The organism is Pseudomonas taiwanensis, from assembly GCF_013393345.1.
Lineage (GTDB): Bacteria > Pseudomonadota > Gammaproteobacteria > Pseudomonadales > Pseudomonadaceae > Metapseudomonas > Metapseudomonas resinovorans_C.
Genome location: NZ_QJRF01000057.1, coordinates 1 through 56628, shown reverse-complemented (window position 1 = coordinate 56628; position 56628 = coordinate 1). Strand labels below are relative to the sequence as shown.

The window sequence follows — 56628 nt, the reverse complement described above, 5'->3', positions numbered from 1 at the left end:
CAGCCAGGTGAGCATCGGCCAGGCGGTGGAACTGAGCCTGGACGCCTATCCGGGCGAGCGTTTCCGGGGTGCGATCATCGCCCTCAACCCGCGTCTGGATGAAGTCGGCCGCAGCCAGGCGATCCGCGCCCAGGTTCCCAACCAGGACCATCGCCTGAAGCCCGGCCAGTTCGTCAAGGTATCGGTGATCCTCGCCGAACGGCCACAGGCCTTGCTGATCCCTGAAGAGGCCGTGATGCCGGTGGGGCAGCAACTGTTCGTCAACCTGGTGGTGGGCGGCAAGGTGGAGCGGCGCCCGATCAAGATTGGCCAGCGCCTGCGCGGCAAGGCTGAGGTTCGTGAGGGCCTGCAGGGTAACGAGCAGGTGATTACCGCGGGCTGGCAGAAGGTCAGTCCCGGACTGGAGGTCCGCACCGTAGCGCGAGGTGGGGCATGACCCTCTCTGATGTGTGCATCCGCAGGCCGGTGTTCGCCACCGTCCTGTCGCTGATCCTGGTCCTGCTCGGGTTGCTGGCCTACCAAAGGCTGGCGGTGCGGGAATATCCCAACATCGACGTGCCCATCGTCACCGTCAACGTTATCTACCCCGGCGCCAGCCCGGAGATCATGGAGTCCCAGGTGGCGCAGCCCATCGAGGACGTGCTCTCCGGCATCGAGGGGCTGGATTTCGTGGCGTCCATCAGTCGCTCGGAAAATACCCAGATCACTGCGCAGTTCCGCCTCGGCACCAACGCCGACGAAGCCGCCAATGACGTGCGCGACCGGCTGGGGCGGGTGCGTGGCCTGCTTCCGGACGAGATCAACGAACCCATCGTGCAGAAGGTCGAGGCCGACGCGCAGCCGGTGATCTGGATCGCCTTCTACAGCGAGCAGCATTCGGCGATGGAGATCACCGATGTGCTGGAGCGGGTGATTCGCGACCGCGTGCAGACCATCCCCGGTGTCTCCGAGGTGCAGGTTCGCGGCGCCCGGCGCTTCGCCATGCGCATCTGGCTGGACCCGGAAAAGCTCGCCGCCCATGACCTCACCGTGCAGGACGTGGAAGACGCGCTGCGCCGGCAGAACGTGGAGATTCCGGCCGGGCGCATCGAGTCCGTGCAGCGCGAGTTCAGCGTGCTGTCGGAAACCGACCTGCGCACCCCCGAAGAATTCAACGACCTGATCCTCAACGACCAGCGCGGCTATCTGCTGCGGCTGGCCGACGTGGGGCACGCCGAGATCGGCGCGGCAGACGAACGCAGCATCGTGCGCTTCAATGGCCGCGCGGCGGTCTCCCTGGGGCTGGTCAAGCAGGCCACGGCCAACCCGCTGGAAATCTCCGATGGCCTCAATGCCGCGTTGCCGGAACTGCGGGCGTTGCTACCCGACGGCATGAAGATGACCATCGCCAACGACAACTCGCTGTTCATCCGCGAGTCCATCGACAACGTCTACACCACCATCTGGGAGGCGGTGGTGCTGGTGATCCTGATCATCTTCCTGTTCCTGCGCTCCCTGCGCGCCACCCTGATTCCGCTGGTGACCATCCCGGTGTCGCTGATCGGTGCCTTCAGCCTCATGGTGCTGCTCGGCTTCTCCATCAACACTCTGACCTTACTGGCCATGGTGTTGGCCATCGGCCTGGTGGTGGACGATGCCATCGTCGTGCTGGAGAACATCCACCGGCACATCGAGGAGGGCATGTCGCCGATCCAGGCCGCCTACAAGGGCAGCCGGGAAATCGCCTTCGCGGTGATCGCCATGACCCTGACGCTGGCTGCCGTGTACGCCCCCATCGGCTTCATGCAAGGCACCTCGGGCAAGCTCTTCACCGAATTCTCCTGGACACTCGCCGGCGCGGTGCTGGTGTCCGGCTTCGTCGCGTTGACCCTGTCGCCCATGATGTGCGGGCAGTTGCTCAAGCCCCATGCCGAGCAGAAGCACGGCCGCCTGTACAACCTGGTGGAGTCCTTCCTCCATGCGCTGACCTACAGCTACCGCCACCTGCTGGAACGGGTGCTGCGTGCCTGGATGCTGATCATCCTGCTGCTGGCGGGCATCCTGGTGTTCTGCCTGATCCTGTTCAGCGGCCTGCGTAGCGAGCTGGCGCCCACCGAGGACACCGGCACCATAGTCGGCTCGATCAACGGCCCCGATGGCGCCACCATCGAATACACCAGCCGCTACGCGAAGCTGCTGGAAGAGGCCTACAAATCGATTCCCGAAGCCAACCGCTACATGGTGGTGGTGGGCTTCCCCACCGTGGCCCAGGGCCTGTCCTTCCTCAAGCTGGAGGATTGGGACTCCCGTGGCCGCAGCCAGTTCGAGATTCGCGACGAGCTCCTGCCCAAGCTGCGTGACATACCCGGCGTGCGCGCCTTCCCGATCAACCGGCCGCCGCTCGGGCAGAGCGCGCGCAACCAGCCGGTCAACTTCGTCATCCGTTCCTCGCTGGAGTACAGCGAACTGCAGAAGTACGTCGACCAGCTGATGGAGCGGGTGCGCGACAACCCGGCGCTGGAAAGCCTGGACAGCGACCTCAAACTCAACTCACCGCAGCTCAAGGTCACGGTCAACCGCGAGCAGGCGGTGGCAGTGGGCACGGACACCGCCGCCATTGGCCGCAGCCTGGAAAGCCTGTTCGGCAGTCGCCAGGTCACCCGCTTCAAGCAGAATGGCGAGCAGTACGACGTGCTGGTGCAGCTGGCCAACGTTGACCGCAGCAATCCGGACGACCTCAATCGCGTCTACGTCCGCGGCCGCAACGACAGCATGGTGCAACTGGCCAACCTGATCGATGTGCGGGAAACCGTGGCGCCTCGCGAACTCAACCACTTCAACCAGCTACGCGCGGTGACGGTGACGGCGAACGTCGGCTCCGGCTACACCCTCGGCGAGGCGCTGGATTATCTGGAAGAGGCGGCGCGTTCGGTGTTCCCGCAGGACACCCAGTTCGACTACACCGGCACCTCGCGGGACTTCAAGGATTCCAGCACCGGCGTCGCGCTGATCTTCGCCCTGGCCCTGGTGTTCATCTACCTGGTGCTGGCGGCGCAGTTCGAGAGCTTCATCGATCCGCTGATCATCCTCTTCAGCGTGCCGCTCTCCATGGCTGGCGCCTTGCTGGCGCTGACCCTCTTCGGTGGCACCCTGAACATCTACTCGCAGGTGGGGATGGTCACCCTCATCGGCCTGATCACCAAGCACGGCATCCTCATAGTCGAGTTCGCCAACCAGTTGCTGCGCCAGGGCATGGACCTGCATGAGGCGGTGATGGAAGCCTCGGTGAAACGCCTGCGGCCGATCCTGATGACCACCGGCGCCATGGTCCTGGGTTCGGTACCGCTCGCCATCGCCTCGGGCGCCGGAGCGGAAAGCCGGCAACAGATCGGCATGGTGATAGTCGGCGGCCTGCTGGTGGGTACCTTCTTCACACTCTTCGTAGTGCCCACCCTCTACCAGCAAGTGCGCCGCTGGAAGCCGATTCACAAGCTGGAAGCGGCGACGGCCTGATGGGCACTCTGTTCTGCAGGAAACCGCCGCGCTTCGCAGGATAAGCGCTCGCGAACAGACACCAGTGTCTGGCTCTCCCCATCCTGATCACGAGCATGTCGATCTCATTGCCCCCCCTTGTTTGGAGGGGGGAGGGTCGCACCTGAATCAAATACCTTCGGAAATGACTACCAGAACAGCAAAGGAGGTACTCGCGACCAGGCCGCCAACTAAAAACCGCATTCCAGAACTACAAAAATAAAAAACCAGAGGGAATGAAATGAAAAAGCACGTTGGCAAGCTACTTGCCGCCGCAATGCTCACCGCCGTCACCATCACCGCAGCCCTGCCGCTGTCTGCGCAGGCCGCATGTTTCAGCCTCACCGGCCAGTGCGGCTATACGAAAACCCAATCCCCGATCGTGCTGGTACATGGTGCGCTCGGTTTCGACAAGATCGGCTTGCTCGATTACTGGTACGGCATCCCTGATCAGTTGCGCGCCTACGACGGCGCCGACGTCTATCTGACGCAAGTGTCCGCCTCCAACAGCCATGAAGTGCGCGGCGAACAATTGCTGCTTCAGGTTCAGCAGATTCTCGCAGTCACCGGCAAGTCCAAGGTCAACCTCATCGGCCACAGTCAGGGTAGTCCGACCGCGCGCTATGTCGCTTCGGTGCGACCGGACCTGGTGGCTTCGGTTACCAGCGTGCACGGGGCCAACGGCAAGGGAGAGGCCGTGGATGCGATCCTCGGCATTACCCCGCCTGGAATGGCCGGCGATGCCGTGCAGTCGATATCCAATGGCCTCGCGCAATTGATCGGCATCCTCTCGAATGACGACGGCTTACCGCAAAACTCTGCCGCCTCGCTTCAATCCCTGAGCACCGCCGGCTCGTTGGCATTCAACGCCGCGCATCCAGAAGGTATCCCGACCACCGAGTGCGGCGAAGGGGCTTATCAGGTCAATGGCGTGAAGTACTTTTCCTGGGGCGGTGCGCAGGCGTACACCAACACCGCCGATGCCATCGATCCAACCCTGGCATTGGTATCGCTGGTCTTCCGGGGAGCGAAGAACGATGGCCTTGTCAGTAGCTGCGCCCAGCATCTGGGCAAAGTCATTCGCGATGATTACGGCATGAACCATATGGATGCGATCAACCATACGGCGGGCCTCGTGAACCTCTTCGAGACCAACCCGATCACGCTGTATCGGCAACACGCAAATCGCCTGAAGAATGCGGGTCTGTAGCGGCAAGAGATCGGCATGAAGAAAACCAAAGCAATCTGTGCGGGACTGGGAGCGGTGGCCGTAATGGCCGCCGTTCTTGTCCAGATGTCGCTTCTCCGGCAAGGCGTCGAAACGCCCAGGGTAGGCGATACCCATGCGCCTTCCTTCGTGCGTTCCATGGATGGCACCCAGCCCGATGGCGACTTGCGCAGCGACGGCGATGTGCTGGTCGTCGATAGCGGCATGCGCCTGTTGTTCGAGTACTTCTTGGCGGCAGTGGGCGAAGCGAGCCTCGACCAGATCCGGACTGAAATCGAGCGCGAGATCGACAAGCGCCTCAAGCCCGTTCCGGCAGCCGACGCCAAGCGCCTGCTGGGATGCTATTTCGATTACAAGAGGGCGCTGGTGGCGGCGGAAAACCGTATTCAGGCGCAGGGTGATCCGTTGGAAGACATGCGAGCTCGCATGGACGCCATGAGTCAGACGCGGGATCGCTTTTTCAGTCCGAAGGAAGTGCAAGGCTTGTTTGGCGACGAGGACGCGTTCAACGCGGATGCACTGGTGCGGCTGGAAATCCTGCAGGACCACAGACTCTCCGACGCGCAAAAGCAACAGAAACTGGCCGCACTGGATGCGGCGCTGGTGCCGGAAGCGCGGGACGCCAAGGAAGCGCCGTTGCAGATACTCAAGCTGGAGGCCGCGGTGAGCAAGATGCGCGAGCAAGGGGCAAGCGATGACGAGGTTTACCGCATGCGGGCAGCGACACTGAACCCGGAAGCGGCGGATCGCCTGGCACAACTGGACCGGGAACGGGCAAAGGTCACCAGCACGCCAGTCGATGGGAAAAGCGACATCCCGCCTGTGGAACGCTGAGCCAGTGGCAGGAGCCTTGTAGGAGCTAGCTTGCTAGCGAAATGGGACCATTCGCTGGCAAGCCAGCTCCTACGGGCAATGCAGCTACTTGCAATGCAGACACGGCCAAGTCATTCGCCAAGGGTAGCGAAGCTGCCCCCGGGTGCCTCCGGCGGGCAGACCTTCGGCCTGCTTGGCGATTGAAATCGCCCCTACAAGTTCGAGTCCCGCTCCATCACAACCGCTGGAAGAACAGCGGGTAGCGATTCACCAGCCCATCCTCGTCCAGGGTCAGCACGGCCTCGAAGCCATTGCCGTCGAGGTTCTGGTAGAGGTAGCGGGTCTGGTCCAGGCGCGTATAGGCCTGGCGCATGCGCCGCACGGACAGTTGCGGCGCCTCGATGAACACCACTTCGATTTCCCGGCGTTCGCCGGGGTTGAGGAACAGCCGCCAGATGCTCGGGCTGTTGGTGAAGGGCGTGGGCCAGAGGTCCAGGTCGAGGCTGCCGGACAGTTCCGGGAGCTTCTGGCCGTTGCCATCGAACCAGTGCAGCCCGTCACGCCGCAGCGTCAGGTTGCGGGTTCCGCGCCCATCGCGGACCGTCGCATTGAAGACCCGGGGCTCCCAGCCTTTGTCGTACTCCAGGGTGTAATTCAGGCGGTAGCAGGCGCCGTCGTCGTCGAAGGCCAGCATGCCGCTGTCCACCCGTCGCCCCTCCAGGCGGAAGTCTTCCAGGCCCTGGGCGGGGGCCCGATTGTTCCAGAGGTGGGTCCAGAGGGCAGTGGTTCTCATCAGCTCATGCCTCGTGGCGTCGGGGTGTGCGCAAGACCAGATAGAGCAGCGGCCCGATGGAAGCGAACACCGCCGTCAACAGGTAGAAGGGTAGCAAGTAGGCCAGGCCACGGCCCTGGCGGCGGTTGTCCTGGTACATCCAGATGCCGATCAGGGCGCAGGCGAGGTAAAGGTCGATCACCACCTGTGCGGTATCAGGGCGGCCCATCAGTTGGGCGCCGAATTCGAGCAGGGGTTGTTCGCTGATGGCCATGACCCAGAGGGTGTAGCCACCGAAGAGGGCCAGGGCGACCAGCGCGAAGAGACGAACGGACATGAGACTTTCCTTGTCGTTTGGGGGTGTTAGTCCAGCAGCAGCCCCACTTGCCGGATCTTCGGCAGGCGCGCTACCACCAGTTGGTGGGAGCGGGTGATCAGCTCGCGCAGTTCGCCGTCACCCATGGGGTAGGGGCGCTGCATGGCGATCCAGTGGGCCCGTGCAAGGTAGGGCGCGGGAATGATGCCGGGGCGGTCGACATAGCCGAGGAAGAGGTCCTTGTCGACTTTGAAGGTGAGGCCGTCGCCCATGAAATCGAGGATGGCGAACATCTTGTTGCCGGCGATCGAGAATACCCGGTTGCTGCCCCATTTGAGGTCCTCGCGGGCACCGGGTAGTTGCAGGCAGAAAGCGGCGACTTGATCGGGGGTCATGGATTCCTGCTCCTTCAGGTTCTGGATTCGCTGCGCAGTAGCCAGTAACTCATCAGCATGCCGGTCACCGCCATCAGCGCCGCCACCAGGAAGATCACGGCGAAACCCGCGCCGCCGGCGATGGCGCCCATCAGTGGGCCGGCGATGCCCAGGGCCAGGTCGAAGAATACCGCGTAGGCACCCAGCGCCGAACTGCGGCTGGCGGCAGGAATGCGCGTGACCGCTTCGACGCCAAGGGCAGGGTAGACCAGCGACAGGCCGAAGCCCGTCAGTGCCGCGCCGGCCAGGGCCAGCCAGGGCGTTGGCGCCGCCCAGAGCAGGAACAGTCCGAGGCTTTCCACGGCCAGGCAGATGATGGCGACGCGGTAACCGCCCAAGTGCTTGATGCTGTTGACGAACAGCAGTCGCGCACCGATGAAGGCACAGCCGAATGCGGTCAGGCACCAGGCCGCGCCATCCCAACCGACGCTTGCGTAATAGAGCGTGATGAAGGTGGCCAGGGTGCCGAAGCCGATGGACCCTAGTGCCAGCGCTGTGCCGTTGGGGGCGATGCGCAGGAACACGTTGCGGAACGGTAGTCGCTCACCATGGACGATGGGCGACGGCCGCTTGGGCCAGGCCAACAGCAGGGCAACGGCACAGAGCACGGCCATCAGCCCGCCGATGCTCCACAGGCCCAGCCCGTCCACCAGGACCACGCCAAGCGGGGCGCCAATGGCTACTGCGCCGTAGGAGGCGATGCCGTTGAAGGAGATCACCCGCGCCATGTTCTCCGCACCCACCAGCCCCACGCCCCAACTGATGGAGCCGGTGCCCACCAGACCCTGGCCGATGCCCAGCATCACCCGTCCGCCGAGCAGTAGCGCCAGGCTCAAAAGGGGTAGCTGCGCCAGCGAGGTGGAGAGCAGCGTCAGCACCCCGGAAAGGCCACAGCAGGCCATGCCGTACATGACCGCGCGCTTGGCACCGAGGCGGTCAGCCAGGCTGCCGGACATGGGGCGGGAGAGGAGGGTGGCGAGGTACTGCACGCTGATGACGATCCCTGCCATCACCGAGCCATAGCCCATGTCGTTGTGCACGTAGCCGGGCAGTACGGCAATCGGCAGGCCGACGCAGAAGAAACTGATGAAGGTGAAGAAAACGACGGTGATGATCTGCAGGGTGGGGGAGGACGCGGACGGCTGTAGCGTGCTCATGGCAGAACCTGGAATCGAGATGGGGGAGGGCGCCGCCCATCATCCCTGAGTCCCGGCGGCAAAGGAAGCTGGCTAATGGTTGTCTTGCTTGCCAGGCTTCAGATCACCGTCCCCTGATGATGGGAGAAGGCTTCTGCGAGGTGTTCGATCCAGGCGCGAACCGCCGGCAGCAGGCCGCGTCTGTGGGTGTAGACCGCCTGCAGGTGGCCACCCGGCATATGCCAGTCCGGCAGCAGGCGCACCATGCTGCCGTCGCGCAGTTCGGCCTCGCAGTTCATCTGCGGCAGCATGCTGAAGCCCAGACCTGCCAGCACCGCATGCTTGCGCACATCGAAATCCTCGATGCCCAGGCGCGCCTCCAGAACCACCTCACGGCGATTGCCCTGGGCGTCCCGCAGGTAGTGATGGATGCGCCGGTCAGCTTCCAGGCCGCCCAGGGCCGGCAGCAGTTGGAGGTCGTCAGGGACGAGGATGTTCCTGCCTTGAACCAGGCTGGGGGCGGCTACCAGGAAGGCCTGCGCCGGTCTCAGGACGCGGGCGATCAGCGTGGGGTCTTCATCACCTTCCTCGCGTACCCGCAGCGCCACGTCCACACCTTCTTCGCGCAAGTCCACCCGGCGGTTGGTCAGGATCATGTCCAGCTGCACGAGGGGATATTGCTGGAGGAAGTCGGTGATCATCGGCCGCAGCATCGCGTGCGCGAGTTCGGTTGGGCAGGACACCCGCAAGCGGCCCCGTGGCTCGACCGTGAGGCTGGCGACCACTTCCTCGGCCTGCTCGGCTTCCAGCAGCATCGCCTGGCAATGGCGCAGGAAGCGCTCGCCGACATCGGTCAGGGCCATCTTGCGGGTCGTGCGCTGCAGCAATCGGGCATCCAGACGGGTCTCCAGCTCGGCGATTCGCCGCGACAGGCGTGACTTCGGCACGCCGAGCAAGCGCGCGGCAGCGGAGAAGCCGCCGTGCTCCACCACCTTGGCGAAGTAGAAGAGGTCGTTGAGGTCCTGCATGATCGGGATTGTTCCATGTGGGATACGAAAATATGGCATTGGCACCCGATTCGGTGCCATCGTTTTCGCTGGCGGTACGATCGTGCCGGGAGGCCTTTAGACCCGACCGCCAGGGTTCGACCCTGTCGCTGCGTCTGCATGCTCGTTGCCGGGTAGCCGACCAGGCGCTATACCTGAGCCTCTCAATCCACCCGAAAACGGAGCGATCACCATGTCCTTGTCCATGTACGAGGCCTCCATCCCGGTCCTGGCACGCATGCTCGGCAACCTGTCCAACATCCTCAAGAAAGCCGAGGCCAACGCCCAGGCGCGCGGCATCGATCCCAAGGTGTTCATCGAATCGCGCCTGGCGCCGGACATGTACGCCCTGGCCCGCCAGGTGCAGATCGCCAGCGACATGGCCAAGGGCTGCGCCGCGCGACTGGCGGGTGTCGACGTGCCGAGCTGGGCCGACACCGAAACCACCTTCGAGGAACTGCAGGCGCGCATTGCCAAGACCCAGATGTTCATCAAGGACATCGACGCCAGCAAACTCGACGGCAGCGAAGACCGCACCGTGGTGTTGAAAATGCGCAGCGGCGATATGAGCTTCAGTGGCCGCGATTACCTGCTCGGCTTTGCGCTGCCGAACTTCTATTTCCACATCACGGCCGCCTACGCGATCCTCCGCCACAACGGCGTGGACGTGGGCAAGATGGATTTCCTCGGCGGCGTCTGAGTCGTTTTTTGCTCTGGTAGGTTGGCGCCGAGCACAGCGAGGCCCAACGAAGCGGTCCCGAGCTAACCTACCGTTCTATTCGTCCCATGGATGGGACGCTGAATTACATAATCCCCGACTAATCAGCATTTATCGACATGGATAGGATTACCTCCATTCCGATCGGCCGTCGCCGGTCGCCCAACTGAGGGTAACCATCCATGAAACTCCTGCACCTCGATTCCAGCATCCTCGGCGACGCCTCCGCCTCCCGCCAACTGAGCCGCGACGTGGTCGCAGCCTGGGAAGCCGCCGAGCCGGACGCTCAGGTCAGCTACCGCGACCTGGCCAGCGACGCCATCAGCCACCTGTCCGCCCTGACCCTGGTCGCCGGAGGCACCCCGGCTGAACTGCGCGACGCCGCGCAGAAGCACGAAGCCGAGCTGGGTGAAGCCACTCTGAATGAATTCCTCGCGGCCGACGCCATCGTCATCGGTGCGCCGATGTACAACTTCACCATCCCGACTCAGCTGAAAGCCTGGATCGACCGCATCGCCATCGCCGGCAAGACCTTCCGCTACACCGAGAACGGCCCGGAAGGCCTGGCAGGCGGCAAGAAGGTGGTAATCGTTTCCACCGCTGGCGGCATCCACGCCGGCCAGGCCTCGGGCCAGGCCCACGAGGATTACCTGAGGCTGGTGCTGAACTTCCTCGGCGTGACCGACATCGAGATCGTCCGTGCCGAAGGCCTGGCCTACGGCGAAGAGCCCCGCGCCAACGCCTTCAGCGCCGCCCAGCAGCAGATCGGCGAGCTGTTCGCCACCGCCTGATTCTGCTAGCCGGAAAACACAAAGCCCCGCAATTGCGGGGCTTTGTCGTTTCAGGAACCTGTTGCTTTACCTGTGGGGGCGAATTCATTCGCTAGCCGGACCGAAGATTCGCCTTTTGGTATTGCAGGGGGCCGCTTCGCGACCCTTTGCGAATGAATTCGCCCCCACGAAGAGCAGGGTCCCCTCAGCCTCAGACAATCACACCCTGGCTACGCAGGTAATCGTCATAGGTGCCGCTGAAGTCGGTCACGCCGTTCTCGTCCAGCTCGATGATGCGGGTGGCCAGGGAGCCGACGAACTCACGGTCGTGGCTGACGAAGATCAGGGTGCCCGGGTAGTTCTCCAGCGCCAGGTTGAGAGCCTCGATGGATTCCATGTCCAGGTGGTTGGTGGGTTCGTCCATCACCAGCACGTTAGGCTTCTTCAGGATCAGCTTGCCGAACAGCATGCGGCCCTGCTCGCCACCGGAGATGACCTTCACCGACTTGAGGATCTCGTCGTTGGAGAACAGCATGCGGCCGAGGGTGCCGCGCACCAGCTGCTCGCCACCCTGGGTCCACTGACCCATCCAATCGAACAGAGTCACATCGTCTTCGAAGTCATGGGCGTGGTCCTGGGCGTAGTAGCCAAGGTCCGCGCTTTCGGTCCATTTCACGCTGCCGGAGTCCGGGGTCATCTCGCCGACCAGGGTACGCAGCAGGGTGGTTTTGCCGATGCCGTTCGGGCCGATGATGGCGACGCGCTCGCCGGCTTCGATCTGCAGGTCCAGACCCTTGAACAGTTGCTTGTCCTCGAAGCCCTTGGCCAGTTTCTCCACGGTCACCGCCTGGCGGTGCAGCTTCTTGTGCTGGTCGAAGCGAATGAAGGGGCTGACACGGCTGGACGGCTTGACCTCGGCCAGTTGGATCTTGTCGATCTGCTTGGCGCGCGAGGTGGCCTGCTTGGCTTTCGAGGCGTTGGCGGAGAAGCGGCTGACGAAGGTCTGCAGCTCGGCGATCTGCGCTTTCTTCTTCGCGTTGTCGGCCAGGAGTTGCTCGCGGGACTGGGTCGCGGCGGTCATGTACTCGTCGTAGTTGCCTGGGAACAGACGCAGCTCGCCGTAATCCAGGTCCGCCATGTGGGTGCACACGCTGTTCAGGAAGTGGCGGTCGTGGGAAATGATGATCATGGTGCTGTTACGCGCCGTGAGGATGTTTTCCAGCCAGCGGATGGTGTTGATGTCCAGGTGGTTGGTCGGCTCGTCCAGCAGCAGCACATCCGGGTCCGAGAACAGCGCCTGGGCCAGCAACACGCGCAGCTTCCAGCCGGGAGCGACTTCGCTCATCGGACCGAAATGCTGGCTGAGCGGAATGCCGAGGCCGAGCAGCAGCTCGCCGGCGCGGGATTCGGCGGTGTAGCCATCCATCTCGGCGAACTCTGTCTCCAGCTCGGCCACTGCCATGCCGTCGTCCTCGCTCATTTCCGGCAGCGAATAGATGCGGTCACGTTCGGCCTTGACCCGCCACAGCTCGGCATGGCCCATGATCACGGTGTCGATCACGCTGAATTCTTCGTACGCGAACTGATCCTGGCGCAGCTTGCCGAGGCGCACGTTGGGTTCCAGCATCACCTGGCCGCCAGAAGGCTCCAGATCACTGCCGAGGATTTTCATGAAGGTCGACTTGCCGCAGCCGTTGGCGCCGATCAGGCCGTAGCGGTTGCCGTTGCCGAACTTGACGGAAACGTTCTCGAACAGCGGCTTGGGGCCGAACTGCATGGTGATGTTAGCGGTGGAGATCAAGGGAATTACCTATCAATAACTTACGAATTGGCGCCTTCGGCTGATACCGATCCGATACCGATATTCAACTTTGTGAGTTCGCTCCAGTCGGAGCAGAAGTTGATCCAGCGGGCATACGTCGACAGCAACAACTGACCGCTGGGGCCAGGCTACTGGGATATGAAGGCGGGGTTCATGCCGGACATTGCGCAGATTGTCGCATAGGTGTGACGGCAATTACATGACGGTCGGTCGTTGAACCGGGATAGCGCCTGAAGGATACCGGGCTACCGATGAGTGGAACGCCTTTACCAACTCCATGAAATAGGGCGCTGCACGGGCAGTTCTCGCCGCTGTCGCAGAACCGTCAACTTCCGGCGCTAGCCTGACGTCGCTTCCACGGCACTTTCTGATGCGGCAGCGCATCTCCCACACCCTCGCGGTGCAGGCCAACTCGATCAGTTGGCCTTTTTTCTGCCTGCCGTCTTTGCCGTGCTTCCACCAGGTCACGCGGGAGTCATCCATGGAAATCTCGATCCAGCAGGTCAATCGGGGCGGCAGGCACGAGTGGCTGGTGGAGGCCCTCGGCATGAAGGTCCCGTTTCGCGACCGGGCTTCGGCGTTGGCGTTCGCGGTCCGGCTGCAGGAGCGGGTAGAGGCGCCGCATATGTTGCCGAACCCGGAAAAGCGGGAGGGCATGGAAGGTTGATGCCGCGTGCTGTCGTTTTCAGCTATTGCCTGCAAGGCGTCCGTTGCGGCAAGAATGTGCCCTCAGGACCAGCAGGAGATGGCATGTGAAAAAGACTCTGTTTTTCGGCGCTCTGGCTTTGCAAACCTTCGCCCTGGTGGCAGTGGCGGGGGAATGGCCGCAAGGTGGCGGCGAGAAGTTCACCCAGGAGTGCGTCGTCAGCGCGGCCCGGCAAGTCCCGCAGGACAAGGCGGTCGCCTATTGCCAGTGCTCCAGCAACATGATGCAGGAAGCCTTCACGACCCAGCAGTTGATGGGCGTTACCGAGGGGCGTAAACCGACCAATGAAGAATTGTCGGTCCTGACCGATATCTCGCGCTCCTGCGCCAGCGAAACGCTGAAATGAGCCGGTAACCAGGTCGTCATATCCGTTCCCTAGAATGGGCACTGCGCCACGGACGGTGCCCATCTCCCCGCATCCCCTCACTCCCTGAAGAAAACCTGCACCAGGTGATAGCCGAACTGGCTCTTCACTGGGCCGTGGATGACGCGCACCGGTTTCTTGAAGATCACCTGATCGATCACACGCACCATCTGTCCGGGGCGCACCTCGCCCAGGTCGCCGCCGCGCTTGGCGGAAGGGCAGATGGAGTGCTTCTTGGCCAGGGTGGCGAAGTCTTCGCCCTTATCCAGGCGTTTCTTCAGCTGTTCGGCTTCCGCCTCGGTCTTGACCAGAATATGGCGGGCAAGGGCCTTGGCCATGGGATTTCCTCTTGGACTGTGGAGCGGTTCATTGTGCCAGCACGGGCGGTCGCCATACAGTTGCTCCCCTGTGATCCGCTACGCGGATGCCTTCACACTTGACTGGACGCACCTCCATGGACCTCTCCGCGATGCTGAAAATCCTGGCCAGCCAGGATGGTTCCGACCTCTACCTGTCCACGGGCGCGCCGCCCTGTGCCAAGTTCAACGGCCTGTTGCGGCCGCTCAGCAATGAGCCCCTGAAGGCCGGTGACGTGGCCAGGATCGCCGAATCGATCATGGACCCAGAGCAGCGCGCCGAGTTCGACCGCGAACTGGAGATGAACCTGGCCATCTCGCTGCCGAACATCGGGCGTTTCCGCATCAACATCTTCCGCCAGCGCAACGAGGTGTCCATCGTCGCGCGGAACATCAAGCTGGATATCCCGCGCTTCGAAGACCTCAAGTTGCCCGAAGTGCTGCTCAAGATGGTGATGGAGAAGCGCGGCCTGGTGCTCTTCGTCGGTGGCACCGGCTCCGGTAAGTCCACCTCCCTGGCGGCGCTGATCGACTACCGCAATCGCAACACCGGCGGCCACATCATCACCATCGAGGACCCGGTGGAATACGTGCACCGGCACAAGAAGTCCATCATCAACCAGCGCGAAGTGGGGGTGGACACCCGCAGCTTCCACGCCGCGCTGAAGAACACCCTGCGCCAGGCGCCGGACGTGATCCTGATCGGCGAAATCCGTGACCGCGAGACCATGGAGCATGCCCTGGCCTTCGCCGATACCGGCCACCTGGCGATTTCCACCCTGCACGCCAACAACGCCAACCAGGCGCTGGACCGCATCATCAACTTCTTCCCGGAAGAACGCCGCCCGCAGTTGCTCAACGACCTGGGCAACAACCTCAAGGCCTTCGTCTCCCAGCGCCTGGTGCGCACCCAGGACGGCAAGCGCCGAGCGGCGGTGGAGGTGCTGCTGGGAACTTCCACCATCAGCGACCTGATCAAGCGCGGTGAATTCCATTCCATCAAGGAAATCATGGAAAAGTCCCGCGGCCTGGGCATGCAGACCTTCGACCAGGCGCTGTTCGACCTGGTGGTGGAGGGCGCGATTCCCGAAGAGGAGGCGATCAAGAACGCCGACTCGGCGAACAACCTGCGCCTGAAGCTCAAGCTCTATCGCGATGGGCCCGCAGCGGCTCCCGCGCCAGCTGCGGCGACCCCTGCGCCGGCAGCGGCTCCGAGCGCCACCCAGGACGCCGCCAGCTGGGGGCTGGAGCTGAAGCTGGAAGATCTCGAAGAAGAGGGGCCGGAGGAGCTGGGGCCTCGTTAGAAGGTTCGGCCATGGATTGCCGGTAGGAGCTGGCTTGCCAGCGAATGGCCCCTTTTCGCTAGCAAGCTAGCTCCTACAAGGCTCGTGGTAACAACGATTGAAATCGCCCAGACCTGTACGGCCAAATTTAATTGCGTCTGTACATAGCGACCAGGTTCCGGCGCGCATAGATTCGCCCCATGCACCAAACCGATCCGGGAGGTCGTGATGCGTATCGCCGTACTGACGTTCGAAGGTTTCAACGAGCTGGACTCCTTTGTCGCCGCCGGCCTGCTCAACCGCATGCGCGGCGAAGGCTGGAAGGCGGAAATCACGGCGCCCAGCGAGTGGGTGACCTCGATGAATGGCGTGCGGGTGCAGGCGCAACAGCCGCTGGAGTTTGCCAACAGTGCGGATGTAGTGCTGTTCGGCAGCGGCATCCTGACCCGTGACATCGCCAAGGACCGGAGCATCCTCGACCGCCTGCAACTGGACCCACAGCGTCAGCTGATCGGCTCCCAGTGCTCCGGCGCCTTGCTCATGGCCAAACTCGGCCTGCTCGACAATCTGCCGGCCTGTACCGACCTCACCACCAAACCCTGGGTGATCGAGGCGGGCGTGCAGGTGCTCGACCAGCCGTTCTTCGCCAGCGGAAATCTCGCCACGGCGGGTGGCTGCCTCTCCGCGCCCTACCTGGCGGCCTGGGTGATTGCCAAGCTGGCCGGCGAAGACGCCGCAGCTTCCGTGCTGCACTACGTGGCGCCGGTAGGGGAGAAAGAGGCCTATGTGGAGCGGGCGCTGGGTGTGATTCGGCCCTACCTGTAATCCGGTTCGGACCTCGCTTTTCCTGTGGGGGCGAATTCATTCGCTGACCGGACCGAAGGTACGGCCTTCGATACCTCAGGGCGCGCTGGGCGCGCCATAGCGATTGAAATCGCCCCCACACAAGATCGGGCCAGGCCGTAGGGTGGGCTTCAGCCCACCATTGCAGGTCAGCTGTGGGCTAAAGCCCACCCTACAAGGCGACCCCCTTGAGGATGCGCGCGCGGCCCCTTCAACTCTGAAGCTCTGGAAGATCCCGATACAACTCCAACGCCTGCGGATTGGCCAGGGCATCGGTGTTCTTCACCGGCTTGCCATGCACCACATTGCGCACCGCCAGCTCGACGATCTTGCCGCTCAGGGTGCGCGGGATGTCGGCCACGGCGATGATCTTCGCCGGCACATGGCGCGGGCTGGTGTTGGTGCGAATCACCTGGCGGATGTATTTGCGAAGGGCGTCGTCCAGCACCACGCCTTCGCGCAGGCGCACGAAGAGCACCACGCGCACGTCGCCGTCCCAGTCCTGGCCGATGGCGATGGATTCCAGCACGTCCTCGACTTTTTCCACCTGGCGATAGATCTCCGCCGTGCCGATGCGCACGCCGCCGGGGTTGAGCACGGCGTCCGAACGCCCGTGGATCACCAAGCCGCCGCGCGCGGTTTCTTCGGCGTAGTCGCCATGGGCCCAGACGCCGGGGAAGGTGTCGAAGTAGGCCGCCTTGAACTTCGCGCCGTCCGCATCGTTCCAGAAGCCCACCGGCATGGACGGGAAGTGCCGCGCGCACACCAACTCACCTTTCTCGCCGAACACGCGCTTGCCGTCTTCGTCCCACACCTGCACGTCCATGCCAAGGCCCTTGCATTGCAACTCCCCGCGCCATACCGGCAGCACCGGATTGCCCAGGGCGAAGCAGGACACGATGTCCGTTCCGCCGGAGATGGAGGACAGGCACAGCTCCCCCTTGATGTCGCGGTAGACGTACTCGAAGCTTTCGTGGGACAGCGGCGAACCGGTGGAGAGCAGGGCCTTGAGGCGTTCCAGGCGATGGCTCTGGCGCGGCTTGATGCCGGCCTTCTCCAGCGCGGCCAGGTACTTGGCGCTGGTGCCGAAGATGCTAATGCCCTCGGCATCGATCAGGTCCATCAGGCGTTCCGGGCCGGGGTGGAAGGGCGAACCATCGTAGAACACCAGGGTGGCGCCCAGGGCGAGGCCTGAAACCAGCCAGTTCCACATCATCCAGCCGCAGGTGGTGAAGTAGAACAGGGTGTCCGACGCTGTCAGATCGCAATGCAGGCCATGTTCCTTGACGTGTTGCAGCAAGGTGCCGCCAACGCCGTGGACGATGCACTTGGGCACGCCGGTGGTGCCGCTGGAATAAAGGATGTACAGCGGCTGATCGAAAGTTACGGGGGTGAATAGCGGCTCGCCGCCGGGCTGGTAGAAGTCGTTCCACAGCGCGGCCCGCGCGCGGGTGTTGAAGTCCGCCGGGCGGGTTTCGGCGCGGGCATAGGGCACTACCACCAATTGCTCCAGCCAGGGCATGCGTTCGAGGACTTCATTCAGCTTGGTGGAGAGGTCCAGATCCTTGCCCGCGTAACGATAGCCAGCGGCGGCGATCAGCACCTTGGGCTCGATCTGGCCGAAGCGGTCGATCACGCCGTGGGTGCCGAAGTCCGGCGAGCAGGACGACCAGGTGGCGCCAAGACTGGTCGCGGCGAGCATGCCCACCACGGCCTGCCAGATGTTCGGCATGAAGGCTGCGACCCGGTCACCAACGCCCACGCCCATGGCCTTCAGGCTCTGTTGCAGGCCGGCGACATGGGCGGCCAGTTCGGCGTAGGTCAGTTGCACGCGGCTGCCGTCCTCGCCTATGGCGACGAGGGCAGGGTGGTTGTCGCGGCGGCGCAGCAGGTGTTCGGCGAAGTTCAGGGTCGCGCCGGGGAACCAGCGGGCACTGGGCATCATGGGGCTTTCTTCCAGCACGGCCGTGGGTGGAGTGCTGAAACGGATGTCGAAAAACTCGACTATGGCCTGCCAGAAAACCTCACGGCGATCCAGGCTCCAGGCGTGCAGGGCAGGGTAGTCGGGCAGGTCCAGGCCCTGTTGCTGGCAGACCTGGCGGCGGAAGGCATCCATGCGGGTGGCGGCGATCCGCACCGGGCTGGGGGTCCACAGTGGCTTATCCATCTGCGCATCCTCATCTGGCGAGACGTGGGTCATCCGGTTGCTATTCAGCATAGGCCCTGACTCAAGGCCGGGGCAGGTCCATGCGGCTCCAGTCGTGAGCCTTCAGCAACACGTCGCTGAGGGCCTGGGCGGCGGTGGAGAGCTGGTGCTCGGCCAGCCGAAAGAGGCCCACGCGGCGCTCCACCTGCGGGCTATGCAAGGCGATGCAGTGGGCGCCGAGCTCCTCCATCTGCTGGACGCACAGGCTGGGTACGGCGCTGACGCCCAGCCCCTGGGCCACCATGCGGCCCACGGTCACCAACTGGTGGCTCTCGAAGGCCACCGGCAGGCGGCCGTGCTGCGGCGCGAGTACTTGTTCGAGCATCAGGCGCACTGCGGAAGGGCGCTGCAGGGTGATGAAGTTGCCCTGCAGCAGTTCCTTCCAACCAATTTCGGTGCGCTGCGCCAGCTCACAGTCAGCGGGTACCACGGCAACGAAGCGGTCGGTGTAGAAGGGCATGAAATCCAGGCCGTCGAGGGACTCCGGCTCGAAGGCGATGCCCAGTTCCACCCGCCGGTTGCGCACCATCTCCAGCACCTGCTCGTTGATCACGTCATGCACCGCCACGTTGACCTTGGGGTGTTGGTCGCGGAACGCCTTGAGGGCTGCCGGCAGCAAGTTGCCGGCGAAGGAAGGCATGGCGGCGATGGAAACCTTGCCCAGCTGCAGGGTGAAGTGCTGGCGCAGCAGTTCTTCGGCGTTGTCCCAGTCCGCCAGCAGGCGCCGGGCGATGGGCAGCAGGGTTTCGCCCTCGGGCGTCAGGGCGACGCTGCGGGTGGTGCGCACCAGCAGTTGGCCGCCGAGGGAATCTTCCAGGTTCTTGATCGCCAGGGAGAGGGCTGGCTGGGACAGGTGCAACCGCTCGCAGGCCTGGGCGAAGCTCAGGCTCTGCGCCACGGCGAGGAAGGCGCGCAGCTGCTTTATGGTCATTGATTTGGTTTGCTTATTAATCGTTAGGAAAAACAAACTTAACAAATCAGTCTGCGCGGGAGAAGCTCTGACCCACTCAACGGCGGTATCCCCGCCGCGACCAATAAAGACAAAGAGGCACATGAGCATGAGTGGACTCGACAAGCGCGTATACAGCTACGAGGAAGCCCTGGACGGGCTGACAGACGACATGACCGTCCTGGCCGGTGGTTTCGGCATCTGTGGCATCCCCGAGAACCTGATCGCCGAGATCCGCCGCCGTGGCGTCAAGGGCCTCACCGTGGTTTCCAACAACTGCGGCATCGATGGTTTCGGCCTGGGCGTGCTGCTCGAAGACCGCCAGATCCGCAAGATGATCGCTTCCTACGTGGGTGAGAACGCCCTGTTCGAGCAGCAGCTGCTGAGCGGCGAACTGGAAGTCGAACTGACCCCCCAGGGCACCCTCGCCGAGAAGATGCGCGCAGGCGGCGCCGGTATCCCGGCCTTCTTCACCGCCACCGGCTACGGCACCCCGATTGCCGAAGGCAAGGAAGTGCGTGAGTTCAACGGCCGCAAGTACATCCTCGAGCCGTCGATTACTGGCGACTTCGCCATCGTCAAAGGCTGGAAGGCCGACCACTTCGGCAACGTGATCTATCGCCACACCGCGCAGAACTTCAACCCGCTGGCGGCCACCGCCGGCCGTATCACCGTGGTCGAGGTGGAAGAAATCGTCGAGCCGGGCGAACTGGACCCTGCCCACATCCACACGCCGGGCATCTACGTTGACCGCGTGATTGTTGGCAGCTTCGAGAAACGCATCGAAAAGCGCACCGTCCGCTCCTGATCACGACAAGAAGAATTCGAGGAAACCGACATGGCACTGACCCGCGAACAGATGGCCCAGCGCGTGGCCCGCGAACTGAAAGACGGCTACTACGTGAACCTGGGTATCGGCATTCCGACCCTGGTCGCCAACTACGTACCCGAAGGCATGCAAGTGATGCTGCAGTCCGAGAACGGCCTGCTGGGCATGGGCGCCTTCCCCACCGAAGATGAAGTCGACGCCGACATGATCAACGCCGGCAAGCAGACCGTCACCGCGGTGAAGGGTGCTTCGATCTTCTCCTCCGCCGAGTCCTTCGCGATGATCCGCGGCGGCCACGTCGACCTCACCGTGCTTGGCGCCTTCGAAGTGGATGTCCAGGGCAACATCGCCTCCTGGATGGTTCCGGGCAAGCTGGTCAAGGGCATGGGCGGCGCCATGGACCTGGTGGCCGGTGCCGAAAACATCATTGTCACCATGACCCACGCCTCCAAGGACGGCGAGTCCAAGCTGCTGGAAAGCTGCTCGCTGCCGCTGACCGGCGCCGGCTGCATCCGCAAGGTGCTGACCGACCTGGCCTACCTGGAGATCGAGAATGGCGCCTTCATCCTGCGTGAAACCGCGCCGGGTGTGAGCATCGCCGAGATCGCCGAGAAGACCGCCGGCCGCCTGATCGTCCCGGACGACGTCGTCGAAATGACGTTCTGATTGCTCTGCCGCTCTGGAGGAGGCCACCACGCATGGCGCTCCTCCGGCGCGGTTTTTTCAAGGCTTATGTAGGAGCGATCTTGCTCGCGAAGATCGAACCGATTCGCGAGCAAGATCGCTCCTACGGATCAAATGGAGATCCCCATGCAAGACGTCGTAATCGTCGCCGCCACCCGCACTGCCATCGGCAGCTTCCAGGGCGCGCTGGCCAACATTCCCGCCCATGAACTGGGCGCTGCCGTGATCCGCCAGCTGCTGGAGCAGACCGGCCTCAAGGGCGAGCAGATCGATGAAGTGATCCTCGGTCAGGTGCTCACCGCCGGTGCCGGCCAGAACCCGGCCCGCCAGGCTGCCGTCCTCGCCGGCCTGCCTCACGCGGTACCGGCCATGAGCCTGAACAAGCTCTGCGGTTCCGGCCTCAAGGCCCTGCACCTGGGCATCCAGGCCATCCGTTGCGGCGACGCCGAGGTGATCATCGCTGGTGGTCAGGAAAGCATGAGCCTGGCTCCCTACATCCTCCCGGCAGCCCGTACCGGTATGCGCATGGGCCACGCCAAGGCGCTGGACAGCATGATCCACGACGGCCTGACCGACGCCTTCAACAATTACCACATGGGCGTCACTGCCGAGAATCTGGTGGAGAAGTACGGCCTGACCCGCGAACAGCAGGACGCCTTTGCCGCCGCTTCCCAGCAGAAAGCCGCCGCCGCCATCGAGGCCGGCCGTTTCAAGGATGAGATCACTCCCATCCTGATTCCGCAGAAGAAGGGCGACCCGGTCGCCTTCGATACCGACGAAGGTCCGCGCGCCGGCACCACCGCCGACTCCCTCGCCAAGCTGAAGCCCGCCTTCAAGAAAGACGGCAGCGTCACCGCTGGCAACGCCTCCACCCTCAACGACGGCGCTGCCGCCGTGGTGCTGATGAGCGCCGAGAAGGCCAAGTCCCTGGGCCTGCCGGTTCTGGCCCGCATCGCTGGCTACGCCAACTCCGGTGTCGACCCGGCGATCATGGGCATCGGCCCGGTCACCGCTACCCGTCGTTGCCTGGACAAGGCCGGCTGGAACCTGGCCGACCTGGACCTGATCGAAGCCAACGAAGCCTTCGCCGCGCAGTCCCTGTCGGTCAGCAAGGAACTGGGCTGGGACATGGCCAAGGTCAACGTCAACGGTGGCGCCATCGCCCTCGGCCACCCCATCGGCGCTTCCGGCTGCCGCGTACTGGTCAGCCTGCTGCACGAAATGATCAAGCGCGACGCGAAGAAGGGTCTGGCGACCCTGTGCATCGGCGGCGGCATGGGTGTAGCCCTGGCAGTCGAGCGCTAGTTCCGGTATTGCACCACCCGTAGGTTGGGCAGAGCTCCGCGAAGCCCAACGCAACGATGCCGATTCAGGCACTTTGTTGGGCTTCGCTTCGCTCAGCGCCAACCTACGTTGCTTCACCCCATAACTAGAAAGCTCCAATGGACCAGGCCCACCTGGTCTTCGCAAGGCCATCACGCAAGAGCCCAAGGCTGAAAGGTCACGGGCACCCGACCTCACCATGCCCCTCCCAGGCGTGGCGTCGTCGTTTCAGACAGAAAAGAGGGCAAAGACCCTCGGATTCTTTTCAAGACCACTGTCCCGGCACCCGGCTCCGACTGGGTGAATGCCGATAAAAACAACACTCCCGAGGTACCCGATGGCCACCACACTTCAAGAAAGTCGTTCAGCCCGCTTTGCCATGCGCTGCTCCGCCTGGGCGGAACGTTGGTTCCCCGATTCCTGGGTCTTCGCCGCAGTCGCCGTACTGCTGGTCACCGTCGCCGCGCTGGGCATGGGTGCACCGGCCAGCCAGGCGGCCAAAGCCTTTGGCGACGGATTCTGGAGCCTGATTCCCTTCACCATGCAAATGGCCTTCGTGGTCATCGGCGGCTACGTGGTCGCCAGCTCCGGCCCAGCCTCGCGCCTGATCGACCTGCTGGCCCGCGTGCCGAAAAACGGCCGCTCCGCCGTGTGCTGGGTGGCGCTGATCTCGATGGTCGCGTCCTTGCTCAACTGGGGGCTGTCCCTGGTGTTCGGTGGCCTGCTGGTGCGCGCCCTGGCCCGCCGCGAAGAGCTGAAGATGGATTACCGCGCGGCCGGTGCCGCCGCCTACCTGGGCCTGGGCGCGGTCTGGGCGCTGGGCCTGTCTTCGTCGGCCGCCCAGCTGCAGGCCAACCCGGCCAGCCTGCCGCCGTCCATCCTTGCCATCACCGGCGTGATTCCCTTCACCGAGACCATCTTCCTCTGGCAGTCGGGTGTGATGCTGCTGGCGCTGATCGTGGTGTCGCTGGTGATCGCCTACATGACCGCGCCGAGCGCTGCCAGTGCTCGTGACGCCAAAGCCTGTGGCGTGGACCCGAGCTTCACCGCGCCGCCCCAGGTCAAGCCGACCCGTCCGGGCGAATGGCTGGAACACAGCCCGCTGCTGATCATCCTGCTGGTGGCCCTGGCCGGCGGTTGGCTGGCCCAGGAGTTCGCCAGCAAGCCGGCGATCACCGCCATCTCCGGCCTGAACACCTACAACCTGCTGTTCATCATGGCCGGCGCGCTGCTGCACTGGCGCCCGCGCAGCTTCCTCGACGCCGTGGCCCGCGCTGTGCCGACCACCACTGGCGTGCTGATCCAGTTCCCGCTGTACGGCTCCATCGCCGCCATCATGACCACCGTCAACGGCAGCGACGGCCAGACCCTGGCGCACCACATCTCCACCTTCTTCGTGCAGATCGCCAACCACGATACCTACGCGCTGCTGATGGGCGTGTATTCGGCTGTTCTGGGCTTCTTCATCCCGTCGGGTGGCGGCAAGTGGATCATCGAGGCGCCCTACGTGATGCAGGTGGCGAACGAGCTGCAGTACCACCTGGGCTGGTCGGTGCAGATCTACAACGCTGCGGAAGCGCTGCCGAACCTGATCAACCCCTTCTACATGCTGCCGCTGCTGGGCGTGCTGGGGCTGAAGGCGCGCGACCTGATCGGCTTCTCCTTCGTCCAGCTGCTGGTGCATATCCCGCTGGTGATGGTGCTGCTGTGGGCGCTGGGGACCACCCTGACGTATGTGCCGCCGGTGATGCCTTGAGGTTTTGGGGAGGGCGTCGATTGTGATATCTGCGCGGGGAATTGCCCTCATCCGAACGCGGCCCGCCCCGGCCCCTCTCCCTGAAGAGGAGAGGGGTGACTCGCGCCTGATGTTCCGTGCAATCCTGAAGCGTCGCACGGACAGCCCCCTCTCCCTGAGGGAGAGGGTTGGGGTGAGGGGGAAATGCTGATCACCCGGCCAGAAGCTTCAGATGGACACAGCAATAGGAGCGCTACGCGCTCCTTGGCGAATGAATTCGCCCCCACAGAAGAGGGGCGAATCACGCGCTGAGGTCAGCCCCGCTTCGCCAGAATCGCCCGCGCAACCCGCGAGCCATTCTCCTTGCCGAGCACCGCGCAGATGCGTTGCCCCGCATCCACCAGCTTGCCCATGTCGATACCGGTCTCGATGCCCATGCCATTGAGCAGGTAGAGCACATCCTCGGTGGCGACGTTGCCGGTGGCGCCTTTGGCATAAGGGCAGCCGCCCAGCCCCGCGACCGAGCTGTCGAACACGGCGATGCCTTCCAGCAGGCTGGCGTGGATGTTCGCCACCGCTTGGCCGAAGGTGTCGTGGAAATGGCCGGCGAGCTTGTCGCGCGGCACGCGGGTGCCCACCACGTTGATCAGATGGCGGGTCGCGCCGGCGGTGCCGGTGCCGATGGTGTCGCCCAGGGAAACTTCGTAGCAGCCCATGGCGTACAGCTCGGCGGCGACGGCAGCCACCTGTTCGGCGGGCACCTCGCCGTCATAGGGGCAACCCAGCACGCAGGACACATAGCCGCGCACGCTGATGCCGTTGGCCTTGGCCGCTTCCATCACAGGGACGAAGCGTTCCAGGCTCTCGGCGATGGAGCAGTTGATGTTCTTCTGCGAGAAGGACTCGGACGCGGCAGCGAACACCGCCACTTCCTTCACCCCGGCCTCCACGGCCGCCTCGAAACCCTTGAGGTTCGGTGCCAGGGCCGCGTAGGTGACGCCAACCTTGCGCTGGATCTGCGCGAAGACTTCGGCGGAGCCTGCCATCTGTGGCACCCACTTGGGCGAGACGAAACTGCCGACTTCGACATAGCCGAGGCCGGCGGCGGTGAGGTCGTCCACCAGGCGCACCTTGTCGGCGACGCTGATGGGTTGTTTCTCGTTCTGCAGGCCATCGCGCGGGCCGACTTCGACCAGGCGGACCTTGCTGGGAATAGTCATTGCGTCATCTCTCTTTCGATGCATACAGGCAAGGCGTATCCATTTCGTAGGATGGGTGGAGCGGAGCGATACCCATCAACTCCGCGATGGGTATCGCAGGCTCCACCCATCCTACAGAAGCGCCATGGCAAAGCCTCAGGCCTCTTCCAGCTCCACCAGCGCGGTGCCTTCTTTGACCAGCTCGCCCTCGTTGCAATACAGCGCCTTGACCACGCCGTCGTGGGGCGCGCGGATGCTGTGTTCCATCTTCATGGCTTCGAGCACCACCAGGGCGGTGCCGGCTTCGACCTTCTGACCGGCTTCCACCAGGACACGCACGATACTGCCGTTCATGGGCGCCGTCAGCCCGCCGTGATGGGCGTGGCTGGCTTCCACTTCTTCGATGGGGTCGACGCGGGCGACGCTGCGCAGCTCGCCGTCCCATTCCAGGTAGAGGTTTTCACCGCGACGGATCGCCAGGTGCTGGCGGCGCAGACCGTCCTGCTCCAGGGTGATCTGCTCGCCCTTGAGCTGGATCGGGCTGGCGGCGGCGCCACGCAGGCGCACTACCTGGCGCTCATCGCCGCAGGTCAGATGCAGGTCAGTTTCGCTCGGCAGGCCCGCGCGCCAGCCGCTGTTACGGCTCCACGGCGAGTGCGGGTCGTCGCCGCGTACACGCTCGGCTTCGCCTTGGCGGAAGGCTTCGCCGGCCACCTGCCAGAAGGCCGGGGGCAGGGCGGCCGGGGCGGGCAGCAGTTGCTCCTGGTGACGGGCGATGAAGCCAGTGTCCAGCTCCGCATCGGCGAAGGCCGGATGGGCCAGCACGCGACGAAGGAAGGCCAGGTTGGTCTTGAAGCCGCCTACGGCGGTTTCGTCGAGCATGGCCAGCAGGCGTTGACGGGCTTCCTCGCGGTTCTCGCCCCAGGCGATCAGCTTGGCCAGCATCGGGTCGTAGAAGGGCGAAACTTCGTCGCCTTCGGCAACCCCGCTGTCCACGCGGCGGCCCGGGCCGGCATTGGCTTCGCGGTAGAGGGCGAGACGACCACTGGCGGGCAGGAAGTCCTGGTCCGGGTCTTCGGCGTAGAGGCGCACTTCAATGGCATGGCCGATCAGCGGCACCTGCTCCTGGGTGATCGGCAGTGCTTCGCCACGGGCAACGCGAATCTGCCAGGCCACCAGGTCGAGGCCGGTGATGGCTTCGGTGACCGGGTGTTCCACCTGCAGGCGGGTGTTCATCTCCATGAAGAAGAAGTCGCCGCGCTCGTCCAGCAGGAATTCCACGGTGCCGGCGCCCACGTAGCCGATGGCCTGGGCGGCACGCACGGCGGACTCACCCATGGCCTTGCGGATGTCCGGCGAGAGGCCGGGGGCGGGCGCTTCTTCCACGACTTTCTGGTGACGGCGCTGGATGGAGCAATCGCGCTCGTTCAGGTACAGGCAGTTGCCGTGGCTGTCGGCGAATACCTGGATTTCAACGTGGCGCGGCTTGAGGACGTACTTCTCCACCAGCATGCGCGAGTCGCCAAAGGCAGACTTGGCTTCGCGCTGGGCGGAGGCGAGGGCTTCGGCCAGCTCGCTTTCGCGCTCGACCACCTTCATGCCCTTGCCGCCACCACCAGCGGCGGCCTTCAGCAGCACCGGGTAGCCGATGCGCTCGGCGGCGTCGCGGAAGGTTTCCAGGTCCTGGGCTTCGCCGTGGTAGCCGGGCACCAGCGGTACGCCGGCAGCTTCCATCAGGGCCTTGGCGGCGGACTTGCTGCCCATGGCGTCGATGGCGGTGGCCGGTGGGCCGAGGAAGATCAGGCCGGCATCGGCGATGGCGCGGGCGAAGCCGGCGTTCTCCGAGAGGAAACCGTAGCCGGGGTGGATGGCCTGGGCGCCGCTGACCTTGGCGGCGGCGATCAGCTTGTCCACCAGCAGGTAGCTTTCCGCCGGCTTGGCGCCGCCGAGGTCGACGGCGATATCGGCTTCGCGCACATGGCGGGCGTTGCGGTCGATGGCGCTGTGTACGGCGACGGTACGGATACCCAGCGCCTTGGCGGTGCGCATGACGCGGCAGGCGATCTCACCGCGGTTGGCGATCAGCAGGGTGGTGATCATTCTTATTGCTCCTGCCAGGACGGTTTGCGTTTTTCCAGGAAGGCGCGCAGGCCCTCCTGGCCTTCGGGGCTTACCCGGATGCGGGCGATGGCGCTCTCGGTGTAGCGGCGCAGGTTGGGGCTGAGGACACCGCTGCCGACTTCGCGCAGCAGGTCCTTGGTGGCACTCATGGCCTGCGGGCTGTTCTGCAGCAGGTTGGCGGTCCAGGTTTCCAGCGCCTGGTCCAGCTCCTCGGCCGGGTAGCACTCGGCGAGCAGACCCAGTTCACGGGCACGCTCGCCGCTGAAACGCTCGGCGGTCAGGGCATAGCGGCGCGCGGCGCGTTCGCCGATGGCCTGCACCACGAAGGGGCTGATCACCGCGGGGGCGAGGCCGATGCGTACTTCGGAGAGGGAGAACTGTGCGTCCACGGCGCCGATGGCCATGTCGCAGCAGCTGATCAGGCCCAGGGCGCCACCGAAGGCAGCGCCTTGCACCACGGCCAGGGTCGGTACCTTGAGGTGGTAGAGGTTGTACATCAGCTCGGCCAGCTCGCGGGAATCATCGAGGTTGGCGGCGTAGTCGAGCTGGGCGGATTCCTGCATCCAGGCCAGGTCCGCGCCGGCGGAGAAGTGCCGGCCACGGCCGCGCAGGACCAGGAAACGCACCTTGCCGTGGTCCTTGATGGCGTCCAGGGCGAGGATCAGTTCGCGGATCATCCCGGCGTTGAAGGCGTTGTTCTTCTCCGGGCGGTTGAGCCAGAGGGTGGCGACGCCGTTGTCGGCGAAGTCCAGTTGCAGCGTGGTGAAGTCGGTCATGGTGCTCTCCTGTAGGAGCGAGCTTGCTCGCGATCAGCGGTGGTCCCCGGGTTCGCCAGCAAGCTGGCTCCTACGATGGCTCCACCGCTCGCAAGCAGGGTTTACATCCGGAACACGCCGAAGGTGGTCCGCTCGATCGGGGCGTTGAGGCTGGCGGAGAGGGCGAGGCCCAGCACGTCGCGGGTCTGCGCCGGGTCGATCACGCCGTCGTCCCACAGTCGTGCGCTGGAGTAGTAGGAATGCGCCTGGCGCTCGTACTGCTCGAGGATCGGCTGCTTGATGCGCGCTTCGTCTTCCGCGCTCAGGCTGTGGCCGGCACGTTCGCTCTGTTCCCGCTTGACCTGGGTGAGCACGCCAGCGGCCTGCTCGGCACCCATCACGCCGATGCGCGCGTTGGGCCACATCCACAGGAAGCGCGGATCGTAGGCGCGGCCGCACATGCCGTAGTTACCGGCGCCGAAGCTGCCGCCAATGATCACGGTGAACTTCGGCACCTTGGCGCAGGCCACTGCCGTCACCAGCTTGGCGCCGTGCTTGGCGATGCCGCCTTCTTCGTACTTCTTGCCGACCATGAAGCCGGTGATGTTCTGCAGGAACAGCAGCGGGATGCCGCGCTGGCAGGCCAGTTCGATGAAGTGCGCGCCTTTCTGCGCGGCTTCGGCGAAGAGGATGCCGTTGTTGGCGAGGATGGCGATGGGGTAGCCGTGCAGGTGGGCGAAGCCGCACACCAGGGTGGTGCCGAACAGTGCCTTGAACTCATCGAATTCGGAGTCGTCCACCAGGCGGGCGATGACTTCACGCACGTCGAAGGGCTGCTTGGCGTCAGCCGGGATCACGCCGTACAGCTCGTCACTGGCGAAGCGCGGCGCGAGCGGGGCACGCAGGTTCAGCTCGCCGGACTTGCGCCAGTTGAGGTTGGCGATGCTGCGGCGGGCCAGGGCCAGGGCGTGTTCGTCGCTTTCGGCGTAGTGGTCGGCCACGCCCGAGGTCTTGCAGTGCACATCGGCGCCGCCCAGTTCTTCGGCGGTCACCACCTCACCGGTGGCGGCCTTCACCAGCGGCGGGCCGGCGAGGAAGATGGTGGCCTGGTTGCGCACCATGATGGTTTCGTCGGACATCGCCGGCACGTAGGCGCCACCGGCGGTGCAGGAGCCCATGACCACCGCGATCTGCGGAATGCCCATGGCGCTCATGTTGGCCTGGTTGAAGAAAATGCGGCCGAAGTGCTCGCGGTCGGGGAATACGTCTTCCTGGCGCGGCAGGTTGGCGCCACCCGAGTCCACCAGATAGATGCACGGCAGGCGGTTCTGCTGGGCGATGGTCTGGGCGCGCAGGTGCTTCTTCACGGTCAGCGGGTAGTAGGAGCCGCCTTTCACCGTCGCGTCGTTGGCCACGATCATGCATTCCACGCCTTCCACGCGGCCGATGCCGGCCACGACGCCTGCGGCGGGCACGTCTTCGCCGTACACCTCATGGGCGGCCAACTGGCCGATTTCGAGGAAGGGCGAGCCGGCGTCCAGCAGGCGGTTGATGCGCTCGCGGGGCAGCAGCTTGCCGCGCGAGGTGTGGCGTTCCTGGGCCTTGGCGCCGCCGCCTTCATGGATGCGGCCGAGCAGCGTGTGCAGGGCACCGACCTGTTCGAGCATCGCTGCGCTGTTGCGGGCGAATTCCGGGGAACGGGTATTGATCTGGGTGTGCAGGATGGCCATCTGGCGCGCTCCGTCGAGTGTCTGTACCGGCGCTTTCCTGTAGGAGCCAGCTTGCTGGCGAAGGCTTGTTCGCGAGCAAGCTCGCTCCTACAGGGGCGGTGTGGCGATCAGCGGGTTTCGTTGTACAGCTCGCGGCCGATCAGCATGCGGCGGATTTCGCTGGTGCCGGCGCCGATCTCGTAGAGCTTGGCGTCGCGCAGCAGGCGGCCGGCCGGGTACTCGTTGGTGTAGCCGTTGCCACCGAGCAGCTGGATGGTGTCCAGGGCCATCTTGGTGGCCATCTCTGCGGTGTAGAGGATCACTGCGGCGGCGTCCTTGCGCGATTCCTCGCCGCGGTCGCAGGCCTTGGCAACGTTGTACAGGTAGGACTTGGAGGCGTTCATGCCGGCGTACATGTCGGCCAGCTTGCCCTGCACCAGCTGGAATTCGCCGATGGATTGCTTGAACTGCTGGCGCTCATGCACGTAGGGCAGCACCACGTCCATGCAGGCGGTCATGATCCCGGTCGGGCCACCCGAGAGCACGGTGCGCTCGTAGTCCAGGCCGCTCATCAGCACGGCCACGCCACGGCCTTCCGCACCGAGGATGTTTTCCTCCGGTACTTCAACGTCCTCGAACACCAGCTCGCAGGTGTTGGAGCCGCGCATCCCAAGCTTGTCCAGCTTCTGGTGGCGGGAGAAGCCCTTGTAGTCGCGCTCGACGATGAAGGCGGTCATGCCGCGCGAACCGGCGTTGACGTCGGTCTTGGCATAGATCACGTAGGTGTTGGCGTCCGGGCCGTTGGTGATCCACATCTTGTTGCCGTTGAGCACGTAGCGGTCGCCTTTCTTCTCGGCGCGCAGCTTCATCGACACCACGTCCGAGCCGGCATTGGGCTCGCTCATGGCCAGTGCGCCGACGTGTTCGCCGGAGCACAGCTTGGGCAGGTACTTGAGCTTCTGCTCGTGGGTGCCGTTCTTGCGGATCTGGTTGAGGCACAGGTTGGAGTGGGCGCCGTAGGACAGGCCGACCGAGGCGGACGCGCGGCTGATCTCTTCCATGGCCACCACGTGAGCGAGGTAACCCATGTTGGTGCCGCCGTACTCCTCTTCCACGGTCATGCCCAGCAGGCCCATGTCGCCGAACTTGCGCCACATGTCCATGGGGAACTCATTATCGCGGTCGATCTGCGCAGCACGCGGAGCCAGCTCGGCCTGAGCGAACTGATAGACGGAATCGCGCAGCATGTCGATGGTCTCGCCGAGACCGAAATTGAGGGTGGGATAGCTCATCGTTACACCTGTGCTTGTCATTGTCGGTGAGTGGGGGAGGGGTCAGGCATCGACGCCCTGTTTGCGTTCGGTTTCAGCCATCGCCGCCAGGCAGCGTTCCTCGGCCGTATCCAGTTCCAGCTGCATCTGCTGGATGTCCAGCAACTGCTGTTCAAGCTGCGCGCGGCGCGCGGCGATCTTGCCCATGAAGGTTTCCAGCTGCTTGCGGTTGCCGCTGCTGGGGTCGTAGAGGTCGATCAGTTCCTTGCATTCGGCCAGGGAGAAGCCGATGCGCTTGCCCCGCAGGATGAGCTTCAGCGCCACCAGGTCCTTCGGGCTGTAGATGCGTTCCTGGCCACGGCGCTCGGGGCTGAGCATGCCTTGCTCTTCATAGAAGCGGATGGCGCGGGTGGTGACGTCCAGTTCGCGGGCCAGGTCGGAAATGCTGTAAGTGGTGGGCATGGAAGAGCCGTCTCTGTGTTTACCTTTACGTTAACGTAAACCTGTGCCAACCTGACTGTCAACTACGCACCGCAACGGCAGGCGACGGCCGAAATGGCTTGATACTTGCTCCTTGCGGGGGAAGTGGCCCGCTCTTTACGGACGCGGGCCGGGGGTGTAGACATTCATGGCGTGCGATCAACCGCCGGCCTAAGCCGGGGCGCACGCTGGAGCGAGAGATGGCGCAAGACATTCGAATAAAAACCGCTGCCGATCCATTGCAAGAATCGCGGGAGTTCCGCCTGAAGCTGGCCAGCGAGGGCGAACTGCCCCAGGGCGTGCTGCGCGACGAAATCGATGCCTCCTGGCGGCGCAGCCTGGAGCACGGCCTCAACTGCCTGGAAGGTGACCAGGTGGGGCTGGAGCAGGGCCACGACCTGCAACTGCTGTTGGACAGCAACCGCCTTTTGATCGACGCCGCCACTCCCGAACTCGAATACCTGGTCAGCCAGCAGGGCAAGGGCGGGCTGATCATCCTCGGCGATGCCCAGGCCAACGTCCTCGCCATCGAGGGCCAGACTGAATTCCTCAAGACCTTCGGCCTGCGCGACCTCAAGCCCGGCAGTTGCTGGAGCGAATCCCTGCGCGGCACCAACGCCATCGGCACCGCAGTGGTCGAAGGGCGCCCGACGCTGATCAACTGCGGCGAGCATTACCTCGATCGCCTCAGCCCGTTTTCCTGCACCTCGGTCCCACTGCGTGACCCGCAGGGCCGCGTGATGGGTGTGCTCGACCTGACCCGCGAAGGCGTCATGGCACAGCCCCAGGACAACCTCTCCACGCTGATGCTGGCGGCCGGAAACATCGAGAGCCGCATGTTTGGCCTCTGCTATCCGGACCATCTGGTGCTGTCCTTCCACAACCGCCCGCAATACCTCGGCAGCGCCTGGCACGGCTTGCTGGCGCTGAGCCTCGACGGCGAGGTGCTGGCCGCCAACGAGCGCGCCTGCGACCTCCTGCAGATACGCCGTGAATCCCTGGTGGGACGGCGTTCCAGCGACCTGATCGGCGAGCGCTCGCCGCAGTTCATCGCGCGCCTGTTGCAGGGCGGCGTGAGCAGCGTGCAGACGGCCAAGGGCGAGTTCTTCTTCCGTGCCTTGCAGGTGCCGCGCCACACCAACCTGAGTGGCCCGGCACCTGCTGCCAAGGTTCCGTCCGCGCAGAAGGCCCAACTGCTGGAAGAATTGGCCGGCCGCGACGGCCGCTTCGCCCGTGCCCTGCGCATGGCCCGCCAGGGGTTGGCCAACGAGCTGCCGGTGCTGCTGCTGGGCGAAACCGGTACCGGCAAGGAGGTGGTGGCCCGCGCGCTGCACCAGTCCGGCCCGCGCGCCGACAAACCTTTCGTGGCGGTGAACTGCGCCGCCATCCCTGAAGGCCTGATCGAATCCGAACTCTTCGGCTACCGCGAAGGCGCCTTCACCGGTTCGCGCCGGGGTGGGATGGTCGGCCGACTGATGCAGGCCCACGGCGGCACCCTGTTCCTCGATGAAATCGGCGACATGCCGCTCAGCCTCCAGGCGCGACTGTTGCGCGTGCTGCAGGAGCGCAAGGTGGCGCCGCTGGGTGCCGGGGAAGAGCAGCACATAGACGTTGCGGTGATCTGCGCGACCCACCGTGACCTCAAGCGCCTGGTGCAGGACAAGCACTTCCGCGAAGACCTCTACTACCGCATCAACGGCGTCAGCCTGCGCCTGCCGGCCCTGCGCGAGCGCGATGACCTGGCGGGGATGATCAGCGGCGTGTTGCACAAATTCGGCGCCACCAATGTGAGCCTCGACAAGGACCTCACCGAACTGCTCGCCGGCTACGACTGGCCGGGCAACATCCGCCAGCTGGAAATGGTCCTGCGCTCGGCCCTGGCCATGCGCGAAGAGGGCGAGACGGTGCTTGGTCTCGACCACCTCACCGACAGCCTGCTGGACGACCTGACCGCCAGCTGCCGCCAGCCCGGCAGCATCCGCGAGAACGAACTGGAACTGATCCGCGGCGCGCTGGATCGCCACCAGGGCAATGTGTCGGCCGCCGCCGATTCCCTTGGCATCAGCCGCGCGACGTTGTATCGCAAGTTGAAGCAGCTGCGGGGATGACTCGCCCAAACTGCCAATGTGGGGCTGAAACCCTGTGGGGGCGAATTCATTCGCTAAGCAGACCGCAGGTTTGCCCTGCGAGAGCGAAGGAGGCTGCGTTGCAGCCCATAGCGAATGAATTCGCCCCCACAATTGATCTGCGAATTCTGGCCGTAACTCCATGACCCGCCTCTTCCTCAAACTCGTAGAAACCAGCGACCCCGACCTGCTGCGCCGTGCCCTGGCCTGGCTCTATGGCTTCGTCCGTCCCCAGCTGCGCGCCATCCTGGTGCTGCTCGGCCTGTCCCTCGGCGCATCGCTGCTGGTGCTGGCCCAGCCCTGGCTAACCAAGACCCTGATCGACGACGGGCTGCTGGCCAAGGATTTCAGCAAGCTGGTGCAGGTGGCTATCGCGATGATCGCCGTCGGCATCCTTGGCACGGCGCTGTCGGGTATCAACCGTTACCTGCACACGCGGCTTTCCGGGCGCATCCTCTTCGCCTTGCGGGATGACCTCTATCGCCACCTCCAGCAACTCTCGCCAGCCTTCTACGGTCGCAAGCGCCTCGGCGACATCCTGTCCCGACTCGATGGCGATGTGGCGGAGATCCAGCGATTCGCCGTGGATTCGCTGTTCTCGGCGGTTTCCAGCGTCATCGGCCTGATCGGCGCCGTGACCCTCATGCTGCTGCTGTCCTGGCAATTGTCGTTGCTGCTGGCGCTGTTGATCCCCATCGAAGTGCTCTGGCTGCGCTGGATGCGGCGCAAGGTGGAACGCGAAGTGCGCAGCCTGCGCGAGCGTTCGGCGGATGTGTCGTCCTTCCTGGTGGAAACCCTGCCGGCGATGAAATTCATCCAGGCCGCTGGCCAGCAGAAGCGCGAATCGCGCCGCCTGGAAGGGTTGGGACAGGGCTACATGAGCCAATTGCTGCGGGTGCAGGTCACCGAATTCTTCACGCACGCCGTGCCCGGCACGCTCACCTCGCTGTCCCGCGCCTGCGCTTTCCTCATCGGCGGTTACTGGGTCATACAGGGCACCTGGCAGCTGGGCGCGCTGATCGCTTTCTCCACCTACCTCGGCATGGCCGTGGGGCCGGTGCAGAGCCTGCTGGGCCTCTACGTCGCGCTGCAACGCATGACCGTCAGCCTTGGCCGGGTGATGGAGCTGCAACAGGAGCCGGTGCCGGTACGCCAGCCCGAGTCGCCCAAAGCCATGCCGGAGGGCAGGGGAGAGCTGCGCCTGGAGGGCGTGCACTTCGCCCATGAACAGCGCGCTGGCGCTGTACTGCGCGGGGTGGATGCGGTCATTCCCGCTGGCCTCAAGGTGGCCCTCAGCGGCGCTTCGGGCGTCGGCAAATCCACCCTGATCGACTTGCTGCAACGCTTCTACGACCCGGACCAGGGCCGCGTGCTGCTGGATGGCGCCGACCTGCGCGAGCTGGACCTGTTCGCCCTGCGCCGGCGCATCGCCGTGGTCAGCCAGGACATCGTCCTGTTCCGTGGCACCCTGGCCGAGAACCTTGCCTACAGCGCTCCGGACGCCAGCCGCGAAGCCCTGGAACAGGTGGCGCGGCTGGCTCGGCTCGATAGCCTGATCGAATCCCTGCCGCTGGGCCTGGACAGCCCGTTGGGCGAACGCGGCCAGCAGCTTTCCGGCGGCCAGAAACAACGCATCGCCATCGCCCGCGCACTGTTGCAGGACCCGCTCATTCTCGTGCTGGACGAGGCCACCTCGGCGGTGGACGAAGCCACCGAGCGCGAAGTGATCGCCGCCATCGACCAGCTCTTTGCCGGGCGCACGCGCATCCTCATCAGCCACCGGCCCTCCACTCTGGCCCAGGCTGACATCGCCTTCCGGCTGGAGCACGGCCAGTTGCACAGCCTGGAACCCGAGCAGGTGAGCCATGGCCATTGACCTCGCCATCGGCATCGTCGACAGCGGATTTGCGCAGGAGCAGGCGGGTGTCGTCGCCCAGTCACGTCGCTTCTGGCTGGAAGGTGGGGAATTGCAGGAAGGCGATACCCAGCCCGACGCCCTTGGTCACGGCCGCGTCGTGCTGGATACCTTGACGCGACAGTGCGGCCCGGTCCGACTCTGCGTCGCCCAGGTGTTCGGCGAACGCTGGCAGACCAGCCCGCTGCAAATCGCCGCCGCAGTGCACTGGCTGATCGAACAGGACGTGGCCTTGATCACTATGAGTCTTGGCCTGCGCAACGACCGACCGGTACTGCGCGAGGCCTGCGTGCTGGCCCAGGCCTCCGGCATCCTGCTTTGCGCTTCCAGCCCGGCGCAGGGCGAGCCGGTGTATCCGGCCGCCTATCCGGGCGTGATCCGTGTAACCGGCGACGCTCGCTGCGCGCCGGGGCAGTGGTCCTGGCTGAACAGCCCGCAGGCCGATTTTGGTGCGCATGTCGCGGCGGCCAACGGCGTGGCCGGCGCCAGCGTTGGTTGCGCGGCATTGAGCGGAATTATCGCCGGTTACCTACAGTCCCGTCCTGGCGCCAGTCGTGAATCGGTGCTGGAGTGGCTGCACGAAGGAGCTGCCTATACCGGGCCGGAGCGCCGTGGCCATGCCTGAAATCGTCGTACTCGGTGCCGGACCCGCAGGCGCTGCGGTGGCCTTGGGGCTGAAGCGGCTGGGCTACTCCGTGTGCGTGGTCAGCGAGTGGCGCCGCTTCACGGCCGTAGAAGGCGTCTCCCAGCGTGTGCTGGATGGACTGCGACAGGCCGGCCTGCGACATGCACTTGCCTGCGCTGCCGCTCCTTCGCCGCGTCGTGTCCTGTGGAATGGCGACGGCCAGTCCATCAACCAGGAATGCCTCCTGGACCGCCCGCAGTTCGATACGGCCATCCGCGAAGACCTGCACGCGGCGGGAATCGAAACATTGGAAGCCCGCGTGCTGAAAGTGGCGAGCAGCGACGACGGCCATCTGATCGAGCTCGAATCGGGCGAGCCGCTGCGTGCTGACTTCCTCGTCGAAGCCCGAGGCCGTTCGGCACCGCTGGCCGGCGGCCGCCTGCGCGGGCCGGAAACCCTCAGCCTGCTCAACCAGTGGCAGGAAGCACCGGGCCATCCCGGTTCGGCGGTGGAAAGCCTGCCCGATGGCTGGGCCTGGATGGCGCGCCTGGTCGATGGCCGTTGCTACTGGCAGATCACCCTGGACGCCAGCGGCCTGCCGCCCAAGGACCAGCTCCCAGACTACTGCGCCCAGCGTCGCGCCGAATCCGGTCTGGTGCGCGAGCTGTTCGGCGACGCCGCATTGCAGCCGGCCAGCCTCCATGCGCGCAGCAGCACCGCCATCCTCTTCCATGAAGCCAGCGGCTCGAACTGGCTGAGGGTCGGGGACGCAGCCATGGCCGTGGACCCGCTCTCCGGCAACGGCATCTTCCAGTCCCTGTCGTCCGCCCTGCAGGCACCGGCGGTGATCAATACGATGCTGCAACGGCCGGATCGCGCCGACCTTGCCCGACGCTTCCACCAGCGCAGGGTGGAACATCTCTTCCTGCGCTTCGCCCGCACCGGTCGCGATTTCTACGCCCTGGAGCAGCGCTGGCCCGACCAATCCTTCTGGCGCGACCGGCGCAGCTGGCCGGATGCCGAGCCCATGCATGCGGCGCCTGATTTCAGTCAGGTCAGGGTAGAGCGCGCCCCGGTCATCCACGGTGACCTGATCGAAGAAGTCGAGGTGGTGGTCACCGCCGACCAGCCACTGGGCATGTGGCACCTGCAAGGTGTCGAACTCGCGCCCGTCATCACGGCTCTCCAGCGCGGAGAACTGAACCACGCCCTGGCCGCGTTGCCGGAAGCCCAGCGGCGGATGGTGCAGGGCTGGTTGCTGGCGCAGGGCTATCGGCCCTGAGGCCCGGCGGGCTGGGACCCTCGTTCCAGACGCCCTGAAACAAGCCTGTTCGGCCTGGGGGCTGTCGCATTTGGATCGGTGGGCATCGTCCATGCGCAAGTCGCCTTTGCCAGGTCGCGCGACCATCGCGGGGCACTGACCGTCGCCCGCCACGGCAGGTTTCACCGCTAACAAGAAGAAAGGCATTCAAGCTTGAGGAGGCCCATGCACAAGACACCTGGATCACCCGTCGACAAGGTCGTTTTCTGGGGGGCGGCTGCGATTTCAGCCTCGTTGGTCACCTGGGGGGCTCTCGCGCCCGCGGCCATGGCGACGGCGTCACAGGCGCTGCTGAACACCATCATCGACTGGTTCGGCTGGAGCTTCGTGCTCTCCACGGCATTCTTCCTGGGCTTCGCGCTGTTCCTCGCGTTCAGCCGCTTTGGCCGGATCAGGCTGGGCCAGGATGACGAAGAACCCGAGTTCAGCACGTCGTCGTGGATTGCGATGATGTTCAGTGTCGGCATGGGAATCGGCCTCATGTTCTGGGGTGTGGCCGAACCGATCACACACTTTTCGACGCTGCCCAACGACCTGGCGCCGCCGCACTCCAGGGAGGCGGCCAAGGTGGCCATGGGCTACGCGTACTTCCATTGGGCTTTCCACCCCTGGGCGATCTACGCCATCGTCGGCCTGGTGATGGCTTACTTCTCGTTCCGCAAAGGGCTGCCGAACCTGATCTCCAGCGCCTTCACGCCACTGATCGGCGAGGCGGGCGTTCGCGGGCCATTGGGCAAGTCGATCGACATGCTGGCCGTCCTGGCCACGCTGTTCGGCACCGCCACCTCCCTCGGCCTGGGCGCGCAGCAGATCAACAGCGGTCTCAACTACCTGTGGCACACCGGCGAATCGAACAGCATTGCGTTGGCGATCATCGCGGTGATGACGGTGCTGTTCATCCTTTCCGCGGTGTCCGGCGTGGGCAAGGGCGTGCAGTTCCTGAGCAACGTCAACATGGTGGTCGCGGTGTTGTTGCTGCTGTTCCTGGCGGCGGTAGGCCCAAGCGTATTCATCATGAACACGCTGGTCGCATCGATAGGCGAATACCTCCGGGAGCTGGTGCCGATGTCGTTCCGCACCGCAGCCTTCAGCGATGGCAAGTGGCTCGCTGGCTGGACCATCTTCTACTGGGCCTGGTGGATTTCCTGGGCGCCCTTCGTCGGCACCTTCATCGCGCGGATCTCCCGAGGCCGCACCATTCGCGAGTTCGTCATCGGCGTCATCTTCATTCCCAGTGGAGTCACGATGGTGTGGTTCGCGATCATGGGCGGCGCGGCCCTGTACTCGGAGCTGGCAGGCGCTGGCGGCATCGCCGCCGCCGTGAACGACCAGGGACCGGCGGTGGCGCTCTTCACCTTACTGGGCCAGTACCCCGCTGCGGCACTGACTTCGTTTGCCGCCATCGTGCTGGTCGGCGTGTTCTTCATCTCGGGAGCCGACGCGGGTTCCATCGTCATGGGCATGCTCTGCGCGCGCGGCAGCCTGAAGCCGCCGGGCTGGCTGGTGGTGCTGTGGGGCACGTTGAGCAGTGCGGCGGCCTCGGTGCTGCTGGTGATGGGCGGCCTGGTCGCACTGCAGACCGCAGCCATCATCTTCGCCGCGCCGTTCCTGGCGGTGATGTTGGGGTTGTGCGTGTCGCTGTGGAAGGCACTGCTGAGCGAGCGGCAGGTGAGCGTGGCGCATGAACCGCTCGCCGCGCTCCGTGATCCAGCGGCCGCTTCGGATTAGCGAAGCGAAACCCAACATTGCAAACCTCGATCCCTGCCTTTTTGTAGGAGCGAGCTTGCTCGCGAAAGAACGTGCTCGAACCGTTCGCGAGCAAGCTCGCTCCTACCGGCAGACGAACGGTGCGAAATTCCCCGGAGCAGATGCAGCGAATCCCGTTGTCTAAATTGCCTTGATGGCCGCAGGATCGCGTCCGGAGGCAGCATGAAGCGCCTGCTTCAACAACGTCTTCAAACCCAGGTGGATTTGGTGCTGCCTGGGTTCGAGGTCCTTTGCGAGTTCGGTTTGGGCCAGGTCATCGAGATCCGCCTGCGGCGAAGCAGCTCGCGCGAGTCGATACGCATAACGGGCATCAGGATGGCCGAGCTCCGAGGGCCGGGAGCACTTGATAGGACGATCGAGCAGCTCTTGTTCGAGATTCAGGCCATTGTCGGAGACCTGCCGGCCGAGGACCCGGTCGAGACGAAGTCCGGCTGAGGTGGTTGCAGGTCTTCCTGTCGCTTCAGAGGAGACGCGGCATGGACCGATTCACCGGCGGTTGCCTCTGCGGCAATGTCCGAATCGTGGCGTCGGGGCTCCCGTATCGGGTCGGCCTCTGTCACTGCCTCGATTGCCGCAAGCATCATGGAGCTCTATTCAACGCTTGCGCGGTGTTCCCCCAGGATGCGGTAACCATCGATGGCGAAACCCGTGACTATGCCGGTCGATTCTTCTGTCCCCGCTGTGGTTCATCCGTCTTTGCCCGCAGCTCAGACGAAATCGAAGTGCACCTGGGTGCCCTGGATGCCCCCGACCAACTGATGCCGACCTACGAAAGCTGGATCGTCCGGCGCGAATCCTGGTTGCCGGCATTCCCGCTAGCGCGACACTACGAGCGCGATCGTGACCCCACCGGGCGTTTCGATGAGTAGGGCGGGGCAGCAGCCCGGTCAGCCGATTGCCTTGGCCATTTCACTGGTCGCGGCCCAGCCCAGTTCTTGGTAGACCGGTCTGCCTGCCTCGGTCGCGTGCAGCACGGCGAAGCTCAGTCCACGCTCTTCGAACTCGGCTTCCGCCAGTTTCATCAGCGCGGAGGCCAGGCCTCGGCGTCGATAGGCCGCCTCGACGAAAACATTCAGCACATAGCCGCGCTGGTCCCGATCCGGATGGGCCGGATGCGGGGGCCAGTCGATGCTCATGAGGCCTATCGCGGCCACGGGCTGTCCCTCGTCCATCAAGGCAAACCCGTAGTAACGGCCATCGGCGAGGCGCTCGTGCAGCCAGGGGCGGAAGTGCTCGGTCATCACCCGCAAACCCGACGGAACGCCCCCCGCCTCGAGGAACATGGCTTCGCGATGCCGGCAAATCATCGAAACGTCTTCCGGCTGAAGTCGACGTGCCTCCAGCCCTGAAAAATCGATATCTTCGGGAATCTTTTTCATTGCACGAACCGGGTACGGAGTTGTCGATCCTAGGGCGGAGCACAGGTCAGTGATAGGTCCAGATCGAAGCTGAAATCTCCATACAGCGACCGGGGCGCGAGTTGCGAGTCGTGGACTGCCAACCGTCTGCATCGAGCGCCACCGGCTGGCATATGGTCGGTCCTAACCTACTGTTACTGGACCCTCTCCAGGCTGATCCGCGGCGATCAACTTCGGCCGTGAACACGGCAATCCCATCTCAGCAGGAACAAAACAATGTCCATGTCTTTGCTTGCCGAGCTTTTCAAACGGAACGAACAGCAACTGTTGGAGAAGTGGTTGGCGGCCCAGCGGGCAGCCGGGATTCGCCTGGACCTGATTGACGAGCGGGCGGTGGAAGAGAACTCCCGTGAGTTGCTCAAGGCCTTCACCATGGCCCTGGCACAAGGCTCCGACAGCTTCGAAGCAGCCGCGTGGCAACCGCTGAAGCTGCAGCTGGAACGCCTGTCGGTGGCCCAGGCCCGCCAGGGATTCAGCCCTTCCGAAACCGCCACCTTCGTCTTCTCGCTCAAGGAACCGCTGTTCGAGTTGATGCAGGAGGGCGATTCCGTCGAGGCGCTCTGGCAAGTCAGCAGGTTGATCGACCAACTGGGCCTGTTCAGCCTCGAATACTTCATAGCCGGCCGGGAAACGGTGATCCGCGAGCAGCAGGAGAGCATGCTGGAATTGTCCACGCCGGTGGTCCAGTTGTGGGACGGCGTGCTGGCCGTGCCACTGATCGGTGCGCTGGACAGCAACCGCACGCAGATCGTGATGGAGTCTTTGCTGGAGAAGATCGTCGAAACCGAGTCGGATATCGCCATCATCGACATCACCGGCGTGCCCACCGTCGACACCATGGTCGCCCAGCACCTGCTCAAGACCATCACCGCCGCCAAGCTGATGGGTGCCAGATGCATCATCAGCGGTATCCGCCCGCAGATCGCCGCAACCATCGTCCACTTGGGCGTGGAGCTGGGTGATGTCGTGACCAAGGCTTCCCTGGCGGACGCCTTCAAGATGGCCCTGAAACAGATGGACATGCGTGTGGTCAGCAGCACCTTGTCTCGCTGAGGAAGCCAGCATGGTAGATCGTATCCCGATTCTCAAAATGGGCAGGTACTTGCTGCTCAGCATCCAGGTCGACATGCACGATCAACTGGCCATGGACCTGCAGGAGGACCTGACCGACCAGATCGTGCGGCACAGGGCGAAAGGCGTGCTGATCGATATTTCCTCCCTGGAGATAGTCGACTCTTTCATCGGGCGCATGCTTTCCCATATCGCCAACGTCTCGCGGATTCTCGACGCCAAGGTGATCGTGGTCGGCATGCAGCCGGCAGTGGCGATCACACTGGTGGAGCTGGGGCTCTCGCTGGAAGGCATCGCCACGGCACTGAATATCGAAAAAGGCATGCGCTGGCTCGAAACCAGCCTGAGCGACGACGAGCCCTGGGAGCACGAACGTGACGACGACACAGACGCTCCCGCTGAAGCAGGAAACTGACATCGTTGTCGTCCGCCAGCAGGTTCGCAAAGCCGCCGCGCAGGCCAACCTCGGGCTGGTCTCGCAGACCAAGATCGTTACCGCAGCCAGTGAAATCGGGCGCAACGCACTGCTCTATGGCGGTGGCGGCGAATGCCTTATCGAGATCACCCAGCGTGAGGCACGTGCAGCGCTGCGCCTGGTCATCACCGACCAGGGCCCCGGCATAGCGGATATCGAACAGGCGCTGCGCGATGGTTACACCTCGGGTAATGGGCTGGGGCTGGGGCTCAGCGGTTCGCGACGGCTGGTCGACGAGTTCTCGATCCGCAGCGAGCCCGGCAGCGGCACCACGGTTGAAATGTGGAAGTGGAAATGAACGGCCAGGCCACGCAGGTTCATGCCGTTACCCATCTGGCCCATGCGGACGCCGTGCGCCGCTCGATAGTCAGCCATGCGCGCCAGGTATGTACCGACGAATCGGTGCTGGACCGCCTTGCCGTGGTGATCCAGGAAATGGCGCGTAATCTGGTGATTCACGCCAAGGGCGGTGAAATCCTCTTCTCCCAGGACCCGAATCGCCTCGAGTTGCTTGCCGTCGACCGGGGGCCGGGCATGACCGACGTGGCCCGCTGCCTGGCCGACAGCTACTCGACCAGCGGGACCATGGGCGCTGGCCTCGGGGCAATCAGCCGGCTCTCCGACCTGTTCGACATCTACTCCCAGCCAGGGCAGGGCACTACCGTGCTCGCGCAGTTCCGCCTGCAAGCAACGGCGAGCGATTGGCTGGTGGGCGGCATCTGTACGCCCTATCCGGGAGAAACGGTGAGTGGCGATGCCTGGGCGGTCAAGGGCAATCGGGTGATGGTGTGTGACGGCCTCGGCCACGGTCACGCTGCCAACGCGGCCAGCAACAGGGCCTGCCAGCTGTTCCTCAAACATGACCTGAACCTCTCGCTGGAAACCCTGCTCGAATGTTTGCACCGGGCGTTGATGGCGACCCGAGGCGGAGCGGTGGCATTGACCGAAGTCCTGCCCCATCAGGCCCAGGTGCGCTTTTGCGGAATGGGCAACATTGCCGGCTTACTGCATGACGGCCGCAGCCGCAGCATGGTTTCCGGCAATGGCACCGTGGGCTATCGGATCGGGAAGATCCGCAGCTTCAGCTATCCGTGGACGCCCTCCACCTTGTTGCTGCTGGCCTCCGACGGGATCAGCACCCGCCATGACCTGGCCAGCTATTCCGGCCTGACGATGCGGCATCCTGCGGTAATCGCCGCGGTGATTCACCGCGACTTCAAACGCCATAACGACGACGCCACTGTGGTAGTGACCCGATATGCAGAAGAAGCAACGCATCGCCAGCATCCACATCCGTGAGGAAGTCGATGTCGTTGCCTGCCGCCAGAGTGCCCGGCGCGTCGCGGGCTGGCTCGACCTGCCACAGATCGAACAGATCCGCTTTGCCACGGCAGTGTCGGAGCTGGCGCGCAATATCTATCAGTACGCTGGCGGGGGAACCTTCCATTTCGATCTTTCGGCGGATACCCGAGGCCAGTTGAGCCACCTGTGTTTCGAGGCCATGGACGAGGGCCCGGGTATCGACAGCATCGAGCAGATCCTCGACGGCAGCTATGTCTCGCCCACCGGCATGGGCCTCGGCCTGCGGGGCGCACAGCGGCTGATGGACGAATTCGAGATACGCACTTCGTCCAGCGGAACGCAAATTCGTGCACGCAAGGTGATTTTCCCTGCGCGCCCATTTCCTTCCTCGTCGCAGACCAACGAGATTCGTGCCCAGCTGCAGGCCGAAGGTGCAGCTGACCCCTATATCGAGCTTCAGGTGCGCGGTACCGAGCTGCTGCTCACCACATCGGAATTGCAGAACAAGCAGATCGAGCTGGAAGCCATCAACGTGGAGCTGGAAAACACCAACAAGGGGGTGGTCGCCCTGTATTCCGAACTGGAGAAGGCCAACGAGGAGGTGCGCGAGGCCAGTGAGTCGAAGAGTCGCTTCTTCACCAATATGACCCATGAGATCCGCACCCCGATCAACATCGTCGAAAACATCAGCAAGCTGCTGCTCCAGGGTGTCGACGGTACGCTCAATCAGGAGCAGTACAAGCAGGTGACCTTCATCAGCGAAGCCGCTGCCGAACTCTCGGCCGTGGTGAATGACCTGCTTGACCTGTCCAAGGCCGAGTCCGGACGAATCGAGATCATTCCCGTGCGTTTCACCCTCGATGATTTCGTCCATGAGCTGCGCCAGTTCACCAGTGCCATCGCCTTGCGCTTCCCGTTGCTGCAGTGGGAAGTGGACAGCGCGCCTTGCGACGTGGAGCTGGAGACCGACCGGCACAGGCTGTTCCAGGTCATGCGCAACCTGATCGACAACGCCTTCAAGTACACCCCCAGTGGCAAGGTCTGCGTGCGCATCTACCGGCCGGACGAACAAAGCGTGGAGTTCCTGGTGGAAGACACCGGCATTGGTATCGCGCCGGAAAATCATGTCCGGGTGTTCGAAGAGTTCCTGCGGGTGCGTGGCCATGACCAGGCCAAGGTCCAGGGTACCGGCCTCGGCCTGCCGCTGGCTCAGCGCCTGGCGAGACTGCTTCACGGCGACATCAGCGTGGACAGCGCGCTGGGGCGAGGCAGCCGGTTCCTGCTGCGCATCGCTCGCTTTCATGACCGAGCCAGCAGCGAAGCGAGTAACCTCGACCTGTCCGGCGTCAGCATTCTGCTGATCGACGACAGCGAGGCGGATCGCTACTTCCTCGCGCGCCTGCTGCAGCCCTATCACCCGGTGATCTTCGAGGCCGCCAATGCGGCATCGAGCATCGACAAGCTGTTCGCCGTACGGCCGGACATCATCTTCCTTGACCTGGACCTTCCCGACATCGCTGGGGAGGACCTGTTGGAAAGCATGGATTGGAGCCTGCATTCAAGGGTTCTGATCTGTACCGCCAAGATTCTCGACGAGGCGAGCCTGGAGCGGCTCGGCCGCCAGAGCCGGGCGATCCTGCAAAAGTCCCAGCCGGACTACAGCGAGCAGGTGCTGCATCATGTGCGGCGCCTGACGGAGGAACAAAGCGATGGACACTAAGAGAGTCCTGATCATCGACGACCTCGAAGCCAACCGCTATGTACTGCGCAAGATCGTCACCAACGACCCGGGTTTCGAGATCATCGAGGCAAGGAACGGTGCTGAAGGCCTTGCCCTGATGATGCAAGGCGTCGATCTGGTGATCCTCGACATCAACCTGCCCGACATGACCGGTTTCGAACTGATCCAGGTGGCCGAGAAGCAACTCGGTCCGTCGCGCCTGCCCGCGATCATCAACATCTCCGCCACCTTCGTCAGTAGCAGCGACAAGGCCAAGGGGATCAATACCGGCGCCAGGGCCTACCTGACCCACCCGATCAATCCCGAAGAGGTGATGGCGACCATCGCCAGCCTGATGAAGAGCAACAGCCGCGTCGAAAGGCTCGAACGGCAGCGCAATCGGGCGAAGGCGCGCAACGAGCAGCTGAGCAGGGAGAAGATCATGCTGCAGCGCTTCATGCGCTCGTTCACCCACGACCTGCGCTCACCCTTGTCCGCTGCGGTGATGGCCACGGGATTGATGCGCAGCAACCCGTCGCGACGCACCGATGAACTCCTCGCCATCCTGGAAAACAACCTGAAGCGCATCGATGAGATGGTGGCCAACCTGCTGGACATTTCCCATGTCAGCGTAGGAGGTGGCATCAAATTGGTGGGGGCGCAGCTCGACCTGCCTTCGCTCTTGCGCGAAGCCGTAGCCAATCTGGCGCTGCACTTGACCAATCCCCTGGAACTGGAAATGGACGAGAACTCCGGTGTGGTGGTCTGGGATCGGGCGGCGTTCGTGCGTATCTTCGACAACCTGGTGGGCAACGCCGCCAAGCATGGCAAGTCGGGCGCACCGATCCGCATCACCCAGACCAGCAAGGACGGCTGGGTTCATCTCACGGTATGCAACGAGGGCCTGTTTCCGGATGACGTGCTGAAGAACCTCGCCACGCCGTATTTCATCTCTACCCAGAGCGATGCGAAGGGCTGGGGGCTGGGCCTGCCCATCGTGAAGGCCCTGACCGAAAGCTTCGGAGGCGGGGTGCAATTCAGCAACACCAATGACCTGGCCTGCGTCGAGTTGCGCCTGCCGGCTGCGATCGCCTCGGTCAGCCCGTAGTCGGTACCCCATTTGTAGGATGGGTGGAGCGGAGCGATACCCATCAACCCCGATGGGGCCACTGCGTGGCCTTGGCGAATGAATTCGCCCCTACAGGACTGTGCCGAAAGTGGGCCGAGAGTCACCCCTCGCCCTCTGGGAGAGGGGCCGGGGCGGGCCGCGTTCGGATGAGGGTGTGGCCGGCTAGCGCGGTGCCCAACCATTTCGCGAATGAATTCGCTCCCACAACAGCAGGCAGGACTGCGTCCTGCTTAGCGATTGAAATCGCACCCAAAGGACTGCGCCGAAGCTGAGCCGGGAGTCACCCCTCTCCCGCCTGCGGGAGAGGGGCCGGGGGATAGGGTTGCAACCGGCTGGCTCGGTGCCTAACCATTTCGCGAATGAATTCGCTCCCACAAGAGCGGGCAGGACTGCGTCCAGCATAGCGATTGAAATCGCCCCCACAGGGAGATGCGGAGGTGAGCCGAGAGTCACCCCTCTCCCGCCTGCGGGAGAGGGGCCGGGGGTGAGGGTGGCACCCGGCCGGCTCGGTGCCCGACCATTTCGCGAATGAATTCGCTCCTACAAGAGCGGGCAGGACTGCGTCCTGCATAGCGATTGAAATCGCCCCCACAGGATTGCGCCGGAGGTGGGCTGGGAGTCACCCCTCGCCCTCTGGGAGAGGGGCCGGGGCGGGCCGCGTTCGGATGAGGGTGTGGCCTGCTAGCGCGGTGCCCAACCATTTCGCGAATGCATTCGCTCCCACAAGAGCAGACAGGACTGCGTCCTGCATAGCGATTGAAATCGCCCCCACAGGACTGTGCCGAAAGTGGGCCGAGAGTCACCCCTCGCCCTCCGGGAGAGGGGCCGGGGGAGAGGGTTGCAGCCGGCCGGCTCGGTGCCGAACCATTTCGCGAATGAATTCGCTCCCACAGGACCGGATTCGTAGGATGGGTGGAGCGGAGCGATACCCATCAACCCCGAAGGGGCCACTGCGTGGCCTTGGCGAATGAATTCGCCCCTACAGGGCTGAGCCGTCTGGCGTCACCCCTCGCCCTCCGGGGTGAAGAGGCACGCTTTTGGAAGCACCGCTTCCAGTGCAGATGAACGCCTGAGCGCGAAGCGATCAGGCCGGGGCGCAGGGCGGGGGCCGGGGGAGAGGGTGGTGCAGGCTGGCTCGATGTCAGGCCATTTCGCCCTACAGAAAATCCAGGAAGCGCCTGAGACCACGAGTCGGCTGCTTGTCCTGGTGGATGGCGCGATAGAACACGCGTTTCAGCGGGCCGCTGGGGGAGGGCAGGGTGCACAGCTGTCCCAGGGCCAGCTCGCCACGCACCATGAGTCGGGAAACACAGGCGATGCCTGCACCGGCAATCACGCAACGCTTGATCGCCTCGCCGTCGGAAACCTCCAGCAGTTGGCGCGGGCTGCCCAGCCAGGGGCCGATCAGGTGTTCCAGCATGTTCCGGGTGCCCGAACCCGGCTCGCGCATGATCCAGCGTGTACTCGCCAGCTCCTCGGCTGTTGGCGCCTTCAACCTTGACAACGGATGGCTCGGCGCCGCGATCAGCACCAGTTCGTCTTCAAGCCAGGGCCGTACGTCGATGTCCGGGTGCTGCACCGGTCCTTCCACGAATGCCACGTCCACCGTGAAGTTGCACAACGACTCGACGATGCGCTCTGTGTTCTCCACCTTCAGTTCGAGGCGGCTGTCCGGCTCGGCCTCGAGAAAGGCCGCCAGTTTCTCCGGCAGCAGGTAGCCGCCGATGGTGGTGCTGGCGCCAATGCGTAGATGGCAGGCGAGTTGCTGCTGGAAGAGCGATTCCACCTCCTGGGCGCCTTCGAGGGTCGCTTGCGCACGGGGATACAGGCGACGCCCGTGCTCATTCAGCACCAGGCGCTTGCCGTGGCGATCGAACAGCCGCGTACCCAGCTGATGTTCCAGGTCCTGCAGGGACATGCTCGCCGCCGACTGGGTGAGGCTGAGTTCCTTGCTGGCGCGGGTGACGCTGCCGAGATCGGCGATGGCGATGAACGTGGCGAGTTGGCGGAGGGTGATGCGGCATTGCATATCAGCATTCCTGATATGACCAATAAGAATAGGTCGCTTCGTTTAGGTTATATGCCGCGGCAAGCTTGCGCTACCACAAGCGAGGTATCGCCATGCTAGTCCTGAGTCGCACTGAACGTTCGCCTTTCGTCCTCCTCGCCGGGGTCGGCGTCAGCTTCCTGCTGGCCGGCCTGGCGCTCTGGCTTTCCACGACTTCGGCCCTGCAGGGAATGGGCCTTGGCGCGCTGACCCTGGCCATGCTGCTGGGACTGCTGGCCGGCAACCTGTCTTCCGGACGCATCCACGACGCACTCGGCGCCGGCCTGCAATTCTGCAAGCAGCCGGTCCTGCGTTTCGGCGTCGCGCTCTACGGCCTGCGCCTGACAGTCCAGCAGGTCCAGGCGCTGGGCGTACAGGCCTTCGTCATCGATGCCGTACTGATCCTTTCCACCATTACCCTGGCGATCTGGCTGGGCACGCGGGTGCTGCGCCTGGAGCGCGAGACCGCGATCCTGATCGGCGCCGGTCATGCCATCTGTGGGGCCGCCGCTGTGCTTGCCAGCGCCGGGATGGTGAAGGGACGCAATGACCAAGTGGCCATCGCCATCGCCTGCGTGGTGCTCTTCGGCACCGTGGGCATGCTGCTCTACCCCTGGGTGTTCACCCTCGCGCCGACGCTGTTGGGCGACAGCCATGGCTTCGGCGTATTCACCGGGGCGACCCTGCATGAAGTGGCCCAGGTGGTCGCCGCCGGCCAGGCCATGGACCCGCAGGCAGCCGAGGCGGCCATCGTTGCCAAACTGATTCGCGTCTTGCTGCTGGCACCGTTCCTGTTGGGTCTGGGAGTCTGGCTGTCCCGCCGCAGCGCGCCGGGCCACGCGGTGGCTCCGGTCAAGGTGCCGCTGTTCGTCATCGGTTTCGTGGTCTGCATGCTGCTCAACTCCTGGCTGCCCTTGCCGCAGGACCTGCACCAAATGGCGGTCGGCGCGGATGACCTGCTGCTCGCCGCCGCCATGGGCGCGCTCGGTTTCAGTACCCGCCTCAGCGACCTGCGCAAGGCCGGACTCAAGCCCCTGTTGCTGGCCTTCGCCCTGACCGCGCAACTGATGATCGTCGGCGGTGTGCTGAGCCTGATCTGACCTCGCGGCACCGAGCCCGGGGAATCCATGCGAAGGACGCGCGCACTTGAAGTAATGAGGTAGAAATCGTGACACGTCGTCTTTCCGTTCTGGCCGGCCGCATGCGCAAGCTGGATGGCGGCAGCATGTTCGGCAGCCTGCCGCGCCAGCATTGGGCGGACTGGGTCGAGACCGACCCGGACAACCAGATCGCCCTTGGCTCGCGTGTCCTGCTGGTGCAGGAGCCCGGGCGGAATGTGCTGATCATGGCCGGTAGCGAACCCTTGCTCGCGCCGGTTCCCAGGACCTGCCGCTGCCAGCCGCAGCCGCTGGGCCTGCTCGACAGCCTGGCGCAGCGGGGGTTGGACGAGGACGACATCGATACGGTGATCCTGTGCCATGTACAGGCGTTGCTGCCGCCTGATGTTCGCAGCGCCTTCCAGGCCGGGGACCCGCCCCGGCTGCTCTTCCCCAGGGCGGCTTACGTCACCGGGGCGCGCCAATGGTCCCGTGCCCTGCGCCCGCATCCCCGCGACCGCATCTGGTTCGTGCCGCAAATCCTCGATCAGCTCGAATCGAGCGGTCGTCTGGAACTGGTCGAGGACTGCGCCTGCGACGTGATGGGGGAGGGCTGGAAGTTCCATGTCAGCGACGGCTACACGCCGGGACAGCTCCTCCCGGAACTGGAAATGCCCGGCGGGCCTGTGGTGTTCGCGGGCGACCTCATCCCCGGTTTGCATTGGCTGGATCTGGACATGGCCAGCGCCTTCGACCGCAATCCCGAATGCCTGGTCGAAGAGAAGGAGAGCCTGCTGGATCACATCGTGGCTGCGGGCGGCCGTCTGATGCTGGCGCGCGACCCGGCTGTCGCCCTGGCGAAAGTCACCCGAGATCGCCAGTCACGTTACTGCGCGTTCGATCACCATCGTTGCCTGGACCGGTGCGAGACCTGAGCGTCGGCTGCTTATACGGGAACTGGCCCGGTCAGCCCCGCAGCGCCTGCGTTTGCTCCAGCAACCAGTCGCGGAGTATCTGCATCTCCATCGAGCCAGCCAGGTCGCGGCGGCAGACGAAGTAGTGCCTGCGGTCGTTGGCAAGCAAGGACTCGCGGGTCGGTCGCACCAGCTTGCCGGCGTCGAGTTGTGGCTGGACGAGATGGCGCCAGGCGAGGCCGACACCCACTTCCTCCTGCACGGCGTCCAGCAGCATCGAGAAGTGGCTGAAGTCCATGGTCTCCTTGCCCGTCGATGCGTCGGCGCCGAACTGCTTGAACCAGAATGCCCAATCCACCGGTGCCCAGAGCCTCGCTTTCCAGTGGCTGGCACTGAGGTTCAGCAGCGTGACGCTCTTCAGCCCCTCCAGGGTGGTGATCTGCGGGTTCTGTGCGAGGAATCCCGGCGTGCAGACCGGGAATATCTCCTCGGAGAAGAGGTACTCGGCCACGTACTGGGGATGCTCTTCGAGACCCAGGGTCACCGCGGCGCCGAAGCGCTCCTGGTAGTCCGGGTTGGCGTCGGAACTGATCAGATGCAACTGAAGTTGCGGATGCTCGGCCCGCAGTTGCTTCAGCCGTGGCATCAGCCACAGCTGGGCGAAGGCGGTGGTGGTGATCAGTGCCAGATAATCCAGGCTGTTGCGGCGGAGCAGTTCGCGGGAGGTGGTCGCGATGTGCTGCAAGGCAGAGGAGGCTGCCAGGAACAGCGAGTGTCCTTCGCTGGTGAGTTGGACCTTGCGGTTGCCACGCAAGAACAGCTTCAAGCCATAGAAGTCTTCCAGCGTCTGTATCTGGCGGCTGACCGCTGCCTGCGTCACGCAGAGTTCCTCCGCCGCCAGCTTGAAACTGCCATGGCGGGCGGCCGCTTCGAAGGTTCGCAACGCGTTCAGGGGCGGAAGGAGCTGTCTGAGGTTTTTCATGGTTGCAGATGCCGAGCCGGGTACTTGAGGCAGTTAACCAAAGCGCAATCGAGAATGACAGATGCCCGCGATACAGCTGCCAGCCTCTAATCATTAGCCCTCGTTCCCACTTAACAAAAAGCTAAGTGAAACCCGCGCAAAACTCGTTTGTCAGCGGTTTGCCGTCTATCGATGATCGACCCCGGATCAACCAGTAGATGGGAGCAAGCCATGCGATTCGAAAACAAAGTTGTCGTGATAACCGGGGGTGCCGGCGGCGTCGGTCAGGCACTGGTGAAACTATTCGCTGCAGAAGGCGCACGCGTGATGATCTCGGACCTCAATGCCGAGGGTTGCCAGGCGATGGTCGAGCAGGCCCGCCAGCTCGGCGCAGAGGCCGACTGCCTGGCCGGCAATCTCCGGGAGAAGGAGTATTGCGAAGCGGTCATTGCGCGGACGGTGGAGCGCTTCGGCGGTGTCGACATCCTGCTCAACAACGCCGGCATCATTCCACGCGGCACCATCGAAGAGACCACCGACGACATGTGGTTCACCGCGATGGACGTCAACCTCAACGCGGTGTTCTTCCTCTGCCGCGCCGCGATCCCCCATATGAAACAGCGCGGCGGCGGCGCCATCGTCAACACGTCCTCGGTCTGGGGCACCTATCCGGGGCCTGGCCACGTCGCCTATTGCACCAGCAAGGGCGCGGTGGCTGCGCTGTCGAAAAACCTGGGCCGCGACTGCGCGCCCCTGGGCATCCGCGTCAATGCCGTGTGCCCGCATGAAATCAACACGCCGATGATCCGCAGCGGCTTCGAGCGCCGTGGCCTGGACCCGGACAAGGCAATCGAGGAACTGAACAAGACCGTGCCGCTGGGGCGCATCGCCGAGCCGGAGGACATCGCCGATGTGATTGCCTTCCTGGCGTCCGACCAGGCTCGTTACATCGCTGGCGAGACGGTGGAAGTCACCGGCGCCAAACCGGTTTCAGGCTGAGGAACGTCCATGATGCTGAACAACAAGGTGGCCGTCGTGACCGGCGGCGGACGTGGAATCGGTCGCGGGATTACCGAAAAACTGCTGCAAGCCGGTGCCCGCGTGCTGGTCGCGCAGCGCCAACCGCTGGAGGACAGCCTGGCTGCCAACCCGCAGGTAGCCTGGGTTGAGGTCGACCTGGCCGAGCGCACCGCGCCCTCGATCATTGCGCGGGCCGTCGAGGATCGATTCGGTGGCGCCGATATCCTGGTCAACAATGCCGGATTCATGTTCGAGCGCTCGCTCGACGAGATGGACGAAGAGGACTGGGATCGGATGATGGCCGTCAACCTCCGCGCCCCGGTCTTCCTGGCGAAGGCGTTGCTGCCGCAGTTGCGCGTGCGGGGCGGCAGCATCGTCAACATCGGCTCCATCGAAGGCATCGGCGCCAACCCCTGGCACACCGCCTATTGCGGTTCCAAGGCCGGCGTCCATGGCTTCACCCGCGCCATGGCCGTCGACCTGGGACGCGACGGCATCCGCTGCAACGCCATCGCCCCCGGGTGGATCAACTCGGACCTCAGCCACGCCTACATCGACGCACAGCCCGACCCCGCACAAGCCCGTGCCGGCCTGCTCAAGCTGCACCCGGTTGGACGTACCGGCGAGCCGGAGGACATCGGCAACGTCGTCGTCTTCCTGGCCAGCGAGGCGGCGGCTTTCATCACCGGCCAGGTGATCGTCGTCGACGGGGGACGAACCGCGAAGTTGCCGTTGCCGTTCTGAGTGGGGGTGCGCAGGGTCTGGAGGATGGTTGGTCCAGCGCGAGTCACCCTTCTCCCTTCGGGAGAGGGGTGGGGCCGCCCGGTTTACAACTCGCCATGCACACCCATTCATTCCGCGATTGCCGCAGGTCATCCAGGCCAAGCAACAGGTCATCCGCGCCCAACAGTGACAGGGCATCGCGCAGAAGCTGCAGGCCGGGCACCTGGCCGCCTTTGCAGGCTTGCCATTGCTGTTCGGCGGCTTGGCGAGGGTCGTCGAATTGAGTGCTGAGCTGGGCAATGCCGTGTCGGAGCATCAGCGGTTTCAGTGTTGCCAGCGGCTCTGAAAATGCGGCGAGGAAGTGCTCGATCAGATGAAGCAATTCCTCCGGTGGGATGGAGGGTGACTGGAGTCCGAAGAGGATGCCGGGTCGTCCACGTATTCGCCGATAGCCTGACAGGACGCCATAGCCCAATTGCAGCTCGGTGCGCATGCGCTGGAAGAAGGCGGGCTCGATGAGTTGCGCGAGCGCGCGCCAGGTCGCCTCGGTGAGCGTGTCCTGGCCGGGTTGGGCGCAGAACAGCAGGAGGACGTGTTGCGGGTCGGCGGTTTCGAAAGGTGTCCAGCAGCATCCGGCAGGATTGGGGGCCATCGAGGGAAGCGGACCGATGGATCGGCCAGGCAGCGTACGAGTCTGGGCGATGACCTGGGCCTGCGTGCGGGCATCCAGCCCAAACGCGAGCCCATCCCAGGCAGCCGACTGCCAGAAGTCATGCCATGCACACACCAGTTCCTCGGCGGTGAAAGTGGAATCCGCTTCTGTGCCCTGATCCAGTCTGTGGAACATTTGCTGGATGAGGATACCCCTGGGTTTCCCCGGCCCAGGCAATACGGACGATAGCGTCGGCATGACCCGGAGCCGTTCGAGTACGGCTTGCAGTGCCGATGGAATCACGCGAGCGATTCCACTGAAGGCAATCTCCCAATCCGTTTGCTGCTGGAGCAGGCGGATTTCCAGTCCGGCTTGCCGGGCTTCAGCAATGACTGGGGCGAGCCTCGTGCGCAGCATCGCCAGCAGTCGGGGTTGCGCAGGGATGGCCGAAGCGGCGCGCCAACGCAGGAAGAGTGCGCCCTGACCGCCGGGGCCGGGTGGATCAGGTGCAATCCGCAGGCTGGCTGGTGCGTGCTCGGTCAGGTCGGCGGGCGCAATGCGGGGCCATTCCTCCTCGCGCAGGAAACGGTTGGCAGGGGGGACCTGCCATTCGGTTGAGGACGCGCTGGGGGAGCGTGCAAGACCGCCGCGCAGATGCACCAGCTGTGCCGGCTTCAATTGCGCCAGAACGGCGGGGAGGGCGGCCAGTATCTTTCGGCCGGAACCAGGCAACTGCCGGTCATTGCACAGCCAGTGCCGCGCCACTGCCAATGGTCCCATGGATTCCAACTGACGCAGTTGCACACGAACGTACTCGCCCAACAAGGCGTCCTTGTCCTGCAGGCCGGCAAAGAATTCCAGCCAGCTGAACAGCAGGGCCACGGCATCCGGCTGGTCGGCGGATGGCGGTCGGGCCAGTTGCAGGTCGAGCTGCAGAATGGCCTGGCGGTCTCCGACCTTCGATGTCTTGAGGTCCAGCCGCTCTGCAATCCCGGCCTCGCGAAGATGGCCGAACCAACTGCCAGGTCCCTCATGAGCCAGCCAGAAGGCGATGAAGTCGAGGGCCATTTCGGCATCTCGCGGCAGGCTGTCGAGGACAAAGGCCAGGCTCAGGTCGGAGTCGGAAGGCGCGGGCGCAAGGCCTTGCCGCAGGGGAAAGAGGGCGGGTGTCGCTGGACGTGTCAGCAGCGGGGCACTGTCAAGCTGGGACGCGTGGCGCTGAGCAAGCCAGTGCAGTTCATGGAGCGGTTGCGGCCCCGCCAGCACCAGGGTCTTCTGACCGGCTCGGTAGAAATGGCGATGGTGTTCGTGCAGCGCCGCCTGGAAAGCCGGCTGGCGGATCGGCAGGCTGTAGCGATTGCCGGCATGGAAGCGCGCAGAAGGATGATTCCGGGGCAGGCTGGCCGCCAATGGCAGGGCGCTGCGCCCGTCGGCGCGTGACCAGGCGAGGAATTCGGCATGCAGTACCTCGCGCTCCCGCTCCTGGCTGGGCAGGGTCAGCGCTGGCGCGGCAATCATGTCGCAGAGCCGCGCCAGCCCGCCATCGAAGGCGCTGCGCGGCAGCTCGAAGAAGAAGTCGGTATGGCGCTCGCGAGTGGTCGCATTGACCTCGCCACCCTGGGCCAGGACGAAGGGAATCAGGCCCTGTCCCGAGGGGAAGTGGGCGCTGCCGAGAAAAACCAGGTGTTCGAGGAAGTGCGCCATGCCGGGATAGGCCTGCGGAGCATCATGGCTTCCGGCATGTATCCGCAGGGCGGCAGCGGCCCTGCCAAGGCCGGGCTGATGGAGCAGAACCAGCTCCAGGCCATTGTCCAGGCGGGTACGCAATGGGCTGGGTCCGGGGACGTGTCGGCTGTTCATGGTTTCAGCGGCTCGTGGCGATGAGCCGGCCATTCTTCTCGTTGCGATAGGTCAGTTGTTCCAGCGGCTGGGCGGCATGTTCCGCTTCCTCCCGGGCCGCGAGTATCTGGCCGTGGTGGCGCGACTTGGCGCAGACCGGGTCGGCGTTGCTGGCGTCACCGGTGAGCAGGAAGGCCTGGCAGCGGCAGCCGCCGAAGTCCTTTTCCTTCTCGTCGCAGGAGCGGCACGGTTCGGGCATCCAGTCATAGCCGCGGAAGCGGTTGAAGCCGAAGGACTCGTACCAGATGTGCCGCAGCGAGTGCTCGCGCACATTGGGGAACTGCACCGGCAACTGGCGCGCGCTGTGGCACGGCAGCGCGGTGCCGTCCGGGGTGATGTCGAGGAACAGGCTGCCCCAGCCGTTCATGCAGGCCTTGGGGCGTTCCTCGTAGTAGTCCGGGGTGACGAAGATCAGCTTGCAGGGGTGCTTCTCGGCGGCCAGCTTGGCCCGGTACTGGTTGGTGATGCCTTCGGCGCGTTCCAACTGAGCGCGGGTCGGCAACAGGCCGGCGCGGTTCAGTTCGGCCCAGCCGTAGAACTGGCAGATGGCGAGTTCGACGAAGTCCGCTTCCAGTTCCAGGCACAGCTCGATGATCCGCTCGATCTGGTCGATGTTGTGCCGGTGGATGACGAAGTTCAGCACCATCGGGTAGCCCGCCGCCTTCACCGCGCGGGCCATCGCCAGTTTCTGCGCGAAGGCCTTGCGCGAGCCGGCCAGCAGGTTGTTCACCGCCTCGTCGGCAGCCTGGAAGCTGACCTGGATATGGTCCAGCCCGGCGTCCTTGAAGGCTTCGATGCGCGCCTCGGTGAGGCCGATGCCGGAAGTGATCAGGTTGGTGTAGTAGCCCAGCTCGCGGGCGGCGCGGATCAGCTCTTCCAGGTCCTGACGAACCAGCGGCTCGCCACCGGAGAAACCCAGCTGTGCAGCGCCCAGCTCGCGGCCCTGGCGGAACACCTCGATCCACTGTGCCGTCGTGAGCTCCTCGCCCTGCTGGGCGAAATCCAGCGGGTTGGAACAGTACGGGCACTGCAGCGGGCAACGGTAGGTCAGCTCGGCCAGCAGCCAGA

The 56628-nt window shown here is 64.4% G+C and carries 51 protein-coding genes and 1 pseudogene (1 of these 52 only partly in view); 31 read left to right on the top strand and 21 right to left on the bottom strand.

Features of this window, described 5'->3' with window-relative positions:
- From DM872_RS12580 to DM872_RS12565, 4 genes are all read left to right on the top strand, one after another.
- A protein-coding gene (locus DM872_RS12580) for an efflux RND transporter periplasmic adaptor subunit (protein WP_179059812.1) crosses the window boundary here: on the top strand, positions 1–436 show its end. It extends 581 nt beyond the left edge of the window; the window shows 436 of its 1017 coding nt (coding positions 582–1017); its start codon lies off the left edge, out of view; its stop codon occupies positions 434–436.
- Positions 433–3492 carry an efflux RND transporter permease subunit gene (locus tag DM872_RS12575; protein ID WP_179059811.1) on the top strand — a complete coding sequence of 1020 codons (3060 nt, stop codon included), beginning with the start codon at positions 433–435 and terminating at the stop codon, positions 3490–3492. The genes DM872_RS12580 and DM872_RS12575 overlap by 4 nt, the downstream gene beginning before the upstream one ends.
- A gap of 295 nt (positions 3493–3787) precedes the next feature.
- Positions 3788–4720, top strand: coding sequence for an esterase/lipase family protein (locus DM872_RS12570; protein ID WP_218649269.1), 933 nt, complete (start codon positions 3788–3790; stop codon positions 4718–4720).
- A gap of 15 nt (positions 4721–4735) precedes the next feature.
- Positions 4736–5572 (top strand): lipase secretion chaperone, encoded by an 837-nt coding sequence (locus DM872_RS12565; RefSeq protein ID WP_179059809.1) that lies wholly within the window; start codon positions 4736–4738, stop codon positions 5570–5572.
- Between the two features lie 214 nt (positions 5573–5786).
- Here DM872_RS12565 and DM872_RS12560 read toward each other — a convergent pair whose 3' ends face one another.
- From DM872_RS12560 to DM872_RS12540, 5 genes are all read right to left on the bottom strand, one after another.
- Positions 5787–6344 (bottom strand): putative glycolipid-binding domain-containing protein, encoded by a 558-nt coding sequence (locus DM872_RS12560; protein ID WP_179059808.1) that lies wholly within the window; start codon positions 6342–6344, stop codon positions 5787–5789.
- 4 nt (positions 6345–6348) lie between these two features.
- Entirely contained in the window at positions 6349–6660 is a 312-nt protein-coding gene (locus DM872_RS12555) for a DUF2834 domain-containing protein (RefSeq protein WP_179059807.1), read from the bottom strand.
- A 26-nt stretch (positions 6661–6686) separates the two neighbouring features.
- Entirely contained in the window at positions 6687–7034 is a 348-nt protein-coding gene (locus DM872_RS12550; RefSeq protein ID WP_179059806.1) for an MmcQ/YjbR family DNA-binding protein, read from the bottom strand.
- 14 nt (positions 7035–7048) lie between these two features.
- Entirely contained in the window at positions 7049–8230 is a 1182-nt protein-coding gene (locus DM872_RS12545) for an MFS transporter (protein ID WP_179059805.1), read from the bottom strand.
- Positions 8231–8328: 98 nt separating this feature from the next.
- The gene (locus tag DM872_RS12540) at positions 8329–9237 is read right to left on the bottom strand and encodes a LysR substrate-binding domain-containing protein (protein ID WP_179059804.1); all 909 of its coding nucleotides are present in this window, start codon (positions 9235–9237) and stop codon (positions 8329–8331) included.
- A gap of 211 nt (positions 9238–9448) precedes the next feature.
- Between DM872_RS12540 and DM872_RS12535 the strand changes: the two genes are divergently transcribed.
- Both DM872_RS12535 and DM872_RS12530 read left to right on the top strand, forming a co-directional pair.
- On the top strand, positions 9449–9955 hold the full coding sequence (locus tag DM872_RS12535) for a DUF1993 domain-containing protein (protein ID WP_179059803.1): 507 nt from the start codon (positions 9449–9451) through the stop codon (positions 9953–9955).
- 200 nt (positions 9956–10155) lie between these two features.
- Positions 10156–10764: an FMN-dependent NADH-azoreductase gene (locus DM872_RS12530; RefSeq protein WP_179059802.1), complete on the top strand. Its 609-nt coding sequence runs from the start codon at positions 10156–10158 to the stop codon at positions 10762–10764.
- A 190-nt stretch (positions 10765–10954) separates the two neighbouring features.
- On the opposite strand, the gene DM872_RS12525 is transcribed toward DM872_RS12530, so the two are convergent.
- Both DM872_RS12525 and DM872_RS30490 read right to left on the bottom strand, forming a co-directional pair.
- Positions 10955–12544, bottom strand: a complete 1590-nt coding sequence (locus DM872_RS12525) for an ABC-F family ATPase (protein WP_179059801.1) — start codon at positions 12542–12544, stop codon at positions 10955–10957.
- 20 nt (positions 12545–12564) lie between these two features.
- Positions 12565–12774 (bottom strand): annotated as a pseudogene (locus tag DM872_RS30490) (site-specific integrase); the annotation flags it as partial.
- Between the two features lie 272 nt (positions 12775–13046).
- Here DM872_RS30490 and DM872_RS12520 point away from each other — a divergent pair.
- Positions 13047–13232, top strand: coding sequence for a hypothetical protein (locus DM872_RS12520; RefSeq protein ID WP_179059800.1), 186 nt, complete (start codon positions 13047–13049; stop codon positions 13230–13232).
- Between the two features lie 85 nt (positions 13233–13317).
- Positions 13318–13617, top strand: coding sequence for a hypothetical protein (locus tag DM872_RS12515; protein ID WP_179059799.1), 300 nt, complete (start codon positions 13318–13320; stop codon positions 13615–13617).
- 77 nt (positions 13618–13694) lie between these two features.
- Here DM872_RS12515 and DM872_RS12510 read toward each other — a convergent pair whose 3' ends face one another.
- The gene (locus DM872_RS12510; RefSeq protein ID WP_028627186.1) at positions 13695–13973 is read right to left on the bottom strand and encodes a peptidylprolyl isomerase; all 279 of its coding nucleotides are present in this window, start codon (positions 13971–13973) and stop codon (positions 13695–13697) included.
- A 116-nt stretch (positions 13974–14089) separates the two neighbouring features.
- Here DM872_RS12510 and DM872_RS12505 point away from each other — a divergent pair, with 116 nt between their 5' ends.
- The gene (locus tag DM872_RS12505; RefSeq protein WP_179059798.1) at positions 14090–15295 is read left to right on the top strand and encodes a PilT/PilU family type 4a pilus ATPase; all 1206 of its coding nucleotides are present in this window, start codon (positions 14090–14092) and stop codon (positions 15293–15295) included.
- Between the two features lie 207 nt (positions 15296–15502).
- On the top strand, positions 15503–16099 hold the full coding sequence (locus tag DM872_RS12500) for a DJ-1/PfpI family protein (protein WP_179059797.1): 597 nt from the start codon (positions 15503–15505) through the stop codon (positions 16097–16099).
- Between the two features lie 229 nt (positions 16100–16328).
- Here the strand turns inward: DM872_RS12500 and DM872_RS12495 are convergent, their stop codons facing one another.
- Positions 16329–18284, bottom strand: a complete 1956-nt coding sequence (locus DM872_RS12495; RefSeq protein ID WP_179059796.1) for an acetoacetate--CoA ligase — start codon at positions 18282–18284, stop codon at positions 16329–16331.
- A 61-nt stretch (positions 18285–18345) separates the two neighbouring features.
- Positions 18346–19254 (bottom strand): LysR family transcriptional regulator, encoded by a 909-nt coding sequence (locus DM872_RS12490; RefSeq protein WP_179059795.1) that lies wholly within the window; start codon positions 19252–19254, stop codon positions 18346–18348.
- 127 nt (positions 19255–19381) lie between these two features.
- Here DM872_RS12490 and DM872_RS12485 point away from each other — a divergent pair, with 127 nt between their 5' ends.
- The 4 genes from DM872_RS12485 to DM872_RS12470 all read left to right on the top strand — a co-directional run bounded on the left by DM872_RS12485 (position 19382) and on the right by DM872_RS12470 (position 23864).
- Complete coding sequence (locus DM872_RS12485; RefSeq protein WP_077526232.1) at positions 19382–20080, top strand: CoA transferase subunit A; 699 nt, start codon at positions 19382–19384, stop codon at positions 20078–20080.
- Between the two features lie 30 nt (positions 20081–20110).
- On the top strand, positions 20111–20767 hold the full coding sequence (locus DM872_RS12480; protein WP_179059794.1) for a CoA transferase subunit B: 657 nt from the start codon (positions 20111–20113) through the stop codon (positions 20765–20767).
- A gap of 144 nt (positions 20768–20911) precedes the next feature.
- Positions 20912–22090: an acetyl-CoA C-acetyltransferase gene (locus DM872_RS12475; protein WP_179059793.1), complete on the top strand. Its 1179-nt coding sequence runs from the start codon at positions 20912–20914 to the stop codon at positions 22088–22090.
- 355 nt (positions 22091–22445) lie between these two features.
- The gene (locus DM872_RS12470; protein WP_179059792.1) at positions 22446–23864 is read left to right on the top strand and encodes a short-chain fatty acid transporter; all 1419 of its coding nucleotides are present in this window, start codon (positions 22446–22448) and stop codon (positions 23862–23864) included.
- Between the two features lie 293 nt (positions 23865–24157).
- Here the strand turns inward: DM872_RS12470 and DM872_RS12465 are convergent, their stop codons facing one another.
- The 6 genes from DM872_RS12465 to DM872_RS12440 form a co-directional block, all read right to left on the bottom strand.
- Positions 24158–25063, bottom strand: coding sequence for a hydroxymethylglutaryl-CoA lyase (locus tag DM872_RS12465; RefSeq protein WP_179059791.1), 906 nt, complete (start codon positions 25061–25063; stop codon positions 24158–24160).
- Positions 25064–25198: 135 nt separating this feature from the next.
- Positions 25199–27142 (bottom strand): acetyl/propionyl/methylcrotonyl-CoA carboxylase subunit alpha, encoded by a 1944-nt coding sequence (locus tag DM872_RS12460; protein ID WP_179059790.1) that lies wholly within the window; start codon positions 27140–27142, stop codon positions 25199–25201.
- A gap of 2 nt (positions 27143–27144) precedes the next feature.
- Entirely contained in the window at positions 27145–27939 is a 795-nt protein-coding gene (locus DM872_RS12455; protein WP_179059789.1) for a gamma-carboxygeranoyl-CoA hydratase, read from the bottom strand.
- A gap of 101 nt (positions 27940–28040) precedes the next feature.
- Positions 28041–29648 carry a carboxyl transferase domain-containing protein gene (locus DM872_RS12450; protein ID WP_179059788.1) on the bottom strand — a complete coding sequence of 536 codons (1608 nt, stop codon included), beginning with the start codon at positions 29646–29648 and terminating at the stop codon, positions 28041–28043.
- Positions 29649–29755: 107 nt separating this feature from the next.
- Positions 29756–30919: an isovaleryl-CoA dehydrogenase gene (locus tag DM872_RS12445; RefSeq protein WP_077526199.1), complete on the bottom strand. Its 1164-nt coding sequence runs from the start codon at positions 30917–30919 to the stop codon at positions 29756–29758.
- A 42-nt stretch (positions 30920–30961) separates the two neighbouring features.
- On the bottom strand, positions 30962–31360 hold the full coding sequence (locus DM872_RS12440) for a MerR family transcriptional regulator (RefSeq protein ID WP_179059787.1): 399 nt from the start codon (positions 31358–31360) through the stop codon (positions 30962–30964).
- 218 nt (positions 31361–31578) lie between these two features.
- Here DM872_RS12440 and DM872_RS12435 point away from each other — a divergent pair, with 218 nt between their 5' ends.
- The 7 genes from DM872_RS12435 (at position 31579) to DM872_RS12405 (ending at position 40001) form a co-directional block, all read left to right on the top strand.
- Positions 31579–33486: a sigma-54-dependent Fis family transcriptional regulator gene (locus tag DM872_RS12435; protein WP_179059786.1), complete on the top strand. Its 1908-nt coding sequence runs from the start codon at positions 31579–31581 to the stop codon at positions 33484–33486.
- Positions 33487–33646: 160 nt separating this feature from the next.
- Positions 33647–35380, top strand: a complete 1734-nt coding sequence (locus DM872_RS12430; RefSeq protein ID WP_179059785.1) for an ABC transporter ATP-binding protein — start codon at positions 33647–33649, stop codon at positions 35378–35380.
- A complete protein-coding gene (gene qhpE / locus DM872_RS12425) occupies positions 35370–36044 on the top strand; it encodes a subtilisin-like serine protease QhpE (protein WP_179059784.1) in 675 nt (224 codons plus the stop codon). The genes DM872_RS12430 and qhpE overlap by 11 nt, the downstream gene beginning before the upstream one ends.
- Complete coding sequence (gene qhpG, locus DM872_RS12420) at positions 36037–37326, top strand: flavin-dependent monooxygenase QhpG (protein WP_179059783.1); 1290 nt, start codon at positions 36037–36039, stop codon at positions 37324–37326. The genes qhpE and qhpG overlap by 8 nt, the downstream gene beginning before the upstream one ends.
- Before the next feature lie 204 nt (positions 37327–37530).
- Positions 37531–39093, top strand: coding sequence for a BCCT family transporter (locus DM872_RS12415; RefSeq protein WP_179059782.1), 1563 nt, complete (start codon positions 37531–37533; stop codon positions 39091–39093).
- Positions 39094–39294: 201 nt separating this feature from the next.
- Positions 39295–39567 (top strand): hypothetical protein, encoded by a 273-nt coding sequence (locus DM872_RS12410; protein ID WP_179059781.1) that lies wholly within the window; start codon positions 39295–39297, stop codon positions 39565–39567.
- Positions 39568–39608: 41 nt separating this feature from the next.
- The gene (locus tag DM872_RS12405) at positions 39609–40001 is read left to right on the top strand and encodes a GFA family protein (RefSeq protein WP_179059780.1); all 393 of its coding nucleotides are present in this window, start codon (positions 39609–39611) and stop codon (positions 39999–40001) included.
- Positions 40002–40019: 18 nt separating this feature from the next.
- Here DM872_RS12405 and DM872_RS12400 read toward each other — a convergent pair whose 3' ends face one another.
- On the bottom strand, positions 40020–40511 hold the full coding sequence (locus DM872_RS12400; protein ID WP_179059779.1) for a GNAT family N-acetyltransferase: 492 nt from the start codon (positions 40509–40511) through the stop codon (positions 40020–40022).
- Positions 40512–40766: 255 nt separating this feature from the next.
- Here DM872_RS12400 and DM872_RS12395 point away from each other — a divergent pair, with 255 nt between their 5' ends.
- From DM872_RS12395 to DM872_RS12370, 6 genes are read left to right on the top strand one after another with little or no spacing between them, the layout of a single operon-like run.
- Complete coding sequence (locus DM872_RS12395; protein ID WP_179059778.1) at positions 40767–41603, top strand: STAS domain-containing protein; 837 nt, start codon at positions 40767–40769, stop codon at positions 41601–41603.
- Positions 41604–41613: 10 nt separating this feature from the next.
- The gene (locus DM872_RS12390) at positions 41614–42036 is read left to right on the top strand and encodes an STAS domain-containing protein (protein ID WP_179059777.1); all 423 of its coding nucleotides are present in this window, start codon (positions 41614–41616) and stop codon (positions 42034–42036) included.
- Complete coding sequence (locus tag DM872_RS12385; protein WP_179059776.1) at positions 41996–42394, top strand: anti-sigma regulatory factor; 399 nt, start codon at positions 41996–41998, stop codon at positions 42392–42394. Before DM872_RS12390 ends, DM872_RS12385 begins: the two co-directional genes overlap by 41 nt.
- The gene (locus tag DM872_RS12380) at positions 42391–43395 is read left to right on the top strand and encodes an ATP-binding protein (RefSeq protein ID WP_179059775.1); all 1005 of its coding nucleotides are present in this window, start codon (positions 42391–42393) and stop codon (positions 43393–43395) included. Before DM872_RS12385 ends, DM872_RS12380 begins: the two co-directional genes overlap by 4 nt.
- The gene (locus DM872_RS12375) at positions 43355–45118 is read left to right on the top strand and encodes an ATP-binding protein (RefSeq protein WP_179059774.1); all 1764 of its coding nucleotides are present in this window, start codon (positions 43355–43357) and stop codon (positions 45116–45118) included. The genes DM872_RS12380 and DM872_RS12375 overlap by 41 nt, the downstream gene beginning before the upstream one ends.
- Complete coding sequence (locus DM872_RS12370) at positions 45108–46226, top strand: ATP-binding response regulator (protein WP_179059773.1); 1119 nt, start codon at positions 45108–45110, stop codon at positions 46224–46226. Before DM872_RS12375 ends, DM872_RS12370 begins: the two co-directional genes overlap by 11 nt.
- Before the next feature lie 1177 nt (positions 46227–47403).
- Here DM872_RS12370 and DM872_RS12365 read toward each other — a convergent pair.
- The gene (locus DM872_RS12365) at positions 47404–48276 is read right to left on the bottom strand and encodes a LysR family transcriptional regulator (protein ID WP_179059772.1); all 873 of its coding nucleotides are present in this window, start codon (positions 48274–48276) and stop codon (positions 47404–47406) included.
- A 92-nt stretch (positions 48277–48368) separates the two neighbouring features.
- On the opposite strand from DM872_RS12365, the gene DM872_RS12360 reads away from it, so the two are divergent.
- Both DM872_RS12360 and DM872_RS12355 read left to right on the top strand, forming a co-directional pair.
- A complete protein-coding gene (locus tag DM872_RS12360; protein WP_256873389.1) occupies positions 48369–49394 on the top strand; it encodes a YeiH family protein in 1026 nt (341 codons plus the stop codon).
- A 68-nt stretch (positions 49395–49462) separates the two neighbouring features.
- Complete coding sequence (locus DM872_RS12355) at positions 49463–50326, top strand: MBL fold metallo-hydrolase (RefSeq protein ID WP_179059770.1); 864 nt, start codon at positions 49463–49465, stop codon at positions 50324–50326.
- A 31-nt stretch (positions 50327–50357) separates the two neighbouring features.
- On the opposite strand, the gene DM872_RS12350 is transcribed toward DM872_RS12355, so the two are convergent.
- Positions 50358–51287 (bottom strand): LysR substrate-binding domain-containing protein, encoded by a 930-nt coding sequence (locus DM872_RS12350; protein ID WP_179059769.1) that lies wholly within the window; start codon positions 51285–51287, stop codon positions 50358–50360.
- A 210-nt stretch (positions 51288–51497) separates the two neighbouring features.
- Between DM872_RS12350 and DM872_RS12345 the strand changes: the two genes are divergently transcribed.
- Both DM872_RS12345 and DM872_RS12340 read left to right on the top strand, forming a co-directional pair.
- Entirely contained in the window at positions 51498–52265 is a 768-nt protein-coding gene (locus DM872_RS12345) for an SDR family NAD(P)-dependent oxidoreductase (protein ID WP_179059768.1), read from the top strand.
- 9 nt (positions 52266–52274) lie between these two features.
- Positions 52275–53030 (top strand): SDR family NAD(P)-dependent oxidoreductase, encoded by a 756-nt coding sequence (locus DM872_RS12340; protein WP_256873388.1) that lies wholly within the window; start codon positions 52275–52277, stop codon positions 53028–53030.
- Positions 53031–53073: 43 nt separating this feature from the next.
- On the opposite strand, the gene pqqF is transcribed toward DM872_RS12340, so the two are convergent.
- Entirely contained in the window at positions 53074–55521 is a 2448-nt protein-coding gene (pqqF, locus tag DM872_RS12335; RefSeq protein ID WP_179059767.1) for a pyrroloquinoline quinone biosynthesis protein PqqF, read from the bottom strand.
- Between the two features lie 4 nt (positions 55522–55525).
- On the bottom strand, positions 55526–56628 hold a 1103-nt coding region (gene pqqE, locus DM872_RS12330), incomplete at its 5' end, for a pyrroloquinoline quinone biosynthesis protein PqqE (protein ID WP_179059766.1).

Excerpts from the sequence above, each read along its gene's own strand:
- DM872_RS12575 (WP_179059811.1), top strand. The coding sequence starts at position 433 with ATGACCCTCTCTGATGTGTGCATCCGCAGGCCGGTGTTCGCCACCGTC.
- DM872_RS12570 (WP_218649269.1), top strand. The coding sequence starts at position 3,788 with ATGCTCACCGCCGTCACCATCACCGCAGCCCTGCCGCTGTCTGCGCAG.
- DM872_RS12565 (WP_179059809.1), top strand. The coding sequence starts at position 4,736 with ATGAAGAAAACCAAAGCAATCTGTGCGGGACTGGGAGCGGTGGCCGTA.
- DM872_RS12560 (WP_179059808.1), bottom strand. The coding sequence starts at position 6,344 with ATGAGAACCACTGCCCTCTGGACCCACCTCTGGAACAATCGGGCCCCC.
- DM872_RS12555 (WP_179059807.1), bottom strand. The coding sequence starts at position 6,660 with ATGTCCGTTCGTCTCTTCGCGCTGGTCGCCCTGGCCCTCTTCGGTGGC.
- DM872_RS12550 (WP_179059806.1), bottom strand. The coding sequence starts at position 7,034 with ATGACCCCCGATCAAGTCGCCGCTTTCTGCCTGCAACTACCCGGTGCC.
- DM872_RS12545 (WP_179059805.1), bottom strand. The coding sequence starts at position 8,230 with ATGAGCACGCTACAGCCGTCCGCGTCCTCCCCCACCCTGCAGATCATC.
- DM872_RS12540 (WP_179059804.1), bottom strand. The coding sequence starts at position 9,237 with ATGCAGGACCTCAACGACCTCTTCTACTTCGCCAAGGTGGTGGAGCAC.
- DM872_RS12535 (WP_179059803.1), top strand. The coding sequence starts at position 9,449 with ATGTCCTTGTCCATGTACGAGGCCTCCATCCCGGTCCTGGCACGCATG.
- DM872_RS12530 (WP_179059802.1), top strand. The coding sequence starts at position 10,156 with ATGAAACTCCTGCACCTCGATTCCAGCATCCTCGGCGACGCCTCCGCC.
- DM872_RS12520 (WP_179059800.1), top strand. The coding sequence starts at position 13,047 with ATGGAAATCTCGATCCAGCAGGTCAATCGGGGCGGCAGGCACGAGTGG.
- DM872_RS12510 (WP_028627186.1), bottom strand. The coding sequence starts at position 13,973 with ATGGCCAAGGCCCTTGCCCGCCATATTCTGGTCAAGACCGAGGCGGAA.
- DM872_RS12505 (WP_179059798.1), top strand. The coding sequence starts at position 14,090 with ATGGACCTCTCCGCGATGCTGAAAATCCTGGCCAGCCAGGATGGTTCC.
- DM872_RS12500 (WP_179059797.1), top strand. The coding sequence starts at position 15,503 with ATGCGTATCGCCGTACTGACGTTCGAAGGTTTCAACGAGCTGGACTCC.
- DM872_RS12495 (WP_179059796.1), bottom strand. The coding sequence starts at position 18,284 with ATGGATAAGCCACTGTGGACCCCCAGCCCGGTGCGGATCGCCGCCACC.
- DM872_RS12490 (WP_179059795.1), bottom strand. The coding sequence starts at position 19,254 with ATGACCATAAAGCAGCTGCGCGCCTTCCTCGCCGTGGCGCAGAGCCTG.
- DM872_RS12485 (WP_077526232.1), top strand. The coding sequence starts at position 19,382 with ATGAGTGGACTCGACAAGCGCGTATACAGCTACGAGGAAGCCCTGGAC.
- DM872_RS12480 (WP_179059794.1), top strand. The coding sequence starts at position 20,111 with ATGGCACTGACCCGCGAACAGATGGCCCAGCGCGTGGCCCGCGAACTG.
- DM872_RS12475 (WP_179059793.1), top strand. The coding sequence starts at position 20,912 with ATGCAAGACGTCGTAATCGTCGCCGCCACCCGCACTGCCATCGGCAGC.
- DM872_RS12470 (WP_179059792.1), top strand. The coding sequence starts at position 22,446 with ATGGCCACCACACTTCAAGAAAGTCGTTCAGCCCGCTTTGCCATGCGC.
- DM872_RS12465 (WP_179059791.1), bottom strand. The coding sequence starts at position 25,063 with ATGACTATTCCCAGCAAGGTCCGCCTGGTCGAAGTCGGCCCGCGCGAT.
- DM872_RS12460 (WP_179059790.1), bottom strand. The coding sequence starts at position 27,142 with ATGATCACCACCCTGCTGATCGCCAACCGCGGTGAGATCGCCTGCCGC.
- DM872_RS12455 (WP_179059789.1), bottom strand. The coding sequence starts at position 27,939 with ATGACCGACTTCACCACGCTGCAACTGGACTTCGCCGACAACGGCGTC.
- DM872_RS12450 (WP_179059788.1), bottom strand. The coding sequence starts at position 29,648 with ATGGCCATCCTGCACACCCAGATCAATACCCGTTCCCCGGAATTCGCC.
- DM872_RS12445 (WP_077526199.1), bottom strand. The coding sequence starts at position 30,919 with ATGAGCTATCCCACCCTCAATTTCGGTCTCGGCGAGACCATCGACATG.
- DM872_RS12440 (WP_179059787.1), bottom strand. The coding sequence starts at position 31,360 with ATGCCCACCACTTACAGCATTTCCGACCTGGCCCGCGAACTGGACGTC.
- DM872_RS12435 (WP_179059786.1), top strand. The coding sequence starts at position 31,579 with ATGGCGCAAGACATTCGAATAAAAACCGCTGCCGATCCATTGCAAGAA.
- DM872_RS12430 (WP_179059785.1), top strand. The coding sequence starts at position 33,647 with ATGACCCGCCTCTTCCTCAAACTCGTAGAAACCAGCGACCCCGACCTG.
- qhpE (WP_179059784.1), top strand. The coding sequence starts at position 35,370 with ATGGCCATTGACCTCGCCATCGGCATCGTCGACAGCGGATTTGCGCAG.
- qhpG (WP_179059783.1), top strand. The coding sequence starts at position 36,037 with ATGCCTGAAATCGTCGTACTCGGTGCCGGACCCGCAGGCGCTGCGGTG.
- DM872_RS12415 (WP_179059782.1), top strand. The coding sequence starts at position 37,531 with ATGCACAAGACACCTGGATCACCCGTCGACAAGGTCGTTTTCTGGGGG.
- DM872_RS12410 (WP_179059781.1), top strand. The coding sequence starts at position 39,295 with ATGAAGCGCCTGCTTCAACAACGTCTTCAAACCCAGGTGGATTTGGTG.
- DM872_RS12405 (WP_179059780.1), top strand. The coding sequence starts at position 39,609 with ATGGACCGATTCACCGGCGGTTGCCTCTGCGGCAATGTCCGAATCGTG.
- DM872_RS12400 (WP_179059779.1), bottom strand. The coding sequence starts at position 40,511 with ATGAAAAAGATTCCCGAAGATATCGATTTTTCAGGGCTGGAGGCACGT.
- DM872_RS12395 (WP_179059778.1), top strand. The coding sequence starts at position 40,767 with ATGTCCATGTCTTTGCTTGCCGAGCTTTTCAAACGGAACGAACAGCAA.
- DM872_RS12390 (WP_179059777.1), top strand. The coding sequence starts at position 41,614 with ATGGTAGATCGTATCCCGATTCTCAAAATGGGCAGGTACTTGCTGCTC.
- DM872_RS12380 (WP_179059775.1), top strand. The coding sequence starts at position 42,391 with ATGAACGGCCAGGCCACGCAGGTTCATGCCGTTACCCATCTGGCCCAT.
- DM872_RS12375 (WP_179059774.1), top strand. The coding sequence starts at position 43,355 with ATGCAGAAGAAGCAACGCATCGCCAGCATCCACATCCGTGAGGAAGTC.
- DM872_RS12370 (WP_179059773.1), top strand. The coding sequence starts at position 45,108 with ATGGACACTAAGAGAGTCCTGATCATCGACGACCTCGAAGCCAACCGC.
- DM872_RS12365 (WP_179059772.1), bottom strand. The coding sequence starts at position 48,276 with ATGCAATGCCGCATCACCCTCCGCCAACTCGCCACGTTCATCGCCATC.
- DM872_RS12360 (WP_256873389.1), top strand. The coding sequence starts at position 48,369 with ATGCTAGTCCTGAGTCGCACTGAACGTTCGCCTTTCGTCCTCCTCGCC.
- DM872_RS12350 (WP_179059769.1), bottom strand. The coding sequence starts at position 51,287 with ATGAAAAACCTCAGACAGCTCCTTCCGCCCCTGAACGCGTTGCGAACC.
- DM872_RS12345 (WP_179059768.1), top strand. The coding sequence starts at position 51,498 with ATGCGATTCGAAAACAAAGTTGTCGTGATAACCGGGGGTGCCGGCGGC.
- DM872_RS12340 (WP_256873388.1), top strand. The coding sequence starts at position 52,275 with ATGATGCTGAACAACAAGGTGGCCGTCGTGACCGGCGGCGGACGTGGA.
- pqqF (WP_179059767.1), bottom strand. The coding sequence starts at position 55,521 with ATGAACAGCCGACACGTCCCCGGACCCAGCCCATTGCGTACCCGCCTG.